This is a genomic window from Blastomonas sp., assembly GCF_046294995.1.
Classification (GTDB): Bacteria; Pseudomonadota; Alphaproteobacteria; order Sphingomonadales; family Sphingomonadaceae; genus Blastomonas.
Genome location: NZ_JBKBOG010000005.1, coordinates 57672 through 112591, shown reverse-complemented (window position 1 = coordinate 112591; position 54920 = coordinate 57672). Strand labels below are relative to the sequence as shown.

The window sequence follows — 54920 nt, the reverse complement described above, 5'->3', positions numbered from 1 at the left end:
GTCCGCACCCTGATCGCCCGATGCCGGCGCCAGCCAGCGCCAGCCCAGCGCCGCCAGTCGCGGATCGGGCGAAGCGCCCTCGACCGGATCGGGCGACCAGTGGACCGACAGAGCCTCTTCGCGCGCGATGCCGATCTTGCGGCGCAGGCGATAGAGCGTCAGCCTTTTGGCGAGGTCGCCCGCCGCATCGGCTGCGCAATCGATCAGGACATCCGCGTCGTCGTCCCACAGCAGGAAGTCGAACAATGTCTTGCCCTGCGCGCTCAGCAACGCGCCATATTGCGGAGCGCCGGGCAGCACCAGGCGCATGTCCTGCGTCACCAGCCCCTGCAGAAAGCTGCGCACATCTTCTGCGGGGTCGAGGGGGGATAGGCGGATGAGCGCGCGGTGCGTCAATGTGCTATGGCTGGACATAGACGACTACATGCGTATCAACCGCAACTAATCAAGCGGAGACGGACATGACAGGCAGCTTCGACCTTATCATCAAGAACGGCACCGTATATCTGCCTGGAGGACCGGTCGCTGCCGATATCGGCGTGATCGATGGCAAGATCGCCGCGATCGGTGCGTTTGCCGCCGATGCCGGCCAGGTGATCGACTGCACCGGGCTGCATGTGCTGCCGGGCGTAATCGACAGCCAGGTCCATTTCCGCGAACCGGGGCTCGAGCACAAGGAAGACCTCGAATCGGGCAGCCGTGCCGCCGTCCTGGGCGGGGTGACCGCGGTGTTCGAGATGCCCAACACCAAGCCCAACACCGATACCGCAGAGCGGGTCGCCGACAAGCTGGCGCGTGCGCATCACCGGATGTGGTGCGACCATGCGTTCTATGTCGGCGCGACCTGCGCCAACGCGCCCGAACTCGCCGAGCTCGAGCGCATTCCCGGCACCGCAGGCGTCAAGATCTTCATGGGGGCATCGACCGGCGACCTGCTGGTGGCCGATGATAATGCGCTCGCCCGCGTGCTCGCCAGCGGCAAGCGCCGCGTCGCGATCCACGCCGAGGACGAGTTCCGGATGAACGAGCGCGCCGACCTGCGCGTCACCGGCGATCCTTCGTCGCACCCTGTGTGGCGCGATGACGAAAGCGCGATGCTCGCGACGCGGCGCATCTTGAAGCTGGCACGCGAAGCTAGGCGCCGCATCCACATCCTGCACATCACGACGCCGGCCGAGCTTGAACTGATCGCGCAGCACAAGGACATCGCGACCTGTGAGGTCACGCCGCAGCACCTGACGCTGGCAGGCGAAGAGGCGTATCCCAGGCTGGGCACCTATGCGCAGATGAACCCGCCGATCCGCAGCGGCGCGCACCGCGATGGCCTCTGGCGCTGGCTGGCGCAGGGCGTGCCCGATGTCATCGGCTCCGACCACGCGCCGCACACCATCGAGGAAAAGTCGAAGACCTATCCCGACAGCCCCAGCGGCATGCCCGGGGTGCAGACTTTGCTGCCGTTGCTGCTCGACCACATGCACCACGGGCGGCTGTCGATGCAGCGGTTGATCGATCTGACCTCGGCGGGCGCGCAGCGCATCTTCGGGCTGGTCGGCAAGGGCCGGATCGCGGCGGGCTATGACGCCGATTTCACCATCGTCGACCTCAAGAAAAAGTGGACGGTGACGCAGGACTGGCTCGAATCGCGCTGCGGCTGGAGCCCGTTCAGCGGGATGGAGCTGACCGGCAAGCCGATCGGCACGATCATCCGAGGTCACCGGGTGATGTGGGAGGACACGCTGGTCGGCAGCGCGGTCGGCGAGCCGGTGCGCTTCGAGGCGACCGAGTTCTGACCTAACTTTTCGTCATTCCCGCGCACGCGGGAATCCCGCTTTTGCGGCGGCGTAGCGGAAGAAGCGGGACCCCCGCGTTCGCGGGGGTGACGATGATTGGGGCAGAGGGTTTTTCGTCCTCTGCCAACCCGGCGGCCATTACTCCACCCCGGTGCTCAGCCCCAGCTCGGGAATCCCCACCGATCGCCGACCGCCGAAATCGGCGCGCACCACGATCACGCCCTGCTTTTCCATGTAATCGATCAGCCGCTTGATCCGCCCCGGGGAGCTGGTGCCATACGCCCGGCCCAGCGCCGCGTCGTCGGGGCAGGGCTGCCCCTCCATCGCCGCGCGCGCGATCAATAGAAACGGCGCATACATGTCCTGCGGCAACCGCGCGGCGGCATCGATCGCGGGTGCCCAGGCGGGGTCGGCAGGATCGAACACCCCGCCGCGCGCCAGCGCCAGCCGCTGGCGAAAGCCTTCCAGATCGAGCGGCGCGCGCACCAGCCGCTGCATCCGGCAGCGCACCGAGAAATCCTGATACAGCAGCGCATCGGGCTGGGTGGAGGCGCTGGCTTCGGCGAGCATGTCGCGCAGCACCGCCACGATCACCGTCTCGGCATCGATCGCGTCGGCGGCATCCTCGGCCTCCTGGCGCGCGGCAAAGATCGCAGGCTGCGCAGCCATCGGTGCAGGCTCGATCGAGCTGATCAGTTCGTCCGCCGCGATCGGAACCGGGCGCATGGGCGGGGGCGGCGGCATGGCGTTGCCGTCATCGGCAAACAGCCGGTCGCGAAGATCTTCGGCTCCCGCCTCGGGCATCGGCAGCAGCGTATGGGTGCCCATGCGGGTCGCGGTCTGGGTCGCACCGATGCGGATCGCGACCGGGCGGCGCGAGATCGCCGGGCCCAGCCCCAGGAAGCAGCCGCGCGCCAGATCGCGGATACGCTCGGCCTGGCGGCGTTCCATCCCCAGCAGATCGGCGGCGCGCGCCATGTCGATGTCGAGAAAGGTCCGCCCCATCAGGAAGTTGCTGGCCTCCGCCGCGACGTTCTTGGCGAGCTTGGCCAGGCGCTGGGTCGCGATCGCGCCGGCAAGGCCGCGCTTGCGGCCGCGGCACATCAGGTTGGTCATCGCGCTGAGGCTGGCGCGGCGCACCGGGTCGGGCACGTCGCCGGCGACCGAAGGCGCGAACATCTGCGCCTCGTCGACCACCACCAGCGCCGGATACCAGTGCTCGCGCGGCGCATCGAACATCGCATTGAGGAATGCCGCCGCACAGGTCATCTGGGCTTCGAGTTCGAGCTGTTCGAGGTTGAGGATCACCGAGGCGCGGTGTTCGCGGATGCGCGCGCCGATGCGGGCGATCTCGCGCTCGTTATAGTCGCCAGCATCGATGACGATGTGCGAATAGGCATCGGCCAGGGTGACGAAATCGCCCTCGGGATCGATGATCACCTGCTGGACGAGACCTGCGCTCTCTTCGAGCAGCCTGCGCAGCAGATGCGACTTGCCCGACCCGGAATTGCCCTGGACCAGCAGCCGCGTCGCCAGCAGCTCTTCCATGTCGATGCAGACAGGCTGCCCTGTCTCATCCCGGCCAATGTCGATCGATGCGCCCACGGCTCAAGGCCCTATCGCCATGGCGGGGCAGTTGCAACCGCACCGGCAAGGCGGCTGGGGATAGCCGCATCGCATCGGCCATAAACGACAAAACCCCGCCGGTGAGGGCGGGGTTTTGCGTGAAACACGCGTGAACCGGCTGATTAGCCGTTCAGCTTGTCCTTCACCGCCTTTGCGGGGGTGAAGCCGAGCTTCTTGGATGCCTTGATGGTGATGGTCGCGCCGGTACCGGGGTTGCGGCCTTCGCGCTCCGGGGTCGACTTTACCTTGAACTTGCCAAAGCCGTTGATCGAGACTTCTTCGTCGGCAGCAGCCGCGTCGGCGATCGCGGCGAACACGCCATCAACCAGCTTGCGCGCATCGGCCTTGGTGAGGTTGTGGTCGGCGGCAATTTTCTCAGCAAGTTCAGCATTGTTCATCGGTGTAGTCCTTCTCGATTGGGATTCGGTTGCGGGTGTTTAGCGGCAGATTTCCCGCTCGTCACGGGGATTGCGCTGCATTGCTGCAAAAATGACAGAGATTGATCGGAAATGAGACCGAATGGCGACAGTGACCCCGTCAATGGCTTCGCGGACGTTCAACGGGGGATGGGATAGGGACGTCCAGGGATGGCGTTGAACTGGCGTCCGCCATTGGCCTCTGCGGTGTCGGGCGCTGCGAAAACCGGTGCGCCGCCGTCGATGCCGGGTTCGACAGGCCCGGGCGCGATCGGCCCGGAATCGAGAGGCGAGGTCTCGATCATCGGTGCGCCGAAGTCCACATCACCCGATTCTTCGGGAAACATCATCGCCGGGCGGGGCGCGGTGACGACCGGCGCGGCCACCACAGGCGGAGCCACGACCGGCGCGGTGGCAGCAGGCTCGGCTTTCGGCGCGACCGACGAGGCAAAAATGGCCGCGGCCAGCATGATCCCGCCCGATCCCAGCATGACCTCTTTCAGCATAAACCTGCCTGAACCCCCGGACCAGATTGTAAAACGGACCGCTCAATAGCACTGCCCGGTTAACAGTCCGTAGCGACTGGCGGGCGCAGACGAAAATGCCGCCGATGGCAGGGCCACCGGCGGCATGTCTTTCCTCCCCAGGAAAGCTCGGGCCCGGGCAAGGTCGGGCAAATGGGGCGGGTACGTCATGGACGATCACCTTACCCGCCCTGGAAGGGCGGGGCAGGCGGGTCATGGTAAGGGAGGGTGGCGGGATTGCCCGCTCACCCCCATCCTCTCCTGCTGTCGGTTCGGCCATCGCGTAGCTTGAGCCACTGCCTAGCGGCGGCGCGATCTGCGGGCATCACAAATTGACAGAAAAAGCGCGAAAGTGACGACCATTTCGCGCAGATGACTTGTCATCCTGTCACGAATATTACACGCTGCGGCATGGTCGAGTCCTCTCTGCATGCAGGCCCTGCGCTGCGCCGCCTTCGTCGCAACGCGGGGCTCACCCAGGCCGCGATGGCCGAGCGGCTGGATATTTCGCCCAGCTATCTCAATCTGCTCGAACGCAATTTGCGCCCGGTCAGCGCGCGGCTGATGCTGGCACTGGCCGAGCGGTTCGATGTCGATCCGCGCGATCTGACCGGTGATGAGCCTGGCGGTGGCCTGGGGCCGATGCGGCGGCGGCTTGCCGACCCCGCATTTGCCGACCTGGCGATTGAGCCGGGCGAGATCGAGGACTGGCTGGTCTCTTCCCCGGGCACCGCCGCAGCGTTCGCACGGCTGTTCGACCGGGTGCAGGGCATTGGGGGCGCAGGAACCGTGGCGGGCGCGGTCGATGATCCGGTGGCCAGGGTGCGCAGCGAGATCGAACGCTGGCGCAACCATTTTGCCGATCTGGACCACGCCGCCGAAGAGCTTGCCGATGCGCTGCGGCTGCAAAGCGGCGATCTGTATTCGGCGATTGCCGAGCGGCTGCGCACCAAGCACCAGCTCGCGATCCGCATCCTGCCCGAAAACGTGATGCCCGGCCGTCTGCGGCGGCTGGACCTGCACGCCCGCCAGCTGCAATTGTCGGAAATTCTCGACATGGCCTCGCGCACCTTCCAGGCGGCGTATCTGCTCGGCCAGCTCGAGCATCGCGCCGATGTCAACGCGCTGGTCGCAGGCGCGCAGTTCGGCGATCGCACCGCCGAGCGACTGTATCAGCGGCATATCTTCAGCTATTTCGCCGCCGCGCTGATGATGCCTTATGGCCGGTTTCTGCGCGCGTGCGAGCAATCGGGCTATGACATGCTGCTGCTCCAGCGGCGCTTCGGCGCGGGGTTCGAGCATGTCGCGCACCGGCTGACCACGCTGCAGCGCGTCGGCCAGCGTGGCCTCGGTTTCTTCATGGTGCGGATCGACCGGGCGGGGCAGGTGTCCAAGCGCTTTGGCGGGGCCAATCGCGCGCCGCTTGCCGATACCGAGGTTACCTGCCCGCTGTGGCATCTGCACCAGGCGTTTTCGCGACCCAGCCAGGTGCAGGTGCAACTGGTCGAGCTGGAAGATGGCAGCCGCTGGTTCACTCTGGCGCGCAGCGTGCAGGCGGCGGGCTATGGCGCAGGCGGCACCACCGCGCAGTTCGCCATCGGTCTTGGCGTATCGGTCGATCAGGCCGCCACGCTCAGCTATGCCCGCGGCATGGACCTGAGCGCTGCGGGAGCGACCCGCATCGGCCCGGGCTGCGCGATGTGCAAGCGCGCCGATTGCCCGCAACGCTCCAAGCCGCCCATCGGCATCCGGCTGAAATTCGACGATCGCGAACGCGGCATCACCCCGTTCGATTTCGTCACCGACTGATTCCTGCGACGGTATCAAGCGGAACCGGCGAACATCCGGCACGTATGCGGTCCACACACTTGTTGTTTGGGGATAAAATCATGACACCTACCGACCATACCGAAACCGTCGTCACCGAACAGCCAGCCGCGCAGGCGCCGGCCCAGACCCACACCACCGTCATCGAGCGTCGCTCGGGCGGCGGATCGGGAATGATGATGGCAATCGTGCTGCTGGTGCTGGTGGTCGGCGGGTTCTTCGCATGGCAGTTCATGCAGCAGGGCGAAGTGCGGACCAATGCGGTTGCAGGCGCCGCCAATCAGGTTGGCGAAGCAGCGCAGCAGGTCGGCGATGCCGCACAGGACGCCGCGCAGAAAATCGGCGAATAAAGCCGAAGTACCGCGTTTCACTGCAGGAAATTCTACCGGCCCCTTGTATCGCAAGGGGCCGGATTTGCGTCGGAAGGCGTAAAGTCTTTTGACACTTTGGCCTAAACTGTGGTGTCGAGGCCGGGCTGCGGCTGTAAAATTAACCGACACTTCACGACTGTCCGGTTATAGCGGCGGCCATGTTCAGGCTGTTCAAACATTACGTGCCGCATGCGGTGCTGCTGCTGGGGTTTTTCGACCTCGCATTGCTGGGGCTCGCGGCCGAACTGGGCTGGGTGTGGCGCGCGCACGAGATCGGCATGGAGATCGAGCCGCTGATGCAGCGGCCGATGCCGATTGTCACCTTTGCGCTGCTGGTCAATCTGGCGATGATCGCGGTCGGCGTCTATGGCCCCGATGCGCTGCAATCGTTGCGATTTGCCGCCGCGCGGCTGCTGGTCGCGATCTCGCTGGGCGTGATCTTCCTTTCGGTGACCTATTTCATCCTGCCGGGCACCACGCTGTGGCGATCGAACAGCCTCTACGCGATGGGCCTGTCCATCGTGTTCCTGATCGGCATCCGCATCCTGCTGAGCGGATTGCTGGGTACCACGGCGTTCAAACGCCGGCTGATGGTGCTGGGCGCCGGCAAACGGGCGCAACGGGTGCAGGTGCTTGCCGACCGGCCCGATGCAGGGTTCGTGCTGGTCGGGTTCGTCGCGATGAACGATGGCGCGCTGGTCGTCGAAGAGGCGATCAACCGCGATGCGATCAAGAATCTCGCCAAGCATGTCGAGAACCTCAACGTCACCGAGGTCGTTCTGGCGCTCGAGGAACGGCGCAACGCACTGCCGGTCAACGACCTGCTCAGGATCAAGACCACCGGCGTGCACGTCAACGATCTGTCGACCTTTCTCGAGCGCGAAACGGGCCGGGTCGATCTCGATACGGTCAACCCCAGCTGGCTGATCTTTTCGGACGGGTTTTCAGCCGGCCGCCGGATTTCGAGCATCGCCAAGCGATTGTTCGATCTCGTCGTCAGCTCGATCCTGCTGGCGCTCACCGCGCCGATCATTCTGCTCTTTGCCTTGCTGGTGAAGCTCGACAGCAAGGGGCCGGCCTTCTTCAAGCAGGAGCGCGTGGGCCTGTATGGCCAGCCGTTCGAGATCATCAAGCTGCGCTCGATGCGGATCGATGCCGAGGTCGATGGCGCGCAATGGGCGCAGAAGAACGACCCGCGCGTCACGCGGCTGGGCCGGTTCATCCGCAAGGTGCGGATCGACGAACTGCCGCAGGCGTGGAGCGTGCTCAAGGGCGACATGAGCTTCGTCGGTCCTCGCCCCGAGCGTCCCGAATTCGTCGCCAGCCTGGAAACCCAGATGCGCTATTACAACGAGCGGCACATGGTGAAGCCCGGCATCACCGGCTGGGCCCAGATCAATTATCCCTATGGCGCATCGGTCGAGGATTCGCGGCACAAGCTCGAATACGACCTGTATTACGCCAAGAACTACACGCCGTTTCTGGACCTGCTGATCATCCTGCAGACGTTGCGGGTGGTGCTGTGGCCGGACGGCGCGCGTTGACCCGATGGCTAACTGGCAGGACATAAGCCTCTGGAGCCATTGCGGCGCAGCGGCGCTGACCATGCTGGTTGCCGTATGGCTGGTACGGCGCTGGGCTGGCCTGCGCGATGCCCGCCCTTCGCTGGGCGATGCGGCCTTGCTGCTGGCCTTGCTTGCCACCAGCCTGTGGGCCTTTGCCGCCGCTACCCTGGGCGGCACGCATGCGATCACCGGGCTTGGCGAAACGATGCGCAACCTCGCGTGGCTTGCCTTTCTGTTCCAGATGGTCCGCTCCGCCCGCGCCCAGCCGCCCACGGTGACCGCTGTCTATATGGTGCTGGTGATGGTGCTCGTCGCGCAGCCGCTGGTCGATGTGTGGATGGCAGACGGTTACACCACGCCGCGCCTGGCCGAGCTGGGCTCCACCGTCACGATGCTGCTGCGGATGATCTTCGTCATCGGCGCGCTGGTTCTGGCCAACAATCTTTATTCCGTTGCCGATGCCGAAACCCGCACCAGCCTCCGCCTGCCGCTGACCGCGCTGGCGGCGATGTGGCTGTACGATCTCAACCTTTACACCGTGGGCTATCTGGCCCGTGCGCTGCCAGCCGATCTGGTGGCGCTGCGCGGCGTGATGATGATCCTGGCGGTGCCGTTCTTCGCGCTTGCGGCCAACCGTCCGGGCGGGTGGAAGCTGACCTTGTCGCGCAAGGTCGCCTACCGCTCGCTCTCGCTGTTCGCGATCCTGGGCTATCTGGTCACGATGATCGTGGTTGCGCAGATGTTGCGCGCGATGGGCAGCACCGTGGCATCGGGCGCGCAGGTGCTGCTGGTGCTCGGCATGTCGCTGGCCGCTTTGATCCTGCTGCCGTCCGATCGGTTCCGCGCCTGGTTCAAGGTCAAGGCGACCAAGCACTTCTTCCAGCACCGCTATGATTACCGCGCCGAATGGATCCGCTTTACCGAGACGATCGGGAGGCCGGGGGATGGCACCGCGCCGTTTCACGAACGCGTGATCAAGGCCGCAGCCGACATCAGCGACAGCCCTGCAGGTCTGTTGCTCGCGCCGAGCGATGGCGGGCGTATGCAACTGCAGGCACGGTTCAACTGGCCGACCGCAGACGTTCCCGCGCAGGCCTGTACGCCCGGCACGATCGGTTATTTCCAAGCGAGCGCGCGCATCGTCGAGCTCGACGCGCTGCGATCGGGCAAGGACACGCTTACCGACCGGCGCGCCATTCCCGATTGGGTGCTGGCCGAGAGCAACGCCTGGGCAATCGTTCCGTTGGTGCATTTCGACCGGCTCGCCGGGCTCGTCGTGCTGTCGCGCCCGCTGATCGAGCGGCGGCTTGATTGGGAGGATCTCGATCTGCTGCGGCTCGTCGGGCGCCAGTTGGCGAGCTATCTTGCCGAAGCCCGCAGCCAGGAAGCGCTGCGCGAGGCAGACCAGTTCGACGAGTTCAATCGCCGCATGGCGTTCGTGATGCACGACATCAAGAACCTGGTCAGCCAGCTCAGCCTGGTCGCGCGCAATGCCGAACGCCACGCCGACAACCCCGAGTTCCGTGCCGACATGATCGTGACGCTGCAGAATTCGGTCGGCAAGATGAACACACTGATCCGGCGGTTGACCGGCTATGCCCGATCGACCGGCGATGGCGTGCGCGCGATCGATGCCAACCGCATCGTGCGCGCCGTGATCGCGGACAAGGCGCAGAGCCATCCGGTGATCGCAAGCAGCGCGCCGCGCATGTCATTGATGGCCGATCCGGCGCAGCTCGAGCAGGTGCTGTGTCACCTGATCCAGAACGCGATCGATGCCAGCGGGCCGGACAGCCCGGTATATGTCAGCCTGTCGCGCGACGGGCTGAGCGGGGTCATCGAGATCGTCGACCATGGTGTTGGCATGTCCGCCGAATTCGTCCGTGCCAAGTTGTTCAAGCCGTTCATGTCGAGCAAGGCCGATGGCTTTGGTATCGGCGCATACGAGGCCCGGCTGCTGGTGGAAGCCATGCGGGGCCGGATCGAGGTTGAAAGCCGCGAAGGCGAGGGCAGCCGCTTTGCGGTCTATCTGCCGCTCGCCACCCGGATCGAAAATGACGAGGCCGGGCCGGAAGGTCTGCGCCTTGCTGCAGAGGTACAATGACAATGAACGATCTGACCCCGAACGCCGGCATGACCGGCAACAAGGGCCAGCCCAAGCTGCCGCGGCTGTTGATCGTCGAGGACGATGCCGGGCTCCAGCGCCAGCTCAAATGGGCGTTCGACGATTTCGAGGTGCTGTGTGCCAGCGACCGCGCGAGCGCGATCGACCTGCTGCGTTATGAAGAACCCGATGTCGTCACGCTCGATCTTGGCCTGCCGCCCGATCCCGATGGCGTCAGCGAGGGCTTTGCAACGCTTGCGGAAATCCTGCGATTGAAACCCGATACCAAGGTGATCATCGCATCGGGACATGGCGAACGGCAGAGCGCGCGCGATGCGATCGCGCAGGGTGCGTATGACTTCTACCCCAAGCCGGTGGAGATCGAGGATCTGGCGCTGATCGTCCGCCGCGCGCTCAACGTCCAGCAGATCGAACGCGAAAATGCGCGGCTCAATCTCAAGTCGGGCGACGATCACACCGTGCTGGGCGGGATGATCACCGCCGATGCGCAGATGGTGAAGGCCGCGCGCACGATCGAGCGGGTCGCCAACACCAACGTCTCGGTGATGCTGCTGGGCGCGAGCGGCACCGGCAAGGAGCTGTTCGCGCGCGGTCTGCACGAGAAGAGCAACCGCCGGAACCATGCTTTCGTCGCGATCAACTGTGCCGCTATCCCTGAAAACCTGCTCGAATCCGAGCTGTTCGGGCACGAGAAGGGCGCGTTTACTGGCGCGATCAAGACGACGATCGGCAAGATCGAGCAGGCCGAGGGCGGCACCTTGTTCCTTGACGAGGTCGGCGACATTCCGCTGCCGCTGCAGGTCAAGCTGCTGCGTTTCCTGCAGGAACGCGTGATCGAACGGGTCGGCGGGCGCAATGCGATTGCGGTCGATACCCGCGTGGTGTGCGCGACGCACCAGAATCTGGAAAAGATGATCGCCGAGGAGCGCTTTCGCGAAGACCTTTTCTACCGGCTGGCCGAGATCGTCGTCACCATTCCCTCGCTCGCCGAGCGCCCCGGCGATGCCGGGCTGCTCGCCAAGCACTTTCTGGGCAAATTCGCCGCCGAGATGAACCCTGCGGTCAAGGGCTTTGCCCCCGATGCGCTCAAGATGCTCGACGCCTGGCACTGGCCGGGCAATGTGCGCGAGCTTGAAAACCGGGTGAAGCGCGCGGTGATCATGGCCGAGGGCAGGCTGGTGCGCGCAGAGGATCTCGACCTCGAGCGCGCCGAGCCCGAGACGGCGGAGTTTCTCAATCTCAAGGCGGTGCGCGAACTCGCCGACCGCAAGGCGATCCGCCACGCATTGGCGCGAACCGAGGGCAACATCTCGGGCGCGGCCAAGCTGCTCGGCATCAGCCGGCCGACCTTGTACGATCTGCTCAGGCAGTATGACATCCAGAGCTGACTTTCGGCGCGGGTTCGCCCTTCGCCTGGTGCTGGCGATTGTCGCCTGCGCGTTGGTGCTGGGCGGGCCTGTCATGCCATTGCTGGCCGAAGACCTGGGCGCCGCGCGTCAGGCGATGGCACGCGCCGAAGAATATCGCGCGCGCGGCGATGCCCGCGCCGCGCGGATCGAACTGATGAACGCCATCAAGGCCGCGCCGCGCCTGCCTGCCGCCCGCATCGCGCAGGCGCGGGTGTTCCTGGCATTGTTCGATGCCACGGGGGCAGAGGCCGAACTGACCCGCGCGCTGGAACTGGGCGCAGACCGGACGGTGGTGCGCGCCGCGATGGCCGAGGCGCTGCTGCTGCAGGGCAAGGCCGATGCCGCACTCACCTGGCTGGGCGAGGGGCAAGTCCCCGCGAGCGATGCAGGCTATGCCGCGCGCACCTTGGGACGCGCGCATCTGGCGCTGGGCAACATGGATGCCGCGCGCGCCGGGTTCGACCGCGCACTGCGTTTCGCGCCCGATGACAGCCTGTTGTGGACCGACATCGCGCGTTTCCGCATTGCCTCGGGCGATCAGGCGGGCGGGGTCGATGCCGCCGATCATGCGGTCAAACTCGACGCCGGCAACGTCCGCGCGCTGCAGCTTCGCGGCGAGCTGGTGCGCAGCCAATATGGCCTTGCGGCATCGCTGCCGTGGTTCGAGCGTGCGCTTGCCATCGATCCCAACGATGTCAGCGTGCTCGGCGAATATGCAGCCACGCTGGGCGACATGGGCCGGATGCGCGACATGCTCGCCGCTGCGCGCCAGATCGTGGCGCTGCAGCCAGACAATCCGCGCGGGTATTTTCTCCAGGCGGTGCTGGCGGCCCGTGCGGGCAAGTACAGCCTGGCGCGCAATCTGATCCAAAAGGCCGGTGGTGCGCTCGATCGCGTGCCTGCGGTGATGCAGGTCGAAGGCGTGGTCGAATTCCAGCTGGGCAATTATCGGCAGGCGATCGACCGGTTCGAAAAGCTCGCCGATGCGCAGCCGCACAACCGCCGCGCATCGGAACTGCTGGCGCGCGCGCTCTATGCCGAAGGCGAGCACGAGACGCTGCTCGCGCGTTTCCGACCGGTCGCCGATCAGGGCGGCACCAGCGCCTATCTGCTGACTTTGGTCGCGCGCTCGCTCGAAGCGATCGGCGAGGGCGCGCAGGCGATAGACTATCTCGCGCGGGCCGCCGAGCCGGACACCGCGCCGATGGTCCGGCTGACGCAAGCCGATGAACCCTGGATGCTCGCCGAAGCCGCCCGCGCCGCGCCGCGCGATGCGCGCGCGGTGATCCCCTATGTCCGGATGCTGGTGGCGAACGGCGATTTTGCCCAGGCCACCCAGTTCGCCGAACCTTTGGCCGCAACCAATCCCGGCGTGCCCGATGCGCAGATGCTGCTCGGCGATGTCCGCTTTGCCGCAGGCGATGCCGCAGGCGCGCTGCCTTTGTATCGCCGCGCCGCCGAGATCCGGCTCTCCGAGCCCGTCGTTCGCCGTCTTTCGCTCGCCTTGCGCGAAACCGGCAACGCCGATGAGGCGGACGCGCTGCTGGTGCGGTTCGTCGGCTATAGCCCTGCCAACACCGGCGGCCTCAGGCTGCTCGCCAACGCCTATATCGATCGCGGCAACTGGTCGGGGGCGATTCTGACGTTGAGCGCGCTCCACGCCAGGCTGGGCAACAACCAGCCGCTGCTGCTTGCCGATCTTGCGTTCGCCCGGCTGCGCTTTGGCGATGCGGCAGCCGCAGCGCACGATGCGCGGCTGGCCTATCACGTCCAGCCCGCCAACACGCTCGCCACGCATATGCGCGGGCTCACGCTGACAGCAGAAGGCAGCCGCGCAATGGTTGCGGTGGAGATGCTGGAGAAAGCGCAGGCCAAAGACCCGCGCAATCCGTGGCTGCGCTATCACCTTGCGCAGGCCTATGCCGAGGCAGGCAAGACCGCGCAGGCGGTGCGCGCGCTCAAGGCATCCCTGGCGCTGGGCGCCTTTCCCGAAAGCGCAGAGGCCGCAGCGTTGCTGCGCGCGCTCCAGAACAGCTGACGGCTGCCAATTATTTTGCCTGACCGGCTGCCGATTTGGGCTAAGGGAGGGGCATGACCGAAACGCAAAATCCCCTGTCCGATACGCGCGGCCTGCCGCGCTTTGCCGAAATCACCCCCGACCAGATCGCACCCGCGCTTGATGCAGCACTCGCCCGGCATGCCGAAGTGGTCGAAACGCTGACGACAACGCGCCCGGCAAGCTTTGCCGAGGCATGGCTGCCGTTCGAGCGTGCCGATGCCGATCTGAGCGCGATCTGGGCCGCGGTCTCGCACCTGCACGCGGTCGCCGATACGCCCGAGCTGCGCGCCGCCTATCAGGAGGGCGAGCAAAGGCTGGTGACCAACGGGATCAAGGTCGCACAGAACCGCGACCTGTTCGAGGTGTTCACCGCGCTGTCGCAGACCGCCGAATTCGCCGCGCTGCCGCAGGCTGACCGGGTTGCAGTCGAGCACGCGCTGCGCGATTTCAGGCTGTCGGGTGTCGCGCTCGAGGCCGAGGCACGGCAGCGGTTCGAGGATATCTCGGTCGAATTGTCGTCGCTTTCCAACGCGTTCGGCAGCGCGGTGCTCGATGCCACCGATGCCTGGGGCGAGCTGATCACCGACGAGGAGGACCTTGCGGGCGTCTCGGACACCGACAAGGCGATGTTCGCTGCGGCTGCTGCAGCCAGGGGCGAAACCGGCTGGCGGGTGACGCTGCAGATGCCATCCGTCAACGCGATCCTGACCTTCGCCGAAAACCGCGAGCTGCGCGCCCGCGTCTATCGCGCCTTTGGCACCCGTGCCTCCGACCAGGGGCCCAATGCGGGCGAGTTCGACAATTCCAAGCGGATCGCGCGCATTCTCGAGCTCAGGCGCGAGGCGGCCAGCCTGCTCGGCTTTGCCGATCCGGTCGATTGGTCGCTGGCCACCAAGATGGCATCGGATGGCGGCGCGGTGCTGACGTTCCTGCGCGATCTGGCGGGCCGCGCCCGCCCGGCAGCACAGCGCGACCTCGATGAACTGCGCGCCTTTGCCGCCGAGAAGCTGGGCATCGCCGATCTCCAGCCCTGGGATGTCGGCTTTGCCTCGAACCGCTTGCGCCAGTCAGTGTATGCTGTCGATGAGGCCGAGGTGCGCGCCTATTTCCCGGTCGAGAGGGTGATGGCCGGCTGGCAGGACCTGCTCGCCAAGCTGTTCGGCATCCGTCTGGTCGAGCGCGCCGACGTCTCGCTCTATCACCCGGACGCGCGGTTCTTCGATGTGATCGACGAGGCTGGCAGCGTTGTCGCAGGGCTGTACCTCGATCTGTTCGCCCGGCCCGGCAAGCGCGGCGGCGCGTGGATGGGCGAGGCGCGGCCCCGGCGCAACGACGGCGATCTCAGCCAGGTTCCGGTCGCCTATATGGTGTGCAACTTCTCGCCCGCGAGCGCCAGCAGCCCGTCGCTGCTCAGCCATAACGACGTCGGCACGCTGCTCCACGAGACCGGACACTGCCTGCACCTGCTGCTCACCCAGGTCGACCGGCCCAGCATCGCCGGCGTCAGCGGGTTCGAATGGGATGCGGTCGAGCTTCCCAGCCAGCTGATGGAAGATTTCGCCTGGGACCGCAGCGTGCTGACCGCGATGTCGGGTCACCACCGCACCGGCGAGGCGTTGCCCGGTGACCTGTTCGAGCGGCTGGTCAAGGCGCGGCACTTCCAGGCTGGACTGTTCCTAATCCGCCAGATCGAGTTCGCCTTGTTCGACATGCTGCTGCATCTGGGTACTATGGGCAGCGACCCGGTCGAGGTCATCGAGGCGGTGCGCGACGAGGTGTCGGTGATGCGCCCGCCCGAATGGCACCGTTTTCCGCACGCGTTCAGCCACATCTTCGCGGGCGGCTATGCGGCGGGCTATTACAGCTATCTGTGGGCCGAGCTGCTCGCCGCTGACGGCTTCATGGCATTTGCCGAGGCAGGCCTGCTTGATCGTGCCACGGGTGATCGCTTCCGCGCCGAGGTGCTCGCGCGCGGCGCGACACGGCCTGCGGCGGAGAGCTTCCGCGCGTTTCGCGGGCGTGATCCCGATCCGCAGGCGATGCTGATCCGCCACGGGCTTCAGGACGCGACTGCGTGAGCGATCTGTGCCCGCGCGGCTGGCTCGATGAAGCGGTACGGCGGATCGAGGCGGACTATAACCGCTCCGCCGACACCCACCTGATCCGGCTCGACCTGCCGCGCTATCCCGGCATCACGCTGTACTTGAAGGATGAAAGTTCGCACCCCACCGGCAGCCTCAAGCACCGGCTGGCGCGCTCGCTTTTCCTCTACGCACTGTGCAACGAATGGATCGGCCCCGACAGCTGCGTGATCGAGGCGTCGTCGGGCTCGACCGCAGTCAGCGAAGCGTATTTCGCGCGGATGCTCGGCTTGCGCTTTATCGCGGTGGTGCCTGCGACCACCGCCGCGCCCAAGCTCGATGCGATCCGCTTCCAGGGCGGCGAGATCCACATGGTCGATGACCCGCGCAGCGTCTACGATGTCGCACACCGGTTGGCCGCAGAAACCGGCGGGCATTATCTCGACCAGTTCACCTACGCCGAGCGCGCGACCGACTGGCGCGGCAACAACAACATCGCCGAGAGCATCTTTGCGCAGATGATGCAGGAGGAGCATAGCGTTCCCGAATGGATCGTCTGCGGCGCGGGCACCGGCGGCACATCGGCGACGATCGGCCGCTATCTGCGCTACCAGCGTTATGCCACGCGGCTGTGCGTCGCGGACCCTGAGCACTCGGTGTTCCACCGCCACTTCCACGACCGCTCGGCGAGTGTGCTGCCCGAAGGCTGCGCCAGCAGGATCGAGGGCATCGGTCGCCCGCGGGTAGAGCCGAGTTTCATTCCCGGGGTGATCGACCGGATGATCGCGGTGGAGGACGCCGCCAGCATCGGCGCGATGCGCGCGCTCTCCGACCGGCTCGGACGCCGCGTCGGCGGATCGACCGGGACCAATCTGGTCGCGTGCGCAACGCTGATCGAGGAGATGGCGGCGGCGGGCGAGACCGGCAGCATCGTCACCTTGCTCTGCGATGGCGGCGAGCGTTATGGCTGCACTTATTACGACGATGCCTGGCTATCGGGCTGTGGTATCGATTGGCAATCGTCGGCGGAGCGGATCGCCGGGTTGCTCGGGCGCAACGACAAGGGAATTTTGTGATGATGATCGCGGTTCTGGCTGCCATATCGGCGGCACTGGCAGTGGCGGCGGGCGCGTTCGGCGCGCATGCGGCGGCGGGCGAGCAGCAGGCCGAATGGCTGCGCACCGGCGGCATGTATCAACTGGTGCACGCGGTCGCGGCGCTGGCGATCATGGGCGTGGCGCGCGGCCCTGCGCTGACCTTGCTCGCGGGTTCGGCGATCTTTGCGGTGACGCTGTATGCCATGGCGCTGGGTGCGCCGCGCTGGCTGGGCGCGGTCACCCCGATCGGCGGCACATTGCTGATCGTGGGCTGGCTGTGGGCCGCGTGGATCTACGCCAAGGGATAACCCGAACCCGCGTCACCCAGAGCCTCAGCAGGCCGGGCCAGTGGGATGCAGGCGATCGGCTTTGCCGCGCGGATGGATTGCGCCGCGATACCCGTCGAACTGCGCCGCGATCACCCGCGCGTAAGGCTCCGATCCTTGGGCGAGCACCAGCATATCGTCCTCCCAGAAAAGGAGCCCGCGCTGCTCGAATTCGCTCAGCGCAGCGCGGGCAGTAGGGAGGAACTGTTCCGGCAGGGCCACCTTGCCCTGGCACAGAATGGCGTTGATGATGTTCGCCCGCAGGGTGTCGTCGGCATCTGGAGCGACGCCGCGCGTCGCGGCCAGCAGGCCGGTGCTGACCATGTTGCGATAGGGGCCTGCATTCTTCTCGTTCTGGACGATCAGGCCGGGCAGGATGCTGATCGCGCTGGCGCCGAAGCCGAGCAGCGACGTCGCGCCATCATGGGTAAAGCCCTGGAAGTTGCGGTTGACCCGGCCTTCGCGGGCCGCAGCGGCGAGCGGATCGCCAGGCAGCGCAAAATGGTCGAAGCCGATCGGAACATAGCCCGCCGCGGTCAGCTTCTGATAGCCGAAGGCCGCCTGCGCAAACCGCTCGCGGTCATCGGGCAGGTCGCTTGCGTCGATCCTTTTCTGCCGGGGAATCATGTCGGGCAGATGGGCATAGCCGAACAACGCGATGCGGCTGGGGGCAAGACGGATGGTCTGGTCGAGCGTCGCATCGAGATCGTCGAGATGCTGGCCGGGCAGTCCGTACATCAGATCGAAATTGATCGCATCAATGCCGCGCATCCGCAGACCCGTCACTGCCTGCTCGATATCTTCAAGCGGCTGGACGCGGCCGATCGCGGCCTGGATATGCGGGGCAAAGGTCTGCACCCCCATACTCACCCGGCTGACCTGCGACGAGGCGAGCACCCGCGCCCATTCAAGCGTGAAATTGCGTGGATCGACTTCGATCGAAATCTCCGGCTCGATGCAGTCGAACACGGTCATGATACGATCAAGCAGGCGAACGAATTCGACCGGCGCGATGGCGTTGGGGCTGCCCCCGCCAAAGGCGATATGCCGCACCCGCCCACGCCCACCCAGCCGCTTCGCCACCATCGCGATCTCGGCGCGCAGGGCGGTGAGATAGTCGGTCAGCCGGTGCTTGCGATTGGCCGCGCCGGTGTTGCAACCGCAATACCAGCAGATCTGATCGCAATAGGGAATATGGACATACAGCGACAGCGGCGTTGCGCACTCCATCGCGTCCAGCGCCCGCCCGTAATGCTCCGCACCCACCCCCTCGACGAAATCCGCCGCCGTAGGATAGCTGGTGTAGCGCGGCACGGGTTTGCCGAGCAGATCGGGGTGATAGGTCCACATGCGGATGTTCTATGCCGCGCGCCAGAACCGGTCTTTGACACGGGTCAATGTTTGGCATGGCGGGCTGTTTTGCTGCCTGCTGCCGCGGCCAGTCGTTCGCCCGGATGCGGACCGCGAAACGTCGCAACTCTCCGCGTCAGCACAATCCTCCTAACCTTGGTTAGTTTTGCAGGCTTGGCAGGAACCGGGCTTGTGCGCCTCCGTAGACCCATCGCTGCGCTTCGTTTGCGTCAGCATGGAGAACACACGATGTCTGCACCCGAAAATCTCACCGATCTTTATACCGGCGAACTGCAGGACCTGTGGTCCGCCAACGACCAGATGGCCAAGGCCGTCAAGAAGATGACCCCGAAGGTCAGCGATTCCAAGCTCAAAGATATGCTCGCCAAATCGCAGGAGGGCATCGCCGCGCACACCCAGATCCTCAAGGACCTGCTCGAAGCATCGGGCGAGAAGGTGAAGAAGGAACATTGCAAGGGCATGGAAGGGCTTGTCGCCGAAGCGATAAAGCACACCACCGAGGAAGCACCCGAAAAGGGTCCGGTGCTCGACGCAGTGGTGATCGCGCAGTTCCAGCGGATGAGCCATTACGGCATCGCCGGTTTCGGCACCGCAGCCGCGTTTGCCGAAGCGCTGGGCGAGAAGAAGGCCGTCACTGCACTCAACAAGGCGACCAAGGAAATCTATGGCAGCGACGAGTACATGACCAAGCTCGCCGAAACGAGCATCAATGTCGACGCCAAGGAAGAGTGATCTTCTGAGGCGTGGCCGGCTCGGGGGTGTCGCCGGTTCGGGCGGCACCCCCGCGTTGGGAGCGCGGCGTGCGGGCCCGGTATCGGGGGCTGATGGGGATGACCTGCAATGAGCACCAACGATCGCACCGGACTCGCCGAAGATCGCACCGACCTTGCAGAAGACAGGACGGTGCTGGCGCATGAAAGAAGCTTTGCCGGCTGGTTGCGGACCGGGATGGCGGCGGTCGGGATCGCATTGGGGTTCAATGCCCTGTTCCGGGAAATGGAGCCTGCCTGGGCCCCCAAATTGATCGCGACGGTTTTTCTGACGATCGCCATCGGCATATTCATCTCGGCCGAACGCCGGGCCTGCCGCATCATCACGCGGCTGGACGTGCACAAGGTGTCTTCCGTTGCGCCGATCCGGATTCGCGTGATGTCGTGGTCTCTGGCCGCCGCGACGATTGCGCTGATCGTGGCGATCTGGGCGCTTCCCAGCACAGGAACTCGATGATTTTTCAATAGTCTAGACGGAACGCCTGGGTCTGCGCCTCGTACGTTGGCTGTCAGGACGGGAAACCAGGAGAGAACAATGCATAACGATTTTGTATCCGCCATTTTCGACGATCACAGCCAGGCAGAACGGGCGGTGTCGCAACTGCGCTCTGCGGGCGTCAACGACAGCGCCATCTCGGTGATCGCGCGGCACGAGGGCAGCAACACCGTGACCGATGGCGCAGGCGCAGAACAGACCACCGATATTGTCGGCAAGGCAGCCCTGGGCGCAGGCGCCGGTGCGCTGCTGGGCATCGCAGCGCTGGCCATTCCGGGTGTCGGTCCATTCATCGCGGCCGGTGCAATCGCTGAAGCGGCAGTCGGCGGCGCTGCGATCACGGGCACTGCGGTCGGTGCTGCAGCGGGCGGCATCGTCGGCCTGCTCACCAACCATGGCGTCGACAAGGACGACGCGACGCATTACGAAGATCGGCTCAATCAGGGCGGTATCTTCGTTTCGGTCGATGCCGCATCGGCAGGTCTGTCGACCGATCAGGTCCGCGACGTATTGTTCGGCGCGGGCGGATACAACCCCGCGCGCTCGCGCAGCGGCACGCTTGCCTGACAAGCGCCGCGCATAAACGGCAATTCGGCGGGCTGGTTGCGCGATGCGCGGCCAGCCCGCTGTCCTTTCACCGATCAGCGCGCCGGGTTTGGCCGCTTTGCCATGCCCTTGTCGCGTCGCTCGCTCATACCGTGGCACGCCTTGGCGCAGTCGCCGCCGCCCGGTTTTTTCGGTGCGCTGTCATCGCCGGGGATCACCAGCAGGCTCATGCTGCCGTTGCAGTTGCTCACCGCGATCATTTGCGCATCAGCCTTGGCGAGCGGCGCGTGGACCAGGGCGGTGGCGATCAGCAGCGCACAGATCGCGCGCAGGTTGCCTGTGGGCGCGGTCATGGCTGGGCCGCCTTTTCCTCTTCATCTTCGACGAAGATGCGCAGCGCCGCGCCATCCATATCGTCGTACTGGCCGCGCTTGAGCGACCAGAAGAACGCGGCGAGACCCAGCAGCCCGAGCGACAGTGCGATGGGGATGAGCAGCAGCAGACCGTTCATTTCAAAGTCCTTTTCAGGCGCAGCGCATTGCTGACCACGATCAGCGACGAGCCCGACATCGCCAGCGCGGCGACCAGCGGCGTCACCAGCCCGGCAAAGGCCAGCGGAACCGCGATGACGTTGTAGCCAATCGCGAGCATGAAGTTCTGGCGGACGATGTCTTGCGTCCGCCGCGCCATGCGGATGGTGTCCACCACGGGCATCAGCCTGTCGCCCATGAAGATGCAGTCCGACGCGTTCTTGCCGACATCGCTCGCGCTGCCGGGCGCCATCGAGGCGTGGCCGGCGGCGAGCGCGGGGCCATCGTTGAGCCCGTCGCCGATCATCAGCACCTTGTGCCCCGCGCTGGTGTGGCGGGCGATGGCCGCCAGCTTGTCCTGCGGGCTCATTCCCGTGATCGCGGTCAAGCCCAGGGTGCGCGCGACGGGCGCCACCGCAGCGGCGCGGTCGCCCGAAAGGATCATCGCGTCGATGCCCTGCGAGCGCAGCGCGGCGACGGCCTCGACCGCATCGGGGCGCAGCGCATCGGCAAAGCGCACGGTGGCGACAGGGTGCAGGTCGATGGACAGCTCGGTGGCAAGCTCGGTGCTGCTATCGCCCGCCTGCGGACGACCCAGGGTGACGATCTTGCCCTGCCACATGGCTTCGATGCCAAAGCCCGGGGTTTCGCGGATCTCGCTGATCTCCGCCGCTGCGACGCCTTGCGCACCAAGATCGCGGGTCAGCGCGGCGCTCAAGGGGTGGCGGCTGATCTGGGCGAGCGCGAGCAACAGCGCATGGTGCTCGGGCGCGATTTCGTGAAGGTTGCTCGCCACCGGGCGACCCAAAGTCAGCGTTCCGGTCTTGTCGATCAGCGCGCGGTCGACCTCGGCCAGCCGCTCGAGCGCCGAGCCGTCCTTGATCAGCACGCCAACCTTCATCAGCGCGCCGGCCGCGACGATCTGCGCGGCGGGTACGGCAAGGCCCAGCGCGCAGGGGCAGGTGATGATCAGCACCGCGACAGCGATCAGTAGGCTCTGGTGCACGCCTGCACCTGCAAGCATCCAGCCGACGAACGCGAGCAGCGCCAGTGCATGGACCGCAGGGGCATAGAGCTTGGCGGCGCGATCGGCGATGCGGACATAGCGCGACTTGCCCTGCGACGCCTCGCCCATCAGCCGCGCGATATCGGCGATCGCGGTGTCGGTGCCCGCGGCGGTCACCCGCACGCGGACGGGGTTTTCCAGGTTCAGCGTCCCGGCATGAACGACATCGTCGAGCGCGGCCTCTTGCGGTGCGCTCTCGCCGGTGAGCAACGACAGGTCGATGCGGCTTGCACCTGCCACGATCACGCCGTCTGCCGCCAGCCGTTCGCCCGCCGCCACCAGCATCACCATTCCCGGGTGCAGCTCGGTCGCATCGACCCAGCGGGTGGCGCCGTCATTGTCGATCACCATCGCGCCGGTGCCCATATTGCGCAGCAGCGCGGTGACGCCGCCGCGTGCGCGGTCGCGCATCACGCTGTCGAGCCAGCGGCCGCAAAGGAGGAAGAACAGCAGCATCACCGCGCTGTCGAAATAGGCGTGCGGGCCGTGCGTCGCGGTCTCGTAGAGGCTGAGCGCGGTGGCGAGCGTGACGCCGATGCTGATCGGCACATCCATGTTGGTGGTGCCATGGCGCAGCGCGCGCCAGGCCGAGCGGAAGAACGGACGCCCGGCGTAAGCAATCGTCGGCAGCGCGATCATCGCCGAGAGCCAGTGGAACAGGTCGCGGGTCACGCCCGCCGCACCCGACCAGACCGAGACCGACAGCAGCATGATGTTCATCATCGCAAAGCCCGAGACCGCGACCGCGCGCAGCAGCTCGCGGCTGCCCGCAGCATCGGCATCGATATCGCCTGGACCCTCGCCGATCGGGTGCGCCTCGAACCCCAATGAGGTGAACGCGCCCAGCAGATCGGGCATTTGCGCATCGGCGGCGCACGACAGGTGCACGCGCTTTTCGGTGAAGTTGACGCGCGCGCTGTGGATCTGCGCATCGCGCACCAGGCCCTGCTCGAGCTTGGAGATGCACCCTGCGCAGCGGATATCGGGCACGGCGAAGTCGCGCTCGATCAGCGCTGGCGGAGTTGCCGGCCCTGCAGCGGGGCGGGGGGCGGGACGGGGGGCGAGACGGGCAAGCGCGTTCATCGCACGTCGCTCCGATAGCGGGCTTCCTGCGCATCGTGGCGGACGACCAGGTCCACCCGCCAGCGGCCCTGTTCCAGCGGTACGGTGGAGATCATTCCGCCCTTGCCATCGCGCACCATTGTCAGCGCGCGCGAAGGCACGGTGCCCAGCGGATGGCTGACGGTCGCGATAGCGCTCGAAATCGCGAGCGGCTGGCCGTTCTGGCGAAGCGTGATGCGCATATGCCGGGTGCGATCGAGCGAGACCGACTGGGTCCAGCCCATCGCGTCCTGCGCCTCGGCGCGGGCCAGCAGTTCGTTATAATGCTGGCTGGCGACATAGCTGTTTTCCACCACCTTGCCGCCGAAGGTCGAGAAAGCGAGCCGCGCCATGGTGAAGTTGACCGCCATGATGATCGCGAAGAACCCGACCAGGATCGCTGTCATGTGCCAGCCGGTGAACGGCTTTTTCACGGGGTGCGTGCTCATCTTGGTGCCTCCGGGCGGTCGAACTGGATGGTGTCGCTGTCGCCGCGCGGATCGCCGTCGCGGCCGATCGTGGCGATGGTGAAGTCCTGCCGCGTCGGGCCCAAAGCGGGCGCTGCGACGAACAGCCGGACACGGGTGACGCTGTCGGGCGAGATCGTCATCTCGACCCGCTGGCTGGAGCGGTCTCGCGACCCATTCTCGGTCCACAATTGCGCCCCGGGCAGGCCGCTGACCGTGATCGCCACCTTGCGCGGACGCGCTTCCATATTGCGCAGATTGAGCGTGTAGTTGTTGCGGATCATCCCATCGGACAGCTGGACATAAAGCGGGCTGCGCTCGTGCTGGACGGACAGATCGAGGCGGGTGCGCTCGCCGAGCGAGAACAGCATCGCCGCACCGATCGCGCACCAGATGGCGAGGTAGATCATCAGTCGCGGGCGCATCAATGTCTTGAGCACCGGCGGAGCAATGCCACCGGCCTTTTCCACCGCGACGTCATCGAGCGCGCAATAGTCGATCAGCCCGCGCGGGCGGCCGACCTGCGCCATCACGGTGTCGCACGCATCGATGCACAAGGCGCAGGTGATGCAGCCGATTTGCGGCCCCTCGCGGATGTCGATCCCGGTCGGGCAGACCGCGACGCACTGGTTGCAATCGACGCAATCGCCGAGCGATCCGGGGTGCGCCAGTGCCTTCTTGAGGCTACCGCGGGGTTCGCCGCGCCAGTCCTTGTAGGTCACCAGCAGCGATTTTTCGTCCATCATCGCGGTCTGGATGCGCGGCCAGGGGCACATGTAGATGCACACCTGCTCGCGCATGAACCCGCCGAGCACGAAGGTCGTCGCGGTCAGCGCAGCGACGGTGCCATAAGCGATGAACGCAGCCTCGCCGGTCCAGAAATCGCGGGTCAGCGTTGGTGCATCGGCGAAATACATGATCCACGCGCCGCCGGTCCAGAAGGCGATGGCGAGGTAGATCGCGTATTTGGCCGCGCGCTTGGCGATCTTTTCAGGCGTCCATGGGCCGTTGGCGAGGCGCACTTGCGCGTTGCGGTCTCCGTCGATCAGCCGATCGACATGCTGGAACAGATCGGTCCATACCGTCTGCGGGCAGGCATAGCCGCACCAGGCGCGGCCGACCGCGCTGGTGACCAGGAAAAGTCCGATGCCCGCCATGATCAGCAGGCCGGCGACATAATAGAACTCATGCGGCCAGATTTCGATCTGGAACATGTAGAAGCGCCGGTTGGCAAGATCGATCAACACCGCCTGATCGGGGGCATAGGGGCCGCGATCCCAGCGGATCCACGGCGTTCCGTAATAGATCGCGAGCGCAACGCCCATGATCAGCCATTTCAGGCGGCGGAAGGTGCCATCCACCTTCTTGGGGTAGACACCCTTGCGCGCGGCGTAGAGCGGGCCTTCGCTGCCCGCAAGAGTGTCTGGATTAGCCATTGGCCGGGGCCTTGTCGGGGACGGCAGCTGCTTCTGCAGCAGCAGGAACGAGCGGTGCGGGAGCATTCTCGCCGCCGCCCAGCGAATGGACATACGCCGCGAGCATCCGGATCGTCACCGTGTCCAGCTTGTCGTTCCAGCGCGGCATCACGCCGTTGCGCGGATTGTGGATGGTCTTGGCGATCGCATCGCGGCTGCCGCCATAGAGCCAAACGGCATCGGTCAGCCTGGGCGCGCCAAGCTCCCGGTTGCCTTCGCCGCTGGTACCGTGACAGGCGACGCAGTTGGCCTCGAACAGGACCGCACCACGCGCGGACGCGGCGCTGGGCTTTTCCTGGCGGCTGATCACGCGGACATGGCTGACCAGATCGTTGATCGCGGCGGTATCCAATATCCCGTCGCGGCCGAACGCGGGCATCGCGCTGAGGCGTGTCTCGTTGTGATCGGGGTTGCGGATGCCGTGGATCAACGTGGTTTCGATGGTGGCAAGATCGCCGCCCCACAGCCAATCGTCATCGGTCAGGCTGGGATAGAGCCCGACGACGCCAGCGCCGCCTGCGCCATGACACTGCACGCAATGCACTTTGAACGCAGCGCTGCCGCCCTGGATCGCCGCTTCGTGCAGCTCGGGCTTTGAGGGCAAAGCGGCGATCGGCATGGCGGCGATGGCGTTGACGATCGGCGCGCGCTTGGCGGTGTGGCCAGCCATTTCCTTCTCGAGGTCGCCGCGGCTGCTCCAGCCGAGCACGCCCTGCGTCGCGCTGTTGACCATCGGCCATGCCGGGTAGAGCACGACATAGACCGCAGCCCAGGCGATGCAGGCATAGAACGACCACAACCACCAGCGCGGCAGCGGCGTGTTCAGTTCCTCGATCCCGTCCCATTCATGGCCGACGGTGTGGGTGCCGGTGGGTTCGTCGAAGCGCGGTTTGTCAGACATTGTCGTCTTCCCTGAAGATCATGTTGGCAGCGTCGTGGTTGTGCTGGCGCGCGCCCTTGCGAAAGGGCCAGGCGACCAGGCCGAGGAACAGGATGGTCATGGCCAGCAGGCCCCAGCTGTCGGCGAAGTGGCGCAGTTCGTCATAGCTCATGGCCGTGCCCCCCGGTTAGTGGCAGAGGTGGCCGCAGCAGCGACCGGTGCCGGGGCAGATCCCTGATCCTGCGGCGCCGCCTTCTCGACATCGACCAACGTGCCCAGCATCTGCAGATACGCGATCAGCGCATCCATCTCGGTGACGCGTGTGGGATCGCCGTCAAAATCACGCACCTGTGCCTTTGGATACCGTGCTTGCAGATCGGCAGCGCCATCCGCGTTCGGATCGGCCTGCGCCTTGATGTCCTTATTGGCAGCGGCGATGTCGGCCTTGGTGTACGGCACCCCGACGCGCGACAGTGCGGTCAGATCATTGGACATGTCGCCGGTGACCAGGTCCTTTTCGGCCAGGAACGCGTAAGGCGGCATGATCGATTCGCCGACGACGCTGCGCGGATCGGTCAGATGCGCGCGGTGCCATTCGTCCGAATAGCGCCCGCCGACGCGTGCCAGATCGGGTCCGGTGCGCTTCGATCCCCATTGGAACGGGTGGTCGTACATGCTTTCGGCTGCCAGGCTGTAATGGCCATAGCGTTCCACCTCGTCGCGGAACGGACGGATCATCTGGCTGTGGCAGGTGTAGCAGCCTTCGCGCATGTAGATGTTGCGGCCCGACAGTTCGAGCGGGGTGTAGGGGCGCATGCCGTCCACCTTCTCGATGGTGTTGTCGATCCAGAACAGGGGCGCGATCTCGACGATGCCGCCGATGGCGACAGCAACCAGAGCGCCCAGGCTGAGCAGGGTGACGTTGCGTTCGAGCTTCTTGTGGCTGAAGCGCGGTTCGGCGTTGGTATCGGCCATGTGTCGGCTCCTTATTCGGCTGGCACGGCGGTGCCGCCCAGCGGACGGTCAGCAGCGGGGTTGTACGGCGTCTCGGTCATCGGCTTTTCCTCGCGGATTTTGCCTGCGATCGTCGCCCACACGTTGACGATCATCACGATGAACCCGGCGAGGTAGAGCAGGCCGCCCGTGGCGCGGATCAGGTACATCGGGTGCATCGCCGCGACGCTTTCGACGAAGCTGTAGACGAGGTAGCCGTCGCTGCCGTATTCGCGCCACATCAGGCCCTGCATGATGCCGGCAACCCACATCGACGCGGCGTAGAAAACGATGCCGATCGTTGCCAACCAGAAGTGCCAGTTGACCATGCGCAGGCTGTAGAGGCGCGGACGGCTCCACAGGCGCGGCACCAGATAATAGACGCAGGCGAAGGTGATCATGCCGTTCCAGCCAAGCGCGCCGGAGTGGACGTGGCCGATGGTCCAGTCGGTGTAATGCGACATCGAGTTGACCCACTTGATCGACATCATCGGGCCTTCGAAGGTGCTCATGCCGTAGAAGGCGAGCGCCATCACCATCATGCGGATGATCGGATCGGTGCGGATCTTGTCCCAGGCGCCGTTGAGCGTCATCAGGCCGTTGATCATACCGCCCCAGCTGGGCATCCACAGCATGATCGAGAACACCATGCCCAGCGTCTGCGCCCAGTCGGGCAGCGCGGTGTAGTGGAGGTGGTGGGGCCCGGCCCAGATATACAGGAAGATCAGCGACCAGAAGTGTATGATCGAGAGGCGATAGCTGTAGACCGGACGTTCGGCCTGCTTGGGGACGAAGTAGTACATCATCGCCAGGAAGCCTGCGGTCAGGAAGAAGCCGACCGCGTTATGGCCGTACCACCACTGGGTCAGCGCATCCTGCACACCTGCGAACGCCGAGTAGCTCTTCGATCCGAAGATGCTGGCGGGCATCGACAGGTTGTTGACCACGTGCAGCATGGCAACGGTGATGATGAAGGCGAGATAGAACCAGTTGGCGACATAGATATGCGGTTCCTTGCGGCGAACGATCGTGCCCATGAACACCGCGAGGTAGCAAAGCCAGACGACCGTCAGCCACAGATCGACATACCATTCGGGCTCGGCATATTCCTTGGCTTCGGTGACCCCCATCAGATAGCCGGTAGCGGCCAGCACGATGAACAGCTGATAGCCCCAGAACACGAAGCGGGCCATTTTGGGGAAGGCCAGGCGCGCGCGGCAGGTGCGCTGGACGACATAGAAGCTGGTCGCGATCAGCGCGTTGCCGCCAAAGGCAAAGATCACCGCGCTGGTATGCAGCGGGCGCAACCGGCCGAATGTGGTGTATTCGAAATTGAGGTTGAGCACCGGGAAGGCGAGCTGCAACGCAATGTAGAGCCCTGCGGCCATGCCGGCAGCGCCCCAGAACAGGGTGGCGATGACGCCCCAGCGGACCGGATCGTCATCATAGGCGCCCATGTCGGCGGGCACCTTGAGGATGCCCCGTGCGATCGCGCCATAATCTGCGCGGCTCATGGTGAACCACAAGGCGGCAAGGCACGCGATCATCACGATCGTCATGTGCACCGCAAACGGCCAATCGACCGCAAACACCGCCATCGCCATCGCCAGCATCGCCAGCCCCAGCCAGCCGCCGGACTTCAGAACCAAACCATCCATATGCCCATTCCCTGTACGCGATAGGCCACCGGCCCGCGCTTCTACTGGGGTGCTGATGCGCCTGACCCGGCGACAATACATTGATCCCGATCAACGAATTTTTTGCGCCCGATCAATGCGCTGGCTGGGCCCAGGCGCCAGGGATGCGCTCACTCAAGGAGGAGTGATTGACATGAAGACCAAGATTATCCCGCTGGCGGCAATGGCCGTTGCGCTTGCCTTTCCTGGCCAGGCCATGGCGCAGGCGGGCGAGGTGCATTTCAAGGTGCTCGGCACGCTGGTGGCACCCGATGGCAAGATCAAGGACGTGAAGCTGGACCGCATTGGATTGCCTGCCGGGACGCAGACAAAAGCCAATGACAATTTTATCCCCACGGTCGCGATCGAGTATTTCTTCGCCGATTCGATCTCGGTCGAGACGATCGCCGGGGTGACCCAGCATGACGTCGACGGACGCGGCGCGCTGGCAGGTGCAGGGCTGGTATCGAACGCCAAGATCGTGCCCGCAACGCTCACGCTGAAATACCATTTCGGCAAGGCTGGCGGCATTCGCCCCTATATCGGCGCTGGCCCCAGCTATTTCATCTTCATCAACGAAAAGCCCGGCGACACGGCGCGGGCGCTGGGGGCGACGTCACAGAAGATCAACGATACCTTGGGTGCCGCGCTGCAGGCCGGGGTCGATATTCCGATCAACGACAAGGGCATGTTCGTCTCGGTCGATGCCAAGCGCTATTTCATGCGCCCGCTCGCCAGTTGGCGCGCCAACGGTGTCGAGGTGCTGCGCACACGGCACGAGCTTGACCCCTGGGTGATCAGCGCAGGGCTGGGCTTCCGCTTCTAAGCGGACCGAAGGCTTTCAGCCTGCCATTGCTTCCATCGCCGCGCGGTCGTGAATCACGATCTCGCGGCGAGACGGCAGGCCCAGAACGCCCGCGCCGCGCAGTTGGGTGAGCTGACGGCTGGTCGTCTCGATGGTCAGGCCCAGAATGTCGGCAATCTGCTGGCGGCCGAAGGGCAGCTCGAAAACCTTTTGCGCATTGGCGGTGTCGCATCCCTGTCCGGTGATCCGTTCGGACATTTCGAGCAGGAACGAGGCGACCTTTTCGGTAGCCGACTTGCGCCCGAGCAACATCATCCAGTGCCGCGCGCGGTCAAGCTCGTCGAGCGTCCGGCGCAGCAGCTTCTGCTGAAGGTCGGGGTGCTGGTTGGCGAATTCGTCGAAACTGTTGCGGTTGAAGATGCACACTTCGGCATCGGTCATCGCGGTTACCGTATAGGGGCTTTCCTTGCCGAACGGTCGGCCGATGAAATCGGACGCGAAAACGACCCCGACAATCTGCTCGCGCCCCTCGGATGCCGCGACCACCAGCTTGAGCACGCCTTCGAGCACATTGGCGACCACCGGGGCATCATCGCCCTCCCACAACAAAGTATGGCCCGCCTTGACCCGCTGCCGCCGCCCCATCTTGCCGAGCACGGCAAGCTCTTCGACAGTCAGGCTGGCGCAGATCGCGCGGTTGCGCACAATGCAGGAGGAACAATCGTTCATAGACTCTTCCTACAACGTCCGCAGCTCCATGAACAGTCCGCTGCGCCAGTACGAAATCATCGCGGTGGCAGGCCCGCAAAGGTGATCGCGCTTTCCGCGCCGTTTTCCGAGATCGCGGCTACCCCGGCGAAGTGATCGTCGACGATCACCCCCGGCAAGGTCAGCTTGGTATCGGTGGTTTCAGCCGACTGCTCCCAGTCGTGCGCGTCGGCCCGGCGCCAATAGACCTTGTAGCGCGCAGCGCCCGGGACATCGGCCCAGCTGACCTGGGTGTCCGATGTCAGCGCCCCGCCCAGCATCGCGCTGGCAGGCGCTGCAGGCGCGCTCGCCAGCTCGCGGATCAGCGCGATATTGAGTGCGGTGACCTTCGCCAGATACGGAAAGTCCATCTCGTCGATGGTGTCGCCGAACTTGCGGTCGCCTTCGACCCGGATATCCTGGTGCTGGTGGTCGTAATTCTCGACGCCGACGGTGAAGCGGATTGCGGGATAGCCCAATTCGAGCGCGGGCAGATGGTCGCCGCCGCGGGCAAAGCGGTCGGGCCTGCGCACGCCGAACACCTCGAGGCCGATATCGCTGCGCGCCTTGCCGACGCGCTGGGCCGCCCGCATCAGCGCGCGCGACGGGCCGTCATCCTCGCCGCCGCTGCCGCGCCGCGCCATCGTCTCGACGGTGGATTCGGAAGCGCGGATGCCTTCGGAGAACACCCGCACCCGGTCGGCAACCGTGCGGCCATCCTGGCCCTGGGTGTTGCCGACGATGTCGTTGTTGAGCAGCGCGCGCACCTGCCAGCCACGCGCCCGCGCGGTCTCGGCGATCAACCGCCCTCCCCACAGGCCCTGCTCCTCGCCCGAGAGCGCGGCATAGATGATCGTCGGCGCGAACGTCTCCTTGCTGAGGATACGGGCTGCCTCGAGCACCAGCGCCACGCCCGATGCGTCGTCGTTGGCGCCCGGCGCATCGCTGGTGAAATCGGCGACGTCGGAGACGCGGCTGTCGATGTGCGCCGAAATGATGATGATGTCGTCGGGATTGCCCGTGCCCTTCTGCACGCCCAGCACGTTGACGACGTTCACGCCATTGGGTGCGCGCGGGCCGGTGAAGCGCCTGTCGATCTGCTCGACGGTGATGCAGCCTCTACACGCCTTGCCGATGCGGGCGAATTCGGCTGCTGCCCACCGCCTGGCCGCGCCGATGCCGCGGGTCGGGTGGTCGGGCGAAGACAGCGTGTGCCGGGTGCCGAAGCTGACCAGCTTCTCGACATCGGCGCGCAGCCGTGCAGGGTCGGATTCGACCTGAGCCTGGGCGGAGGCGGGAAGAAGAGCGAAGGCTGCGACCAGCGTTGCGATTTTGTGCATGGGTGCCAAGCTGGCGCAACTTGCGCGGCAGCGCAAGCGGGATCGATGATCCTATTGCCCGGTCTTGATGTACCAGCGCTCGCCGCCCTCGAGCGCCAGCGCGGTGAGCATCCCGCTCATATACGCGCCGGTATCGATGCCGATGCGGTTGGAACATTCCTCGACGTCATCGGTGATGGTGTGGCCATGGACGATCAGCTTGTCGTGCGGGGCTTCGTCCATGATGAAATCCTCGCGGATCCAGCGCAGGTCGGAGGGGCGCTGCTGGTCGATCGGCACGCCGGGACGGACGCCGGCATGGACGAACGCATAATCGCCCATCACGATACGGTCCTTGAAGCTGGAGACGAATTCGACATGTTCGCGCGGCAGCAGCGTCGGCATCCGCGCGGCCAGCTCTTCCATGCTCAGTTCATTGTATTCCTGCGGTCCTATATCATAGCTGAGGATCGTCTCGCGCCCGCCGATCTTGCAGAAGAAGCGGACAAGCTTCTCGTCGCCGCTGGCGGCACCCAGATACACTTCCTCGTGATTGCCCATCAGAAAATGCGCGTTTTCGCCCAGCCTGCGCGAAACCTCGATCGCCTTGTCGATCACCCCGGCGCTGTCGGGCCCGCGGTCCATCAGATCGCCCAGAAAGACGATGTGCGTGTCTGCGGCACCGCGGGTGCGATCGTCCTCTTCGATCCGGTCGAGCAGCAGGTCGAGCAGATCGCGGCGACCGTGGATATCGCCTATCGCGTAAACGCGGCGGCCGTCGGGGATCGTTGCGGTGTCGATCGGGGCAGCAGGTTTGGGCTTCCTGCGCAGCAAGGCCTTCAGCATGTCGCGTTCGTTTCTTCGGTTACCGTGTAAGTCCATTGCCCCAAGGCGCTGCTATATGCGCCAATTGACGAAAAGTTCAACCATCTGTTGTTCGCAGCTGCAGCAATGCGATCAAAGCCGCCCCGATAAGGGGAGGGGCGATACAGCGGTGGAGAGGTGTCTGCCACTGGCGAACGTGTAACACCCCTCCGTCAGTCGCGGCTGTCTGCCACCTCCCCATGCAGGGGAGGACCGTCGCTATTCCGCAGCGAAGCTGAGCCCAGCCTTGGCGACCAGCCGCTTGACGAGATGCTCGCCCAGTACCGCGCCAGGGGTGGTGATGCCGCCATCGCTTGCGGGCACATCTTGGACGAGGCACAGCGCGCTTTCGGCGATCATCTTGGACGTCGAGCCATAGCCAGGGTCCTTGTCGCCCTTGACGCCGTATCTCTGGGTTTCGCCGTCGGGCATTTCGGCGATGAACAGCACGTCGTAAAAGCCGTTCTCGCGCTCTTCCTTGCTGGGCCCTTCGCCGGGCTTGGGGCCGCCTTCGCCGCCCATCATGTCGGTGGTGGCAAGATGCTTGGCGATCGCCTCGCCCTTTTCGCCGGGGCCGGTCAGCATCATCTCGTCATAGACAAAGTCCTGACCATAGGCATGGCCGAGCAAAGCGTTGGTGCGGTGGACGTTCTTGGTGTTGATCGGCGCCATGATGAACGGCGCGGCCCAGCTGCCCAGCGCATCGTCGTGCACAGGCTTGTTGCCCTTGGGCTGTGCGGGCCCCTCGAAGCCGTTCGCCAGGCTGAACGGGTTGACCAGATAGCCCAGCACCGCCGGGTCCTTGGCTGCGGCGGCCATCGTCGCCTTGAGCGAGGCAGCTGTGCCGCCCGAAAACGTGCCCTGCATCGCGCGCACCCGGCCCTTGACCCGCGGCGCGGGCTTGCCGAACTTGGCGACGCACTCCTTCTGCAACATCAGCACGCCCAGATCGAAGGGAATCGAATCGAAGCCGGTCGAGAACACGATCCGCGCACCGCTGGCCTTGGCGGCGGCGTCGTACTTGTCGATCATCTGCCGCATCCAGGCAGGCTCGCCGCACAGGTCGACATAATCGGTGCCGTGTTCGGCGCAGGCGGCGACCAGCGGCTCGCCATAGAGCTGATAGGGGCCGACGGTGGTCAGCACGACCTTGGTGCGCTTGGCCATCGCTTGAATCGTCTCGGGCGCGTCGGCATCGGCGACCACCACCGGCGTATCGGCGGGCAGGCCCATTTCGGCAAGAACGGCGGTCATCTTGTCGGCCGATCGTGCGGCCACCGCCCATTTGGGTGCATCGCCGCCCCGGCCATAGGTGTTGTGCAGATATTCGGCGACCAACCGCCCGGTAAAGCCGCTCGCCCCATAGACGATGACATCGAATTCACGGTTCTCTCTGGGCGACATCGGCTCTCTCCTGTGTTTTGTGGTTGGCGTGTTGGTTGGGGTCAGAGTTTGGGCAAGGTCACCCCCCGCTGGCCCATATATTTGCCCGCGCGGTCGGCATAGCTGGTCTCGCACGGTTCGTTGCCCTGGAGGAACAGGAACTGGCACGCGCCCTCGTTGGCGTAGATCTTGGCGGGCAATGGCGTGGTGTTGCTGAATTCCAGCGTCACATGCCCCTCCCAGCCGGGCTCGAGCGGGGTGACGTTGACGATGATGCCGCAGCGCGCATAGGTCGATTTGCCAAGGCAAATGACCAGCACATCGCGCGGCACGCGGAAATATTCGACCGTACGCGCCAGCGCGAAGCTGTTGGGCGGGATGATGCAGACATCGGTCTTGCGGTCGACAAAGCTGTTGGGATCGAACTGCTTGGGGTCGACCACCGAGGAATTGACGTTTGTGAATATCTTGAACTCGTCCGCGACCCGCGCGTCATAGCCGTAGGATGACAGGCCATAGGAGATGCAGCCATCGCGCCGCTGCGCTTCGACGAACGGCTCGATCATGGCGTGTTCCTGCGCCTGGGCACGGATCCATTTGTCGGAAAGGATGGACACTTTGCGATCTCTCCTTTTCGTCATTCCCGCGAAAGCGGGAATCCCGCTGGCTGGTGCAAAGCGGGACCCCCGCGTTCGCGGGGGTGACGGGGTTGGTGTTACGACTTCAGATTGGCCGGACCGAAAGCGGCTGGCAAGAGCACCGAAAGCCGGTGCTCGATCCACCCGGTGGCATGGCCCGAATAGACGACAGGGTCGGTTCCGCCCAGCTGCGCCAGTTCGTTCATCACCTGGCGGCAGCGGCCGCAGGGGGTGACCGGGGCAGCCGTTGGCGCCAGCGTGCCATCCTCGCCCAGCGGCCCGCCCATGATCGCGACCTCGACCAGGCCGGTGCGGCGGCCCTGCAGGTTGGCGGCGATCGCAGCGCTGGTTTCCGCGCAGATCGCCAGGCCGTAGCTGGCATTCTCGAAATTGCTGCCGGTGACGACGGTGCCATCGTCGAAGCGGAAGGCCGCGCCGACATGGAAGCCCGAATAGGGCGCATAGGCAGTCAACGCCGCCGTGCGCGCCGCCTGCAGAAGGTCACGGGTCTGTTCGTCGTTCATGGTCGCACCACATTCCAGCGCACGCCCGCAGGCGCGCCGTTGATCCGGTAAAAACTGCTCGATTGCCACATCACCCAGCGCTTGGCGGCATAATCGGGGGGAACGAAATCGCCGATCAGCCAGACGGTACGGGCGAGGCCGTCGCTGACCTCATAGGCGCTTTCGAACGCCGGAGTAATCCTCAGCAGGGCGGGCTTTCCGGCGTGATTCTCGATCTGGTTGATGAAGGTGTTGAGCTCGCCGAGCAGCATCGCACGGTCGGGGCGGGTCTTGCAGCCCTCGTCCAGATCGAGGCTGACCACGGGCGGCAGCATCGCGGGATTGCGCGGCACGGTGGTGATGAACAGCTCCGCCTGCTGCGCTTCGCCCGCGCACAGGCTGAATTCATGCACCGCGCCGACCCGCATGCCGCTGGCAAGTGCGCCCTTGAGATTGGCGGCAAAGCGCGGATCGCGCAGGCGTCCCCCGGCGCTGGCGCGCAGATAGGCGAAGTCCGCCCCCATGGCCGCAAGCGTTGGCCACGCCAGATCGCCATCTGTGGCGCTGACATACAGCCCCTGCACCGGATAATCCTTTCGTGAGGGAGCCCAGCCGGTGATCCCGCCCCAGATCAGACCGCCGAGCACCGCGATCAGCAGCGCCAGCAGCCCAAGGCCTATCGTCCAGCGTTTCAGGGTGGATGTTCGCATGGCTGGTTGTTCAGCCCTTGATGTGCAGCACGCAGATCAGCGTGAACAGCCGCCGTGCGGTGGGGAAGTCGATCTCGATCTTGTCTTGCAGCCGTTCTACCAGAAGCTCGGCGGCCTCGTTGTGGACGCCGCGCCGGGCCATGTCGATCGTCTCGATCTCCTGCGCGGTCGCCTTGCGGATCGCCTGGTAATAGCTGTCGCAGATCGCGAAATATTCGCGGATTGGGCGGCGAAACCGGCCGAGGCCGAGCACCAGCGTTTCCAGATGGGTCTGGTCCTCGCGTGCAATGGTGATCGCCAGCCGGCCTTCGTAAACCGCAAGGCTCAGCCGGAAGGGGCCGGCATAGCCATCGGGATAGGCTTTCAATGGCTTGAAGAAATTGTCCTCGATCAGGTCGAAGATCGCGATCCGGCGTTCCTGCTCGATATCCGCATTGCGCCACAGAATCGTCTGCTCGTCGAGCTCGACATGGATGATGCGCGGGTTGGACATGATGCGCCCCAGTCTTTCACGTATGATAAGCCAAGGGGCAAGCGGAAAAACCCGTGGCTCTCGCTGTCCCCGGCCTTGTCCACACGATTATTGGCGCCAGTGCCTTGCGCGCCACAGCGCCAGCGGCGAATATGGCCGGATGGCCCAAGATACGCTTCTCCAGTCCGCTCCCCCGCCCGCCCTGCCGCCGCAGATCGCCGCGCCAGGCGCGCGCGACCTTTCCGATGCCAAGCTGCCGCGCAATATCGAGGCGGAGGCGGCGTTCCTGGGCGCGCTGCTGATCGACAACCGCATCGCCGAAGAGGTCAGCTCGCGGTTGAAGGCAGAGCATTTCTTCGAAAGCGTCCACCAGCGGCTCTATGCCCAGATCATGCGGCTGATCGACAAGAACGTGACCGTGACCCCGGTGACATTGAAGCCGTTCTTCGAAAACGACGCCGGCCTCTCCGAGCTGGGCGGGATGCGCTATCTGGCGCGGCTGACGGGTGATGCCGGCGGGCTGATCGGCGCACGCGACTTTGCCGAGCAGATCTACAACCTCGCGCTGCTGCGCGAGCTGATCCAGGTCGGCCGGACCCTGGTCGACAAGGCGATGGACACCAGCGAAACGGTGGATCCGCTGGGCCAGATCGAGCTTGCCGAAGCGGCGCTGTACAACGTCGCACAGGGCGAGGGCGAGAGCGGCGGTGCAGTGCATTTCAACGTCGCCGTCGGCGCCGCGCTGGGCATGGTCGAAAAGGCATTGAACAGCGGCGGCCATGTCTCGGGCGTCACCACCGGGCTCACCGACCTCAACGCCAAGATCGGTGGTCTCCACCCGTCCGATCTGCTGATCCTCGCAGCGCGCCCCGGCATGGGCAAGACCTCGCTTGCCACCAACATCGCGTTCAATGCCGCGTCGCGCTGGCGGCTGGACAAGGCGGCAGGCATTGAGGATTCGAAGAACGTGGGCGCCAAGACCGCGTTCTTCAGCCTCGAAATGTCGTCCGACCAGCTCGCCACGCGTATCCTGGCCGAGCAGTCGCGGATCAGTTCGGAAAAGCTGCGCATGGGGCAGATCGCGCGCAACGAGTTCCAGCGGCTGGTCACCGCCTCGCAGGAGCTCGAAGACCTGCCTTTGTTCATCGACGATACGCCGGGCCTGACGATCGCCGCGCTGCGCGCCCGCGCGCGCCGGCTCAAGCGCAAGCACGACATCGGCTTCATCGTGGTCGATTATCTCCAGCTGCTGCAGGGCACCGGCCGCAACGAGGGCCGCGTCAACGAAATTTCCGAGATCAGCCGTGGATTGAAGACGCTGGCCAAGGAACTGCAGGTTCCGGTGATGGCACTGTCGCAGCTCAGCCGCGCGGTGGAAAGTCGCGAGGACAAGCGCCCGCAGCTGTCTGACTTGCGCGAATCCGGGTCGATCGAGCAGGACGCCGATATCGTGCTGTTCATCTATCGTGAGGAATATTACCGGCTGATGGTCAAGCCCGACGGCCCGATCATGGACCCCAAGACCGCAGCGGACGAAGAGATCAACCAGAAATACCGCGAATGGGAAGACAAGTTCAGCCCCACCGCCAACAAGGCGACCGTGATCGTCGCCAAGCAGCGCCACGGTTCCACCGGCAACGTCCAGCTGCGCTTCGAAAGCGAGATCACCAAGTTCAGCGACCTGGCGCGCGAAGACTATATGGCTGGCGGCTACGACGAATAAGGCAATTCGCACGCGACCGGCTAATGTGCTATGCCGCAACGACAGTATGACGATGTTTCTGCGTAGGGCAGCATATGGCAACAGTCCGTAAAACGATAACCCTGACCACCCAGCAAGACGACTGGCTCGCCGAGCAGGTCGCCGCAGGCAGCTACACCAACGACAGCGAAGCTATTCGGGACCTCATTCGACAAGCGCAGACGCGTGATCTCGAAATTGAAAGCGTCCGGGCAGCGCTGGTCGAAGGGGAGCAAAGCGGCGAACCCGAACCATTTGATTTTACAGAATTCAAGCAGCGCAAACTGAAGCAGCATGGCTGAATATCGGCTGAGCCCAGCGGCCCAGCGCGATCTCGACAGCATCTTCGATTATACGGTGGCCGAGTGGGGCTTGGCGCAGGCGACTGGCTACACTGATCTGATCGAGCAGGCTTGCAATGAACTTGCCCAGGCGCCACTCCGAGCACCAGCTTGTGACGCGATCCGGGAAGGTTATAGGCGTCGGAGCGTGGGGCGGCACATCGTGTATTTCCGTGTGACAAAAACCGGCATTTCGGTTGTGCGCATTCTGCACCAGCGGATGAATGCAGTCGATCAGCTATAGTGTTTGCCGCGCCCTAGCCCCGCACCACCGTCATCAGATAGTTCAGCGCCAGATTGTCGCTGAGGTGCAGGCCCTTCAGTGGATCCCAGGCGATGCCGCGGGTGTCGAGCACCGTCAGGCCAGCGGCGTTGAGCAATCCGGTCAGTTCCTCGGGGGTCAGGAACTTGTCCCAGTCGTGGGTGCCGCGCGGCACTTGGCCCAGTCGCTCGGCCGCCTCGACCAGCATGATTCGCGACATCGTGGTGCGGTTGGGGGTGGAAAGCAGCATCAGCCCGCCGGGCGCCAGCACGCGGGCCAGAGCGGCGATGAACGTGGCCGGGTCGGTGACATGCTCGATGACCTCCATCGAGGTGACAAGGTCGAAGGTTTCGCCCGCAAGCGTTTCGATATCGGCATGGCGGTAATCGACATACAGCCCGACTGCAGCGACATGCGCGCTGGCCGCAGCGATGTTCTCTGCTGCGGCATCCAGCCCGGTGACCTGGGCGCCCAGCCGTGCCAGTGGCTCGGTCAGCAGTCCGGCGCCGCAGCCGACATCGATCGCGGTTTTGCCCGCCAGCGGCTTGCGTGCGGTGCCAGCCTCGGCCCAGTGATGGTCGATGGCGTTGCGGATATAGGCCAGCCGCACCGGGTTCAGCCGGTGCAGCATCGCCGACTCGCCCCTGGGGTCCCACCATTCCGCCGCCAGCCGGCCGAAGTGCGCGGCCTCTTTGGGGTCGATCGTTCCGTTACGGGCTTCGTCGTTGCCGCTGCGCGGTGCGATGGTTCCGGTGCTTGCGTTCATCATGGGGCCTCTCTATGCAGCGCCCGGTTATAGGGGCGAACTTCGCATAAGGGAAAGTACGAACGGCCAATGGCACGGATCGTCATGAAATTCGGCGGCACATCGATGGCCGGCACCGAGCGCATCCGCCGGGTGGCGCGGATCGTCAAGCGTCAGCAGGACGCCGGACACGAGGTCGCGGTGGTCGTTTCGGCCATGGCGGGCGAGACCGACCGGCTGGTCAATTTCTGCCGCGAGGCCAACCCATTGTATGACCCGGCGGAGTACGACGTCGTCGTCGCGAGCGGCGAGCAGGTCACCAGCGGGCTGCTGGCTATCGCGCTGCAGGCGCTGGGCGCGCAGGCGCGCAGCTGGCTGGGCTGGCAGCTGCCAATCCGCACGGTCGAGGCGCACGCCAAGGCGCGGGTCGAGACGATCGATGCCGACGCGCTGATCGCGGAGATGCAAAAGGGCGTGATTGCGGTCATCCCCGGCTTCCAGGGCGTCAGCGAAGATGGCCGGATCACCACTTTGGGCCGCGGCGGATCGGACACATCGGCGGTCGCGGTGGCAGCTGCGGTCAAGGCCGATCGCTGCGATATCTATACCGATGTCGACGGGGTCTACACCACCGACCCGCGCATCGTCGCCAAGGCGCGCAAATTGCGCCACGTGACCTATGAAGAAATGCTCGAGCTCGCGAGCGTCGGCGCCAAGGTGCTGCAGACCCGCTCGGTCGGCCTCGCGATGAAGGAAGGCGTGCGCGTTCAGGTGCTCTCCTCGTTCATCGACGACGATGCACCTGCAGCCGATACGATCCCCGGCACGATGATCGTCAGCGACGAAGAACTGGAAGGAATGGACATGGAACGCCAGCTGATCACCGGCATTGCGCACGACAAGAACGAAGCCAAGATCACGCTGACCCGCGTGCCCGACAAGCCCGGCGCGGTGGCCAACATATTCGGCCCGCTCGCGGAAGCTGCGATCAACGTCGACATGATCATCCAGAACGTCGGCCGCGACAAGGGCGAGACCGACGTGACCTTCACCGTGCCCGCCGCCGATCTGGCGCGGTCGATGGACCTGCTCGAAGGCGCGAAGGAATCGATCGGTTTCAACCGCATCATCCCCGATACCAATGTCGCCAAGATCTCGGTCGTCGGCGTCGGCATGAAGAGCCATGCGGGCGTCGCCTCGACGATGTTCAAGGCGCTGGCCGATCGCGGGGTCAACATCGTTGCGATCTCGACCAGCGAGATCAAGGTCAGCGTGCTGATCGAAGAGGATTACACCGAACTGGCGGTGCGCGTGCTGCACACGGCCTATGGGCTGGATGCGGTCGAGGCGTGATTTATCGGTCTCCTGCGAAGGCAGGAGCCCATCTCCTGCGTTTGCCTCGTATCGATAGCTTTGGAGATGGACCCCTGCCTTCGCAGGGGAGCCGGAACAGGACAGATTTATGACCAACCACCCTCTCACCGACACCGCGATGGCGCGGGGCACCGCGTTTCTCGGAAGCGAAACCGCGATCATGTGCGGCGCGATGAGCTGGGTGTCGGAGCGCAACCTCGTTTCCGCCATTTCCAATGCAGGCGGCTTCGGCGTGATTGCCTGCGGGGCGATGACGCCTGCGCTGCTCGATGCCGAGATTGCCGCGACCAAAAGGCTCGCGACCAAGCCGTTCGGGGTCAACCTGATCACCATGCACCCGCAGCTGATGGAGCTGATCGCGGTGTGCGCCGCGCATCAGGTCACCCACATCGTGCTGGCAGGCGGCCTGCCGCCCAGAGGCAGCATCGAGGCGATCAAGGATGCACGTGCCAAGGTGGTGTGCTTTGCCCCGGCATTGGCGCTGGCCAGGAAGTTCATCAAGTCGGGCGTCGATGCGCTCGTCATCGAAGGCATGGAAGCAGGCGGACATATCGGCCCGGTCTCGACCAGCGTGCTGGCGCAGGAAATCCTGCCCGAGGTCGCTGGCGACATCCCGGTGTTCGTCGCTGGCGGCATCGGCCGCGGCAGCGCGATCGCAGGCTATCTCGAGATGGGCGCTGCCGGCGTCCAGCTGGGCACGCGCTTTGTCTGCGCGCACGAATCGATCGCGCATCCGGCGTTCAAGAAGGCCTTCCTGCGCGGCAATGCACGCGATGCGATCGCATCCGTCCAGGTCGATCCGCGCCTGCCGGTGATCCCGGTGCGCGCGCTCAAGAACAAGGGCACCGAAGAGTTCACCGCCAAGCAGCGCGAAGTGGCAGCGCTGCTCGATGCAGGCGGCATCGACATGGCCGAGGCGCAGTTGCAGATCGAGCATTACTGGGCAGGCGCACTGCGCCGTGCGGTGATCGACGGCGATGTCGAAAACGGCTCGGTGATGGCCGGCCAGTCAGTGGGTATGGTCACGCGCGAGGAAAGTGTCGCCGAGATCATTGCCACCTTGATGCAGGAAACAGAAACGGCGCTTGCCCGCTGAGGGGTCAAGCGCCGTACGATGCCATCTGCGCCCGGAGGCGCGGCTGACGTCAGTTTCCTTCGGGTGGGACCGTCGGCTCTGAAAGCGATTCTTCGGGATTGGGCGTGGGGTTTTCCGGCGCCGTCGCGGCACCGGTCATCCAGATGATGCTGAGCGCGATGATCGCAAGCGCGGTCGAAATCACCAGCACATAACGGACGATGCCGCGCTTTTGGCCAGCGCTGGCCTCTTCGGTGTTCATTTCGACTTCTTCGCCATGTTTGATCATCGCCAACTCCCTCTTGATTGCAGACCATAGCTACGGAATCGGACGCGAAAGGTTCCGTTCGTCGCTAAACCTGCGGGCTCGTGGTGGTGAGCAGAAACCAGATCGCGATGGCGCCAAGGCCGATCGCCAGACCCTGCCGGGTACGCTCCATCCGGCCCGGCTGGCTGAGCAGGGGATGCATCCGTGCTGCCAGCAGCACGATGGCAAGGTGGACCGTGGTGGCGACAGCCACGCTGATCGCGGTCAACCCCAGGCCATGGCCAAGTGTCGGCCCGCTCTCGGGCAGGAAGCGCGGAACGATCGCGACATAGAACAACGCCGCCTTTGGGTTGAGGATGTTGGTGATCACCCCGCGGCTGAAATAACGCGCGTTCGTGCGGATGAGCGAACCGGTACCCGCAGGCGAGGTTTCCTTGTCGCCGCGCCAGGTCTCCCAAGCCAGATACAGCAGATACAGTCCGCCCGCCCAGCGCAGCGCGGCCCAGATCGCCGGGCTGGCTGCAACCAAAGCGGCGAGGCCCACCGCCGCCGCGACCCCGATCAACGTCAGCCCCAGCGCCACCCCCGCCACGGCCGCGAGCCCGGCCCGGCGCCCTGCGCCCAGCGTCAATGCCGCCAGATAGGCCATGTTCGCCCCTGGGGTCAGTTCGATGACGAGAACGGTCATGACATAGCTTGCCAACATCGCCGCATAGCCTAGGCTGCTGGCAGCAGGGCGCAATGCGCTGGATCAACGGAATGGGTGGCGGCAATGTTGAAGCGACAGGAAGAGCATGCGTTTGCCAAGCCGGTGGCGCTCGTCGTCGCGTGCTGGACCGATGAGGCTTTTCTGACCGGCATGATGCAGGCACAGGGTTCACGCGATGTCAGTGTGGCCGTCGAGCGCCCCGAGCCTGGGCAGATTCATGTCGCGATCACCCGGCAGGTGCCGGTCAAGGCGCCCGCTTTGATCCGGTCGGTGATCGGATCTTGGCTCGATCTGACCCAGCACGACATCTGGCAGCAGCACGCCGATGGCAGCTGGACCGCCGTCCGCAATGCCAAGCCCAAGGGGCTAGCCGCCGAGGGCGGGGCGAACATCACGCTGACCCCGCTATCGGACGATGCCACGCAATGCGCGGCGCAAATCAGCGTCTCCAGCCGCGCGCCGATGGTGGCCGATATGGTCGAGAAGCTTATGCTCGAGGACAGCACCAAGCTGTTGATCGAGGAGTTTGCCTGGATCGATACGCACGGATGACCGAGAGTCCAGATTGGAGCGGAATCGGCTCTTTCCTGTAGCCAACGCAGTAGCGCTTCCAAAGCCCTCCCCCTCGATGGGGGAGGGTTGGGTGGGGGTGATCTCTCCGGATTGTATGAAGGTTGGGACGTTGCGATGTTGCGTCCAGCCGCACCATCACCCTCACCGCTGCGACTAGGTGGCAAAGCCACCAAGTCTCGCTGCCTCTCCCATCAAGGGAGAGGCCAATAGGGCTGCCTCTCCGATGGTTGTTCTGATTACCCCGGCTCCCAGCCTGGCTCGGCCATGACAAAGCCGCTGAACTCGAACCCCGGCGAGACCATGCAACTGACCAGCGCCCAACCATTGCTTGCGCGCGCGGCCTGCCAGTGGTGCGGGGGGATGACCAGTTGCGGGGAGTGTCCGGCGGCGAAATCGGTGCCTAGCGTGTGCCAGGTCACCGGACCGGCATCCCCCGGAGCGGTCCCTACCTCGAGCGCGGAGCCTGCATGCCAGCACCAGATTTCGGTCGCATCGACGGTGTGCCAGTGCGATTGCTGGCCGGCTTCGAGCAGAAAGAAAATCAGCGTCTCGCTTGCCCGGCCGTTGGCGCCTGGGGCTCCGCGCCAGGTTTCGCGGTACCAGCCGCCCTCGGGGTGAGGGCTGAGCCCCAACCGGTCGATCAGCGCTGCGGGAGTCTCGCTCATCCGGCCAGCTCAGTATCGCGCTGCGCTGCCAGCTGGCCGCCCATTGCAGCCAGAGTATCGAACAGCTTTTGCGGATCGCTGAACCGCAGCCTGGCGAGCATTTCCTCCATCCCCTCAGCCACCAGAATTTCGCGCTCGCCCGCTGCCACTCCAGCGAGGATGCGGGCAGCACAGTCTTGCGGGTCCATGCCGTTGGCGATGGCGCTGTCGGTCTTGCCGTGCGCGCTGCCATCGGCGGCCAGGGCATTGGCGGAGACCTGGGTGCGGATAGAGCCGGGCAGGACGGTGTGCACTTTCAGCCCGTAATGCGCTTCGGTCTCGGCGCGCAGTGCATCGAGATAGCCGATCAGGCCGTGCTTGGCGGCGCAATAGGCAGTGCGCAGCGGCACGCCCGCGCGGCCGGCGACCGACGAGATGCCGACGATCAGCCCTGTCTTGCGCCCGGCCATGTGCGGCAGCAGCAGTTGCGTCAGCCAGATCGGCGCGAGCAGATCGACCGCGATGACCCTGTCATAGACCTCGAGCGCGCTGTCGATGGCGAGCGCGCGCTGGCTGATCCCGGCGTTGTTGACGAGGCCGTCGACATGGCCCTGCCAGGCGATGGCCTGATCGACGATTTGCGGCAGCGCGTCCTTGTCGGTGGTCTCGAACGGCAGGACCATGCTGGGCGTCGGCAATCGGTCGGCAACCGCCTGTAACGCATCGGTGCGGCGACCCGAAAGGATCAGCGACGCGCCCTGCGCGGCCAACGCCTCGGCCAGCGCCTCGCCGATGCCCGATGATGCCCCGGTGATCCAGATGACCTTGCCTGCGTATTCCATATGTTTGCCTCTCCCGTTATGGTTGGTGGCCATCAAAGGCGGCGATGTGCCGCAGCGCAACTGGAAAATCCTCTCGTGTAAGGGCAAAGCGGGAATGTGGCACGCTGCAAGTCCTCCCCTGCAAGGGGAGGGGGACCACGCAGTGGTGGAGGGGTGTCACGCTCTCGCCGATGTGGACACCCCTCCGTCATGGCTGCGCCATGCCACCTCCCCTTACAGGGGAGGATTTTTGGAGCCGCAGATCATTCGGTGCTCGCGACGGGAGGCTCGATGCACGCCCCTTGCCATCAGCGTATTGCGGCAGTAAGACGCCCACCCGCTCCAGCTATAGTGCAGGACCCTACGGTTTCATGACTTCCGCCTATAAAACTGCCCGCCCGGTGATCTCCTCGACCGGACTTTTCACCCCCGCCGACAGCATCAGCAACGACGAGCTGGTCGAGAGCTTCAACGCTTATGTTGCGCAGCATAACGCGCAGCATGCTGCGGCGATCGCGGCGGGCGAGATGGCAGCATTGCAGCCTTCGTCGGTCGAATTCATCGAAAAGGCGAGCGGGATCAAGGCGCGCAAGGTGCTGTCCAAGGCATCGATCCTCGATACCGACGTGATGTGCCCGCGCTTCGACGAGCGACCCGACGAACAGATTTCTGTGCTGGCCGAAATCGGCGTGGCCGCCGCGCGCGACGCACTGGCCCGCGCCGGGCGGGACGCAAAGGACGTCGATGCGGTGCTGGTCGCCTGCTCGAACCTGCAGCGAGCCTATCCCGCGATCGCGATCGAGGTGCAGGAAGCGCTCGGCATCGAGGGTTTCGGCTTCGACATGAATGTCGCGTGCTCGTCGGCGACCTTCGGCATCCAGACCGCTGCAGACTTCATCCGCGCAGGCAACGCCCGCTCGGTGCTGGTGGTCAGCCCCGAGATCTGTTCGGGCCATCTCAACTGGCGTGATCGTGATAGCCATTTCATCTTCGGCGATGTCGCCACCGCAGTGCTGGTGGAGGCTGCCGAGGTCGCTCCGGCGGAGCACTGGGATATCCTCGGCACCCAGCTCAAGACGCGGTTTTCGAACAACATCCGCAACAATTTCGGGTTCCTCAACCGCACCGCGCCCGAGAGCCGCGACGATGCCGACAAGTTGTTCGTCCAGGAAGGTCGCAAGGTGTTCAAGGAGGTCGTGCCGATGGTCGGTGAACTGATCACCGATCACGTCGCGCGGCTGGGGCTGGCGCCTGCAGACCTGCGCCGCCTGTGGCTGCATCAGGCCAATGCGGGGATGAACCGGCTGATCGCCCAGCGGGTGCTCGGCCACGAGGCGAGCGAGGACGAAAGCCCGACCGTGCTCGATACCTACGCCAACACATCGTCGGCCGGATCGATCATCGCGTTTCATTTGCACAATGAGGACCTGAAGCCTGGCGACACCGGGCTGATCTGTTCGTTCGGCGCGGGCTATTCGGCAGGATCGGTGGTGGTGCGCAAGGTGGGGTGATCCCCTTTCGCAGGCGAACGACCTTCTACGCAATATCGATCATTTCCCCGTCACCCCCGCGCACGCGGGGGTGACGCTTGTGTGCTGATGTCTCGCCAAAGTGGGATTCCCGCGTTCGCGGGAATGACGGGTAAAGTGTCTCAACCTTCCTTAGGCAGCTTCACCTTGGGCTTGGTTGCGAACGGCTTGATGCCGAATTCGGGATAGACCTCGCTGGGGTAATAGAACACGCCGTCCTTGGCGACCATGCGGATCGCCTTGATGGCTTTCAGGTCCCTGGTCGGGTCACCCTGGATCAGGAAAAAGTCGGCGTACTTGCCCTTGGCGATGCTGCCCAACGATTGCTCCTGGTTCAGATACTCGGCCATGTCGTAGGTCGCGCGGCGCAGGATTTGCGCAGGCGTCATCCCCGCCTTCTGGTAAAGTTCCAGCTCGCGGTGATAGGCGAAGCTGCCGCCCATATCGGTACCGGGGATCAGGAAGATGCCGGCATCGTGCATCTTCTTGATGGTAGCCGCCACCTTGTCGAACGCACCGCGATACGCCTTGTCGTCGGCAGGGTTCTCGATGTTCGACCACGCCTGCTTGGCACTGCGCTGCACGCCGATCGGCATGTTGGCGACATAATCGACCATGCCCGGATTGATCGTGCCGTTGCGCGCGAGCAGCAGCGATTCGTGGATCGCGAAGGTCGGGTCGATCGTCACCTTCTTTTCGACCATCGCGTTGATCGTGCGATTGACCTTCTCGCTTTCCAGATCGAGCGTCGGCAGGCGCTTGAGCGCGGTCAGGCGCAGCAGTGTGCGGGTGTCCTCGCCGGGTTCGAGCACCCAGCCCAGCATCACCTGGTTGATGTGGGTCATCTCGTCATAGCCTGCCGCGATCATCGCATCGGCGTTGGTGAAGGCGGGGACATGGCCCATCACGTGCAGCCCCAGCGCCTTGGCTTCCTTGACCAAAGCCGGAATCCACTCGGGGTTCATGCTGTTGTAGATCTTGATCGCCTGGAAATCGCGCGCGGCATAGAAGCGCGCCGCGTCGATCGCCTCGCGTTCGCTGGTGACCAGCCTGCCGTTGTTCGAGCTGAACGGGCTCTTGCCCTCGATGAAGCCCGACTTGGTGATCCGCGGTCCTGCCAGCACGCCGGTGTCGATCCGCTCGATCAATCCGTCGAGCACGTCGATCTCGTTGCCCATGTCGCGCACCGAGGTGATCCCGGCGAGGATGTTGAGCATCGCGTCTTCCTGGCCGATATGCCCGTGCATCTCGTAAAGCCCGGGGACCAGGGTGCCGCCGTTGCCGTCGATGGTGACCTCGCCCTCGCTCGCGGGGCTGTTCACTGGCAGCACGGCAGAAATGTGCCGTCCGTTGACGACGACGCTTTTGGGCTCGGTCAGCTTCATGGTGACCGGGTCGAACAGGCGGACGTTGGTGATCCGTACCGGCGCCTTGTAGCTGTTGGCCGCCTTGGCCTGCATCTTGACGAAGCGCTCGGTCGAATATTTCACCGCCAGATCGCGCAAGCGCAGGTCTTCGCCCTCGAAGCCCTTGCGCACGAACACGGCGCGTGGGCTGATGGCCGCGAACAGCGCGCCGGTGTCGTCGAGCAGGAAATAGCCCGGGTCGAGATCGTTGCCCGAGAGCGCGTAGGCTGTGACGGTCATGGCGCCACCGGTGCCCGAGACCTGCACCTTTTCGAGCTCGGCGAGCGTGAGCGCGCCGCCGGGCAGCGCGGGGATCGAGCGGTCGTCATCGGCGAGCAGGGCGCGCGCATACAGGCCAGCGGCCCAGGGGCTGCCTTCCTGCGCGACATAGATTGCAGGGCCCTTGGGCTTGGCGGTGCCGCTGCCGGTCGAATCGGTCCAGCGCGCGGTGCCGCGCTGCATCGTGAAGCTCTCGTTGATGGCGTTGCCGAAGGTCGAGTTGCCGGTGATCTTCCAGGCGACGGGCATGCCCTTGGCGTCGAGCTTGAGCTCTTCCTTCATCGTCGGGCCGCGGCCGTTGTTCTTGTAGTCGTAGTCGATCTTCACCGTGTCGCCGCTGCGCACGACATCAAGATGGCCCACATTGGTGCCTCCAATGATGACGGTGAAATTTTCCGTGTTGTCAGTGCCTTGCGCGTGCGCGCCGAAAAGCGGCGCGATGGCGAGCGCCAGCGCGATGGAACCGAATTTGAACTTGCTGGATTTGAATGTGCGAGCCGACATAGGCCTGTCCTTCCCCGTTTTATTTGGGAAGACAGTGGGCTAGGCGGGAGACGTTGGCAAGCGGGCCAAACCTAAAATCCTCCCCCAGCTTGCTGGGGGAGGGGGACCGTTCGCGAAGCGAATGGTGGAGGGTGGTTACGCCGCGATTGCGCGTTTGCCCCTCCGTCAGCCCTTGCGGGCTGCCACCTCCCCCAGACAAGCTGGGGGAGGATTTATCTTCAGTGGCTTCAACCCGCCGGGTTGCCTGCCGCCACGCTCAGCTCGGCCATCAGCGCGTTGCGATCTTCCGCAGCCACCGCAAGCACGTGTTCGCGCACTTCGTCAGCACGGCGGGCGATGGCGCTGTTCACCTGCTCGTTGCCCTGGGCGCAACGGCCCTTGGTAGATCCTTCGATCAGCTTGGTGGGCACCAACGTGCGCACGATATGGCTGCCTTGCCCGGCAGGTGCCTGCAGGTGCCGCTCGACCGCGATTTCGGCCTGCCACAGGCAGCGCGCGGTGCTCGGACGGTTGGGGGTCATGTTGCCCACCTGCCGATAGCTGACCTGGGTCTTGGGCTGGTAGACTGCGGTAACCTGGCGCTCGCCATGGGGAACCTCGACCTGATGGCGGAAGTCCTGGTCGGTGTTGGCGAGTGCAGGTGCTGCGAGGCTTGCGACTGACAGTGCCGCAACGATTGCGGTCATTTTGGTTTTCATTATTGGTCCTTTCCAATGGATGTGCATCGGTCGGGATACGCGGTATTCAAAGAATTCGAATGGTACCGGGCCGTAAGCCCGGGATGATTGCGCACCCCGTAGCGTCCGACATCACGCAGCTGCAAACGCAGCGATGCGCCAGAGGGGCCCGGTCCGCTCCCTAAGACATGGTGAGGCGCACCGGAGTTTCAACAGCAAAATTGGTAAGTGCAACATATTGCGCAGCATTTTTTTGCTGCTGATACGCGACGGAGGCCAAGATCAGCCGGTAAGGCGTTGTGCGAAGGCAAGAAGTTCCGCGCGCAGGCTGGGATTGGCGTTGGCCACCTTGGCCGAAATCGCCTGATAGGCCTCGGCCCCATCCGAAGCATGCGGATCGCGATAGCCCATCGACCATTCGCCGAACTCGCGCGCGGCGATCTGCTTGCGCGCGAGCAGCACCGGAGCCCGGTGCCTGCCGTCTGCGGCAATCCGTTGGTAGGTGGTGCTGACTGCGTCGGGCGGCCCTTCGAGCACTTGCAGGAAGCGCTTGCCGTTGAACAAGAGCAATCCGGTGATCTGGGCATTGCGGTTGTTGCGCCGTGACAGGTCGAGGATCTCGGCAAGGTTGACCTGCCAGGCGGGGGAGACGGTGCTGATATACAGCAACTGGTCGAAGTGCGGGGAGCAAGACATGCGCCCACCCTCGGTGATTCGGGTTAACTCACTGTAAACCCTGCGATGAACCGATCAGAACACGCCGATCAAAACACGCCGGTCAGAACACCGGGTCGTTGGCACCGTTTCCATCGTCGCTTCCCGGCAGCGGGGTAACGTCGCTGTGGATACCGCATTCGGTCTTGTCCCAGCCCTTCCAGCGGCCCGAGCGCGGGTCCTCGCCGGGCGCGACCCTGCTGGTGCACGGCGCGCAGCCGATCGAGGGATAGCCTTGCGCTTCGAGCGGATGGCGCGGCAGGTCGTGCTCGGCGAAATACGCGTCGAGCATCGGCTTGGTCCAGCTTGCCAGCGGGTTGATCTTGAACCGGCCCTGTGCATCCGAGGTGTCGATCTCGAAGCGCGGCAGACCCTGGCGGGTGGCCGACTGGAAGCCCTTGCGCCCGGTGATCGAGCCATCATAGCCGAGCAGTGCCTTGGCCAGCGGCCGCACCTTGCGAATTTCGCAGCAGCCATCGGGGTCGTACGACCAGCGCAGCCCGTTGGCGTCCTGCGCGGCGAGTTCGCCCGCATCGGGCGACAGCATGACCAGGTTGGTCAGCCCCAGCCGCGCGACCAGCGTATCGCGATACGCGACGGTCTCGGGGAAGTGCTTTTGCGTATCCAGAAACAGCACCGGCAGCGTCGGATCGATGCTGGCGATCATGTGCAACAGCACCGCGCTCTCCGCACCGAACGACGAGACGATGGCAAGATCGCCGACCAGGCCGTCCTTGATCACGGCGCGCATCATGTCGGCGGTGTCGGTGCCGCGGAACATGTTGTTGAGCCGGATCGCATCGCTCTCGGTAAAGCGCGGCTTCAGATCGATCTGGTCGCGCACGCGCTGACCTGTCGATGCCTGGATGTTGCTCTGCTTCATGATGTCACCTGATGGCGCTGGGCCCAGATCGCCGCGACGCCGTCGCTGGTCTTCTGGTAGAATTCGGGAAAGAAGCCCATCGCAGCCTTCACATCGTCTTCGTTGAGCGGCGTGTTGGGCGCAAAGCTGTCGAACCCGCAGCGGCGCAGGAAGACGAACTGGTCGACCAGGACGTCGCCGGTCGCGCGCAGTTCGCCCGTATAGCCCGCCTCGCGCAGGATCTGCGCCGACGAAAAGCCACGGCCATCGCCGAACGCCGGGAAGGCGATCTCGACGAGCTTGATCTGGCCCAGATGCGGCAACAGCGCGCGCGCATCCTCGCCAGGCTCGATCCGCGCGGCGGCGGCGTTCGATCCGGCGGTGAACTCGCTCAAGGCGACGGGGGTGTCGGTGACGGCGGGTTCGTCGCGATAGATGATCTGCGGCGCGGTCATGTTACGATCTCCTGATGCGGCCAACCATTCCGTCTGTCCCGAGCGTGTCGAGGGACGTATGCGCCAACGGTATCATCACGTCCCTCGACTTCGCTCGGGACAGGCGGAGGGGAGGAAGGCTCAGCCATAAAGCGCTTCCTTGAACGGTTCCATGCCGATGCGGCGATAGGTATCGACGAAACGCTCGCCATTTTGGCGGGCATTGAGATACACATTGGTCACGGTCTCGACCGCGTTGACCACGCCGTCCTCGTCAAAGCCGGGGCCGACGATCTTGGCGATCGAGACGTCTTCGGCCGCCGATCCGCCGAGCAGCAGCTGGAAGTTCTCCACGCCCTTCTTGTCGACACCCAGAATGCCGATGTGCCCGGCATGGTGGTGGCCGCAGGCGTTGATGCAGCCCGAGATCTTGAGCTTGAGTTCGCCCAGATCGCGCTGGCGTCCGGTATCGGCAAAGCGCTGCGAGATCTTTTGCGCCACCGGGATCGAGCGGGCATTGGCCAGGCTGCAATAATCGAGGCCCGGGCAGGCGATCATGTCGCTGATCAGGTCGAGATTGGCGGTGGCCAACCCCGCGGCATCGAGCTGCTGCCAGATGGCGTAGAGGTCAGCCTTGCGGACATGCGCCAGCACGATGTTCTGCGTGTGGGTGACGCGCAATTCGTCGAAAGCATAGCGTTCGGCGAGGTCGGCCATCAGATCGATCTGCTCGGCGGTGGCATCGCCGGGGATGCCGCCTGCGGGCTTGAGGCTGATGGTGACCGAGGCATAGCCCGGCACCTTGTGCGGGTGCGTGTTCTGGTCGATCCAGACCGCGAAGTCGGGATCGGAGCGGTCGATCTCGTCGCTCAGCCCCTGCTCGAACGCGGGGTCGGTAAAGAACGCACTGATCCGCTCGAGCTCGGCCACCGGGGGGTTGAGGCCCAGCGTCTTCATGTGCGCGAACTCTTCCTCGACCTGGCGGCGGTATTCGTCCGCACCGATCTCGTGAACGAGGATCTTGATCCGCGCCTTGTACTTGTTGTCGCGGCGGCCATAGCGGTTGTAGACGCGCAGGCAGGCTTCGGCATAGCTGATCAGCTCTTCGGCGGGGACGAACTCGCGGATGCACGGCGCAATCATCGGAGTGCGGCCCATGCCGCCGCCGACGAAAAACTTGGCACCCAGCACGCCTTCGGAATTCTTGACCAGCTCGATGCCGATATCGTGCAGCCGCATCGCGGCGCGATCGGTGGCAGAGGCGATCACCGCGATCTTGAACTTGCGCGGCAGCAGCTGGAATTCGGGATGGAAGGTCGACCACTGGCGCAGCAGCTCGGCCCAGGGGCGCGGATCGGCGATCTCGTCGGCGGCGGCACCGGCGAAATGGTCAGAGCTGATGTTGCGGATGCAGTTGCCGCTGGTCTGGATGGCGTGCATTTCCACGGTCGCCAAATCGGCGAGGATGTCGGGGGTCTGGTCCAGCTTGATCCAGTTGTACTGGATGTTCTGCCGGGTGGTGAAATGGCCATAGCCCTTGTCATAGGTGCGCGCGATATGCGCAAGCATATGCATCTGCTTGCTCGACAAGGTGCCATAAGGGATCGCGACGCGCAGCATGTATGCGTGCAGCTGCAGATACAGGCCGTTCTTCAGCCGCAGATGTTTGAACTGGTCCTCCGAAAGACTGCCATCGAGACGGCGACGCACCTGATCGCGGAACTCCGCGACGCGGGCATCGACCATCGCCTGATCGTATTTGTCGTACTGGTACATAAGCTCAGGCCTTCAGGATCGGGATAGTGGTGTTGATGGCGAGATCGGGGCGCACGGTGGGGCCGAACGCGCGGACGCGCTCCTTGATGTGCAGCGGCATCGGACCCTGATCGGTCTGCCTGCCATCGACGATATAGGGCACGTTGACCCGCAGCGCGGCTTCCTCGCGCGCCAGGATCGCATCGGCGTCGGCGCCGGCATCCTTGGCATCGGCGAGGTGGCGCGACCATTGCGTCTCGCCCGCCCACCAGATGACGTCTCCGGTCTTCAGATCGTTGCCGGTGAGGATTTTCATGTAATCGGCTCCAGAGCGTGCGCGAAGAGGGTGGGCAGGCAATCGGTGGCGCGGGCGCGGGTGACGACATCGCCGATCACGATCAGCGCCGGAGACACCACGGCTTCGCGGGCGATCATCGGGCCCAGGTCGGTGAGCAATGTGCGCAGCGTGCGCATGTCTTCGCGCGTGCCCTTTTCGAGCACCGCGACCGGGGTGTCGGGCGACAACCCGTCGGCAATCAGCTTCTCGGCGATCGCATCGCCGGTGGCGACGCCCATATAGATGACGAGCGTGCGGCCCTTGCCGGCGAGGCCTGACCAGTCCTGCTCGGTCAGGCCCTTGCACTGGCCCGCAACGAATGTGACCGCGCTCGACAGATCGCGGTGGGTGAGGGGAAGTTGCGCGGCGGCAGCGCTGCCGTTGGCGGCGCTGATGCCGGGGACGACCTCGACGGCGACGCCAGCGGCGCGGCAATCATCGACCTCTTCGCCGCCACGCCCGAAGATGAACGGATCGCCGCCCTTGAGCCGGACGACATCGTGTCCGGCGCGGGCTTCGGCGATCAGCAATGCGTTGATATCGTCCTGCGGCAGCGTGTGGCGCGCGCGCTTCTTGGCGACGCTGATCAGCCGTGCATCAGGGCGGGCGAGCGCGAGAATGGCATCATCGACCAGCCCGTCATGCACGATCAGCGCGGCGCGCGAGATGATCCGCGCGGCCTTCACGGTCAGCAGGTCGGGGTCGCCGGGACCGGCGCCGACCAGCCAGACTGTACCGGGCTTTGAATGTGCTGGCAGATGCGTCATGTCGGTTGGTCCTTTCCGACGCTGCATCTGGTCGCTGCGCCCCCGACATGCAAAGCAGAACCTTTTGGGAGTGGCTAAGTTTTGCTTGGGGGCAAGGCTGCGTAACGTCCCTCGACTTCGCTCGGGACAGGCGGAGGGGGGAAATATGTCATTCCCAAGGACTGCCCTCCCGTGTTCCCGAGCGAAGTCGAGGGACGCACGCGCACCCGCCAAAGTCTCAATTCAGTCCTGCTTCAGCCCGATGCCGATGGTCGCGCGGGGCTGTTCCATCTCGTTGGAGACCACCGGATAGGCGCAATAGTCCGCCGCATAATACGCACTCGCCCGGTGGTTGCCCGACAGGCCGACGCCGCCGAACGGGGCCTTGGACGAAGCGCCGTTGGTCGGCCGGTTCCAGTTGACGATGCCCGCCTTGATGTTGGCCCAGAACTGCTTGTAATGCTGCGGACTGCCGCCGACCAGGGCTGCGGACAGCCCGAAGCGGGTGTTGTTCGCCTCGTTGATCGCCTCTTCGAACGTGCTGACTTTCACGACCTGCAGCAGCGGGCCGAACAGTTCGATATCGGGGCGGTCCTTGATGTTGGTCACATCGATGATCGCGGGCGAGAGCAAGGGCACCTTGTCGTCGAGCCGCACCAGATGCTTGATCACGCGGCCGCCATTGCTGAGGAAATAGAGGAAGCTTTCGGTCAGGCCATCTGCGGCCTGGTTGTCGATCACCGGACCCATGAACGGCTGGGGGTCGTCGAACGGCCTGCCGACGATGACCCGGTCGGCGAGCTTCTTGGTTTCGGCGATCACCGCATCGTAGATCGTGTCGCGGACGATCAGGCGGCTGGCGGCCGAGCAGCGCTGGCCTGCAGACGTAAAGGCCGATTGGATGATCAGCGTCGCGGCATCGGCGATGCACGGGGTATCCCAGATCACCATCGGATTGTTGCCGCCCATTTCCAGCGCGACGATCTTGTTCGGCTGGTTGGCGAGACTGCGGTTGATCCCGATCCCGGTGGTGGCAGAGCCGGTGAACAGCACGCCATCGACATTCTCGTGTGCGACCAGCGCCTTGCCTTCGTCC

57 protein-coding genes (2 of these 57 cut by a window edge) are annotated in these 54920 nt (G+C 64.8%); 21 read left to right on the top strand and 36 right to left on the bottom strand.

The window, feature by feature from the left end; genetic code table 11:
• A protein-coding gene (locus ACK4R0_RS08530) for a YgfZ/GcvT domain-containing protein (RefSeq protein ID WP_409673096.1) crosses the window boundary here: on the bottom strand, positions 1 to 414 show its 5' portion. 324 nt of this gene lie to the left of the window's left edge; 414 of the gene's 738 nt are visible here — the first part of the coding sequence; the start codon lies at positions 412 to 414; the stop codon falls past the left edge of the window.
• Between the two features lie 47 nt (positions 415 to 461).
• Here ACK4R0_RS08530 and ACK4R0_RS08525 point away from each other — a divergent pair, with 47 nt between their 5' ends.
• Positions 462 to 1790 (top strand): dihydroorotase, encoded by a 1329-nt coding sequence (locus tag ACK4R0_RS08525; RefSeq protein WP_409673094.1) that lies wholly within the window; start codon positions 462 to 464, stop codon positions 1788 to 1790.
• Between the two features lie 138 nt (positions 1791 to 1928).
• Here the strand turns inward: ACK4R0_RS08525 and ACK4R0_RS08520 are convergent, their stop codons facing one another.
• The 3 genes from ACK4R0_RS08520 to ACK4R0_RS08510 all read right to left on the bottom strand — a co-directional run bounded on the left by ACK4R0_RS08520 (position 1929) and on the right by ACK4R0_RS08510 (position 4338).
• Positions 1929 to 3395, bottom strand: coding sequence for a helicase HerA domain-containing protein (locus ACK4R0_RS08520; RefSeq protein WP_409673091.1), 1467 nt, complete (start codon positions 3393 to 3395; stop codon positions 1929 to 1931).
• Between the two features lie 143 nt (positions 3396 to 3538).
• Entirely contained in the window at positions 3539 to 3814 is a 276-nt protein-coding gene (locus ACK4R0_RS08515; protein WP_409673089.1) for an HU family DNA-binding protein, read from the bottom strand.
• A 158-nt stretch (positions 3815 to 3972) separates the two neighbouring features.
• Positions 3973 to 4338, bottom strand: coding sequence for a hypothetical protein (locus ACK4R0_RS08510; RefSeq protein WP_409673086.1), 366 nt, complete (start codon positions 4336 to 4338; stop codon positions 3973 to 3975).
• 429 nt (positions 4339 to 4767) lie between these two features.
• On the opposite strand from ACK4R0_RS08510, the gene ACK4R0_RS08505 reads away from it, so the two are divergent.
• From ACK4R0_RS08505 to ACK4R0_RS08465, 9 genes are all read left to right on the top strand, one after another.
• Positions 4768 to 6165, top strand: coding sequence for a short-chain fatty acyl-CoA regulator family protein (locus ACK4R0_RS08505; RefSeq protein WP_409673083.1), 1398 nt, complete (start codon positions 4768 to 4770; stop codon positions 6163 to 6165).
• A gap of 80 nt (positions 6166 to 6245) precedes the next feature.
• Positions 6246 to 6533, top strand: a complete 288-nt coding sequence (locus ACK4R0_RS08500) for a hypothetical protein (RefSeq protein WP_409673080.1) — start codon at positions 6246 to 6248, stop codon at positions 6531 to 6533.
• A gap of 179 nt (positions 6534 to 6712) precedes the next feature.
• Complete coding sequence (locus ACK4R0_RS08495) at positions 6713 to 8098, top strand: TIGR03013 family XrtA/PEP-CTERM system glycosyltransferase (RefSeq protein ID WP_409673077.1); 1386 nt, start codon at positions 6713 to 6715, stop codon at positions 8096 to 8098.
• A gap of 4 nt (positions 8099 to 8102) precedes the next feature.
• Positions 8103 to 10223 carry an XrtA/PEP-CTERM system histidine kinase PrsK gene (gene prsK / locus ACK4R0_RS08490; protein WP_409673074.1) on the top strand — a complete coding sequence of 707 codons (2121 nt, stop codon included), beginning with the start codon at positions 8103 to 8105 and terminating at the stop codon, positions 10221 to 10223.
• A gap of 2 nt (positions 10224 to 10225) precedes the next feature.
• Entirely contained in the window at positions 10226 to 11632 is a 1407-nt protein-coding gene (gene prsR, locus ACK4R0_RS08485) for a PEP-CTERM-box response regulator transcription factor (RefSeq protein WP_409673071.1), read from the top strand.
• Positions 11616 to 13691, top strand: a complete 2076-nt coding sequence (locus ACK4R0_RS08480; RefSeq protein WP_409673068.1) for a tetratricopeptide repeat protein — start codon at positions 11616 to 11618, stop codon at positions 13689 to 13691. The genes prsR and ACK4R0_RS08480 overlap by 17 nt, the downstream gene beginning before the upstream one ends.
• Positions 13692 to 13744: 53 nt before the next feature.
• A complete protein-coding gene (locus tag ACK4R0_RS08475; RefSeq protein WP_409673065.1) occupies positions 13745 to 15790 on the top strand; it encodes a M3 family metallopeptidase in 2046 nt (681 codons plus the stop codon).
• Positions 15787 to 16869: a PLP-dependent cysteine synthase family protein gene (locus tag ACK4R0_RS08470; protein ID WP_409673062.1), complete on the top strand. Its 1083-nt coding sequence runs from the start codon at positions 15787 to 15789 to the stop codon at positions 16867 to 16869. The genes ACK4R0_RS08475 and ACK4R0_RS08470 overlap by 4 nt, the downstream gene beginning before the upstream one ends.
• A gap of 2 nt (positions 16870 to 16871) precedes the next feature.
• Positions 16872 to 17198: a DUF423 domain-containing protein gene (locus tag ACK4R0_RS08465; RefSeq protein ID WP_409673286.1), complete on the top strand. Its 327-nt coding sequence runs from the start codon at positions 16872 to 16874 to the stop codon at positions 17196 to 17198.
• Between the two features lie 24 nt (positions 17199 to 17222).
• Here the strand turns inward: ACK4R0_RS08465 and hemN are convergent, their stop codons facing one another.
• The gene (hemN, locus tag ACK4R0_RS08460; protein ID WP_409673059.1) at positions 17223 to 18566 is read right to left on the bottom strand and encodes an oxygen-independent coproporphyrinogen III oxidase; all 1344 of its coding nucleotides are present in this window, start codon (positions 18564 to 18566) and stop codon (positions 17223 to 17225) included.
• A 249-nt stretch (positions 18567 to 18815) separates the two neighbouring features.
• Between hemN and ACK4R0_RS08455 the strand changes: the two genes are divergently transcribed.
• The 3 genes from ACK4R0_RS08455 to ACK4R0_RS08445 all read left to right on the top strand — a co-directional run bounded on the left by ACK4R0_RS08455 (position 18816) and on the right by ACK4R0_RS08445 (position 20420).
• Positions 18816 to 19319 carry a ferritin-like domain-containing protein gene (locus ACK4R0_RS08455; RefSeq protein WP_409673057.1) on the top strand — a complete coding sequence of 168 codons (504 nt, stop codon included), beginning with the start codon at positions 18816 to 18818 and terminating at the stop codon, positions 19317 to 19319.
• Between the two features lie 108 nt (positions 19320 to 19427).
• Positions 19428 to 19814: a DUF202 domain-containing protein gene (locus ACK4R0_RS08450; RefSeq protein ID WP_409673054.1), complete on the top strand. Its 387-nt coding sequence runs from the start codon at positions 19428 to 19430 to the stop codon at positions 19812 to 19814.
• A 78-nt stretch (positions 19815 to 19892) separates the two neighbouring features.
• Entirely contained in the window at positions 19893 to 20420 is a 528-nt protein-coding gene (locus ACK4R0_RS08445) for a hypothetical protein (protein ID WP_409673051.1), read from the top strand.
• Between the two features lie 74 nt (positions 20421 to 20494).
• On the opposite strand, the gene ACK4R0_RS08440 is transcribed toward ACK4R0_RS08445, so the two are convergent.
• Genes ACK4R0_RS08440 through ccoN form a run of 9 tightly spaced genes read right to left on the bottom strand, consistent with a single transcriptional unit; the run spans position 20495 to position 28569 of the window.
• On the bottom strand, positions 20495 to 20752 hold the full coding sequence (locus tag ACK4R0_RS08440; protein ID WP_409673048.1) for a hypothetical protein: 258 nt from the start codon (positions 20750 to 20752) through the stop codon (positions 20495 to 20497).
• Positions 20749 to 20910 carry a cbb3-type cytochrome oxidase assembly protein CcoS gene (gene ccoS / locus ACK4R0_RS08435; protein ID WP_409673045.1) on the bottom strand — a complete coding sequence of 54 codons (162 nt, stop codon included), beginning with the start codon at positions 20908 to 20910 and terminating at the stop codon, positions 20749 to 20751. The genes ACK4R0_RS08440 and ccoS overlap by 4 nt, the downstream gene beginning before the upstream one ends.
• Positions 20907 to 23078 carry a heavy metal translocating P-type ATPase gene (locus ACK4R0_RS08430; RefSeq protein ID WP_409673042.1) on the bottom strand — a complete coding sequence of 724 codons (2172 nt, stop codon included), beginning with the start codon at positions 23076 to 23078 and terminating at the stop codon, positions 20907 to 20909. The genes ccoS and ACK4R0_RS08430 overlap by 4 nt, the downstream gene beginning before the upstream one ends.
• On the bottom strand, positions 23075 to 23545 hold the full coding sequence (locus ACK4R0_RS08425; RefSeq protein WP_409673039.1) for a FixH family protein: 471 nt from the start codon (positions 23543 to 23545) through the stop codon (positions 23075 to 23077). The genes ACK4R0_RS08430 and ACK4R0_RS08425 overlap by 4 nt, the downstream gene beginning before the upstream one ends.
• The gene (gene ccoG / locus ACK4R0_RS08420; RefSeq protein ID WP_409673036.1) at positions 23542 to 24999 is read right to left on the bottom strand and encodes a cytochrome c oxidase accessory protein CcoG; all 1458 of its coding nucleotides are present in this window, start codon (positions 24997 to 24999) and stop codon (positions 23542 to 23544) included. The genes ACK4R0_RS08425 and ccoG overlap by 4 nt, the downstream gene beginning before the upstream one ends.
• On the bottom strand, positions 24992 to 25939 hold the full coding sequence (gene ccoP / locus ACK4R0_RS08415) for a cytochrome-c oxidase, cbb3-type subunit III (RefSeq protein WP_409673033.1): 948 nt from the start codon (positions 25937 to 25939) through the stop codon (positions 24992 to 24994). Before ccoP ends, ccoG begins: the two co-directional genes overlap by 8 nt.
• On the bottom strand, positions 25932 to 26090 hold the full coding sequence (locus tag ACK4R0_RS08410) for a cbb3-type cytochrome c oxidase subunit 3 (protein ID WP_409673030.1): 159 nt from the start codon (positions 26088 to 26090) through the stop codon (positions 25932 to 25934). Before ACK4R0_RS08410 ends, ccoP begins: the two co-directional genes overlap by 8 nt.
• Complete coding sequence (ccoO, locus tag ACK4R0_RS08405; RefSeq protein WP_409673027.1) at positions 26087 to 26893, bottom strand: cytochrome-c oxidase, cbb3-type subunit II; 807 nt, start codon at positions 26891 to 26893, stop codon at positions 26087 to 26089. Before ccoO ends, ACK4R0_RS08410 begins: the two co-directional genes overlap by 4 nt.
• 11 nt (positions 26894 to 26904) lie before the next feature.
• Positions 26905 to 28569 (bottom strand): cytochrome-c oxidase, cbb3-type subunit I, encoded by a 1665-nt coding sequence (gene ccoN, locus ACK4R0_RS08400; protein WP_409673024.1) that lies wholly within the window; start codon positions 28567 to 28569, stop codon positions 26905 to 26907.
• A gap of 172 nt (positions 28570 to 28741) precedes the next feature.
• Here ccoN and ACK4R0_RS08395 point away from each other — a divergent pair, with 172 nt between their 5' ends.
• Positions 28742 to 29413 carry an OmpW/AlkL family protein gene (locus ACK4R0_RS08395; RefSeq protein WP_409673021.1) on the top strand — a complete coding sequence of 224 codons (672 nt, stop codon included), beginning with the start codon at positions 28742 to 28744 and terminating at the stop codon, positions 29411 to 29413.
• 15 nt (positions 29414 to 29428) lie between these two features.
• Here the strand turns inward: ACK4R0_RS08395 and ACK4R0_RS08390 are convergent, their stop codons facing one another.
• The 8 genes from ACK4R0_RS08390 to ACK4R0_RS08355 all read right to left on the bottom strand — a co-directional run bounded on the left by ACK4R0_RS08390 (position 29429) and on the right by ACK4R0_RS08355 (position 36049).
• Positions 29429 to 30121 carry a Crp/Fnr family transcriptional regulator gene (locus ACK4R0_RS08390; RefSeq protein WP_409673018.1) on the bottom strand — a complete coding sequence of 231 codons (693 nt, stop codon included), beginning with the start codon at positions 30119 to 30121 and terminating at the stop codon, positions 29429 to 29431.
• Positions 30122 to 30177: 56 nt separating this feature from the next.
• Positions 30178 to 31479, bottom strand: a complete 1302-nt coding sequence (locus ACK4R0_RS08385; RefSeq protein ID WP_409673016.1) for a M20/M25/M40 family metallo-hydrolase — start codon at positions 31477 to 31479, stop codon at positions 30178 to 30180.
• Between the two features lie 51 nt (positions 31480 to 31530).
• On the bottom strand, positions 31531 to 32304 hold the full coding sequence (locus ACK4R0_RS08380; protein ID WP_409673013.1) for a metallophosphoesterase family protein: 774 nt from the start codon (positions 32302 to 32304) through the stop codon (positions 31531 to 31533).
• 237 nt (positions 32305 to 32541) lie between these two features.
• Complete coding sequence (locus tag ACK4R0_RS08375; protein WP_409673010.1) at positions 32542 to 33726, bottom strand: saccharopine dehydrogenase family protein; 1185 nt, start codon at positions 33724 to 33726, stop codon at positions 32542 to 32544.
• A 41-nt stretch (positions 33727 to 33767) separates the two neighbouring features.
• Positions 33768 to 34322: a dCTP deaminase gene (dcd, locus tag ACK4R0_RS08370; RefSeq protein WP_409673007.1), complete on the bottom strand. Its 555-nt coding sequence runs from the start codon at positions 34320 to 34322 to the stop codon at positions 33768 to 33770.
• A gap of 98 nt (positions 34323 to 34420) precedes the next feature.
• Positions 34421 to 34885, bottom strand: a complete 465-nt coding sequence (locus tag ACK4R0_RS08365) for a cytidine deaminase (protein ID WP_409673284.1) — start codon at positions 34883 to 34885, stop codon at positions 34421 to 34423.
• Positions 34864 to 35556 (bottom strand): glycoside hydrolase family 25 protein, encoded by a 693-nt coding sequence (locus ACK4R0_RS08360; RefSeq protein ID WP_409673004.1) that lies wholly within the window; start codon positions 35554 to 35556, stop codon positions 34864 to 34866. Before ACK4R0_RS08360 ends, ACK4R0_RS08365 begins: the two co-directional genes overlap by 22 nt.
• Before the next feature lie 10 nt (positions 35557 to 35566).
• Positions 35567 to 36049, bottom strand: coding sequence for a UPF0262 family protein (locus tag ACK4R0_RS08355; protein ID WP_409673002.1), 483 nt, complete (start codon positions 36047 to 36049; stop codon positions 35567 to 35569).
• 139 nt (positions 36050 to 36188) lie between these two features.
• On the opposite strand from ACK4R0_RS08355, the gene ACK4R0_RS08350 reads away from it, so the two are divergent.
• The 3 genes from ACK4R0_RS08350 (at position 36189) to ACK4R0_RS08340 (ending at position 38354) form a co-directional block, all read left to right on the top strand.
• Positions 36189 to 37751, top strand: coding sequence for a replicative DNA helicase (locus ACK4R0_RS08350; RefSeq protein WP_409672999.1), 1563 nt, complete (start codon positions 36189 to 36191; stop codon positions 37749 to 37751).
• A 74-nt stretch (positions 37752 to 37825) separates the two neighbouring features.
• On the top strand, positions 37826 to 38071 hold the full coding sequence (locus ACK4R0_RS08345; RefSeq protein WP_409672997.1) for a type II toxin-antitoxin system ParD family antitoxin: 246 nt from the start codon (positions 37826 to 37828) through the stop codon (positions 38069 to 38071).
• On the top strand, positions 38064 to 38354 hold the full coding sequence (locus tag ACK4R0_RS08340) for a type II toxin-antitoxin system RelE/ParE family toxin (protein ID WP_409672994.1): 291 nt from the start codon (positions 38064 to 38066) through the stop codon (positions 38352 to 38354). The genes ACK4R0_RS08345 and ACK4R0_RS08340 overlap by 8 nt, the downstream gene beginning before the upstream one ends.
• A 13-nt stretch (positions 38355 to 38367) precedes the next feature.
• On the opposite strand, the gene ubiG is transcribed toward ACK4R0_RS08340, so the two are convergent.
• Positions 38368 to 39138 (bottom strand): bifunctional 2-polyprenyl-6-hydroxyphenol methylase/3-demethylubiquinol 3-O-methyltransferase UbiG, encoded by a 771-nt coding sequence (gene ubiG, locus ACK4R0_RS08335; RefSeq protein ID WP_409673281.1) that lies wholly within the window; start codon positions 39136 to 39138, stop codon positions 38368 to 38370.
• A gap of 69 nt (positions 39139 to 39207) precedes the next feature.
• Here ubiG and ACK4R0_RS08330 point away from each other — a divergent pair, with 69 nt between their 5' ends.
• Both ACK4R0_RS08330 and ACK4R0_RS08325 read left to right on the top strand, forming a co-directional pair.
• On the top strand, positions 39208 to 40470 hold the full coding sequence (locus tag ACK4R0_RS08330; RefSeq protein WP_409672991.1) for an aspartate kinase: 1263 nt from the start codon (positions 39208 to 39210) through the stop codon (positions 40468 to 40470).
• Positions 40471 to 40579: 109 nt separating this feature from the next.
• The gene (locus ACK4R0_RS08325) at positions 40580 to 41587 is read left to right on the top strand and encodes an NAD(P)H-dependent flavin oxidoreductase (RefSeq protein ID WP_409672989.1); all 1008 of its coding nucleotides are present in this window, start codon (positions 40580 to 40582) and stop codon (positions 41585 to 41587) included.
• A gap of 49 nt (positions 41588 to 41636) precedes the next feature.
• Here ACK4R0_RS08325 and ACK4R0_RS08320 read toward each other — a convergent pair whose 3' ends face one another.
• Together ACK4R0_RS08320 and ACK4R0_RS08315 are read right to left on the bottom strand one after the other, a co-directional pair.
• A complete protein-coding gene (locus ACK4R0_RS08320; RefSeq protein ID WP_409672986.1) occupies positions 41637 to 41855 on the bottom strand; it encodes a hypothetical protein in 219 nt (72 codons plus the stop codon).
• 64 nt (positions 41856 to 41919) lie between these two features.
• Positions 41920 to 42522 (bottom strand): LysE family translocator, encoded by a 603-nt coding sequence (locus ACK4R0_RS08315; RefSeq protein ID WP_409672983.1) that lies wholly within the window; start codon positions 42520 to 42522, stop codon positions 41920 to 41922.
• 84 nt (positions 42523 to 42606) lie between these two features.
• On the opposite strand from ACK4R0_RS08315, the gene ACK4R0_RS08310 reads away from it, so the two are divergent.
• Positions 42607 to 43095 (top strand): DUF2505 domain-containing protein, encoded by a 489-nt coding sequence (locus ACK4R0_RS08310; RefSeq protein ID WP_409672980.1) that lies wholly within the window; start codon positions 42607 to 42609, stop codon positions 43093 to 43095.
• A 257-nt stretch (positions 43096 to 43352) separates the two neighbouring features.
• Here ACK4R0_RS08310 and ACK4R0_RS08305 read toward each other — a convergent pair whose 3' ends face one another.
• On the bottom strand, positions 43353 to 43781 hold the full coding sequence (locus tag ACK4R0_RS08305; RefSeq protein WP_409672977.1) for a cupin domain-containing protein: 429 nt from the start codon (positions 43779 to 43781) through the stop codon (positions 43353 to 43355).
• Entirely contained in the window at positions 43778 to 44602 is an 825-nt protein-coding gene (locus ACK4R0_RS08300) for an SDR family NAD(P)-dependent oxidoreductase (RefSeq protein WP_409672974.1), read from the bottom strand. The genes ACK4R0_RS08305 and ACK4R0_RS08300 overlap by 4 nt, the downstream gene beginning before the upstream one ends.
• A gap of 350 nt (positions 44603 to 44952) precedes the next feature.
• On the opposite strand from ACK4R0_RS08300, the gene ACK4R0_RS08295 reads away from it, so the two are divergent.
• Positions 44953 to 46092 (top strand): beta-ketoacyl-ACP synthase III, encoded by a 1140-nt coding sequence (locus ACK4R0_RS08295; RefSeq protein WP_409672971.1) that lies wholly within the window; start codon positions 44953 to 44955, stop codon positions 46090 to 46092.
• Between the two features lie 140 nt (positions 46093 to 46232).
• Here ACK4R0_RS08295 and ACK4R0_RS08290 read toward each other — a convergent pair whose 3' ends face one another.
• The 9 genes from ACK4R0_RS08290 to astD all read right to left on the bottom strand — a co-directional run.
• Complete coding sequence (locus ACK4R0_RS08290) at positions 46233 to 48299, bottom strand: amidohydrolase family protein (RefSeq protein ID WP_409672968.1); 2067 nt, start codon at positions 48297 to 48299, stop codon at positions 46233 to 46235.
• A 227-nt stretch (positions 48300 to 48526) separates the two neighbouring features.
• Positions 48527 to 48985 carry a hypothetical protein gene (locus ACK4R0_RS08285; RefSeq protein WP_409672965.1) on the bottom strand — a complete coding sequence of 153 codons (459 nt, stop codon included), beginning with the start codon at positions 48983 to 48985 and terminating at the stop codon, positions 48527 to 48529.
• 273 nt (positions 48986 to 49258) lie between these two features.
• Positions 49259 to 49672 (bottom strand): BLUF domain-containing protein, encoded by a 414-nt coding sequence (locus ACK4R0_RS08280; RefSeq protein ID WP_409672962.1) that lies wholly within the window; start codon positions 49670 to 49672, stop codon positions 49259 to 49261.
• An 82-nt stretch (positions 49673 to 49754) separates the two neighbouring features.
• A complete protein-coding gene (locus ACK4R0_RS08275) occupies positions 49755 to 50573 on the bottom strand; it encodes a phosphoadenylyl-sulfate reductase (RefSeq protein ID WP_409672959.1) in 819 nt (272 codons plus the stop codon).
• On the bottom strand, positions 50570 to 51007 hold the full coding sequence (locus ACK4R0_RS08270; protein ID WP_409672956.1) for a DUF934 domain-containing protein: 438 nt from the start codon (positions 51005 to 51007) through the stop codon (positions 50570 to 50572). The genes ACK4R0_RS08275 and ACK4R0_RS08270 overlap by 4 nt, the downstream gene beginning before the upstream one ends.
• 120 nt (positions 51008 to 51127) lie before the next feature.
• Complete coding sequence (locus ACK4R0_RS08265) at positions 51128 to 52762, bottom strand: nitrite/sulfite reductase (protein ID WP_409672953.1); 1635 nt, start codon at positions 52760 to 52762, stop codon at positions 51128 to 51130.
• A gap of 4 nt (positions 52763 to 52766) precedes the next feature.
• Positions 52767 to 53057: a DUF2849 domain-containing protein gene (locus ACK4R0_RS08260; protein ID WP_409672950.1), complete on the bottom strand. Its 291-nt coding sequence runs from the start codon at positions 53055 to 53057 to the stop codon at positions 52767 to 52769.
• Positions 53054 to 53845, bottom strand: a complete 792-nt coding sequence (gene cobA / locus ACK4R0_RS08255; protein ID WP_409672947.1) for a uroporphyrinogen-III C-methyltransferase — start codon at positions 53843 to 53845, stop codon at positions 53054 to 53056. The genes ACK4R0_RS08260 and cobA overlap by 4 nt, the downstream gene beginning before the upstream one ends.
• 222 nt (positions 53846 to 54067) lie before the next feature.
• Positions 54068 to 54920, bottom strand: the 3' portion of a protein-coding gene (gene astD, locus ACK4R0_RS08250) for a succinylglutamate-semialdehyde dehydrogenase (protein WP_409672945.1). The gene runs 599 nt beyond the window's last position; 853 of the gene's 1452 nt are visible here — the last part of the coding sequence; its start codon lies beyond the right edge, outside the window — the gene reads right to left on this strand; the stop codon is at positions 54068 to 54070.

Bases quoted from the DNA above. Each gene is read 5' to 3' on its own strand.
- ACK4R0_RS08525 (WP_409673094.1), top strand. From the start codon at position 462: ATGACAGGCAGCTTCGACCTTATCATCAAGAACGGCACCGTATATCTG.
- ACK4R0_RS08515 (WP_409673089.1), bottom strand. From the start codon at position 3,814: ATGAACAATGCTGAACTTGCTGAGAAAATTGCCGCCGACCACAACCTC.
- ACK4R0_RS08510 (WP_409673086.1), bottom strand. From the start codon at position 4,338: ATGCTGAAAGAGGTCATGCTGGGATCGGGCGGGATCATGCTGGCCGCG.
- ACK4R0_RS08505 (WP_409673083.1), top strand. From the start codon at position 4,768: ATGGTCGAGTCCTCTCTGCATGCAGGCCCTGCGCTGCGCCGCCTTCGT.
- ACK4R0_RS08500 (WP_409673080.1), top strand. From the start codon at position 6,246: ATGACACCTACCGACCATACCGAAACCGTCGTCACCGAACAGCCAGCC.
- ACK4R0_RS08495 (WP_409673077.1), top strand. From the start codon at position 6,713: ATGTTCAGGCTGTTCAAACATTACGTGCCGCATGCGGTGCTGCTGCTG.
- prsK (WP_409673074.1), top strand. From the start codon at position 8,103: ATGGCTAACTGGCAGGACATAAGCCTCTGGAGCCATTGCGGCGCAGCG.
- prsR (WP_409673071.1), top strand. From the start codon at position 10,226: ATGAACGATCTGACCCCGAACGCCGGCATGACCGGCAACAAGGGCCAG.
- ACK4R0_RS08480 (WP_409673068.1), top strand. From the start codon at position 11,616: ATGACATCCAGAGCTGACTTTCGGCGCGGGTTCGCCCTTCGCCTGGTG.
- ACK4R0_RS08475 (WP_409673065.1), top strand. From the start codon at position 13,745: ATGACCGAAACGCAAAATCCCCTGTCCGATACGCGCGGCCTGCCGCGC.
- ACK4R0_RS08465 (WP_409673286.1), top strand. From the start codon at position 16,872: ATGATCGCGGTTCTGGCTGCCATATCGGCGGCACTGGCAGTGGCGGCG.
- hemN (WP_409673059.1), bottom strand. From the start codon at position 18,566: ATGTGGACCTATCACCCCGATCTGCTCGGCAAACCCGTGCCGCGCTAC.
- ACK4R0_RS08455 (WP_409673057.1), top strand. From the start codon at position 18,816: ATGTCTGCACCCGAAAATCTCACCGATCTTTATACCGGCGAACTGCAG.
- ACK4R0_RS08450 (WP_409673054.1), top strand. From the start codon at position 19,428: ATGAGCACCAACGATCGCACCGGACTCGCCGAAGATCGCACCGACCTT.
- ACK4R0_RS08445 (WP_409673051.1), top strand. From the start codon at position 19,893: ATGCATAACGATTTTGTATCCGCCATTTTCGACGATCACAGCCAGGCA.
- ACK4R0_RS08440 (WP_409673048.1), bottom strand. From the start codon at position 20,752: ATGACCGCGCCCACAGGCAACCTGCGCGCGATCTGTGCGCTGCTGATC.
- ccoS (WP_409673045.1), bottom strand. From the start codon at position 20,910: ATGAACGGTCTGCTGCTGCTCATCCCCATCGCACTGTCGCTCGGGCTG.
- ACK4R0_RS08430 (WP_409673042.1), bottom strand. From the start codon at position 23,078: ATGAACGCGCTTGCCCGTCTCGCCCCCCGTCCCGCCCCCCGCCCCGCT.
- ACK4R0_RS08425 (WP_409673039.1), bottom strand. From the start codon at position 23,545: ATGAGCACGCACCCCGTGAAAAAGCCGTTCACCGGCTGGCACATGACA.
- ccoG (WP_409673036.1), bottom strand. From the start codon at position 24,999: ATGGCTAATCCAGACACTCTTGCGGGCAGCGAAGGCCCGCTCTACGCC.
- ccoP (WP_409673033.1), bottom strand. From the start codon at position 25,939: ATGTCTGACAAACCGCGCTTCGACGAACCCACCGGCACCCACACCGTC.
- ACK4R0_RS08410 (WP_409673030.1), bottom strand. From the start codon at position 26,090: ATGAGCTATGACGAACTGCGCCACTTCGCCGACAGCTGGGGCCTGCTG.
- ccoO (WP_409673027.1), bottom strand. From the start codon at position 26,893: ATGGCCGATACCAACGCCGAACCGCGCTTCAGCCACAAGAAGCTCGAA.
- ccoN (WP_409673024.1), bottom strand. From the start codon at position 28,569: ATGGATGGTTTGGTTCTGAAGTCCGGCGGCTGGCTGGGGCTGGCGATG.
- ACK4R0_RS08395 (WP_409673021.1), top strand. From the start codon at position 28,742: ATGAAGACCAAGATTATCCCGCTGGCGGCAATGGCCGTTGCGCTTGCC.
- ACK4R0_RS08390 (WP_409673018.1), bottom strand. From the start codon at position 30,121: ATGAACGATTGTTCCTCCTGCATTGTGCGCAACCGCGCGATCTGCGCC.
- ACK4R0_RS08385 (WP_409673016.1), bottom strand. From the start codon at position 31,479: ATGCACAAAATCGCAACGCTGGTCGCAGCCTTCGCTCTTCTTCCCGCC.
- ACK4R0_RS08380 (WP_409673013.1), bottom strand. From the start codon at position 32,304: ATGCTGAAGGCCTTGCTGCGCAGGAAGCCCAAACCTGCTGCCCCGATC.
- ACK4R0_RS08375 (WP_409673010.1), bottom strand. From the start codon at position 33,726: ATGTCGCCCAGAGAGAACCGTGAATTCGATGTCATCGTCTATGGGGCG.
- ACK4R0_RS08360 (WP_409673004.1), bottom strand. From the start codon at position 35,556: ATGCGAACATCCACCCTGAAACGCTGGACGATAGGCCTTGGGCTGCTG.
- ACK4R0_RS08355 (WP_409673002.1), bottom strand. From the start codon at position 36,049: ATGTCCAACCCGCGCATCATCCATGTCGAGCTCGACGAGCAGACGATT.
- ACK4R0_RS08350 (WP_409672999.1), top strand. From the start codon at position 36,189: ATGGCCCAAGATACGCTTCTCCAGTCCGCTCCCCCGCCCGCCCTGCCG.
- ACK4R0_RS08345 (WP_409672997.1), top strand. From the start codon at position 37,826: ATGGCAACAGTCCGTAAAACGATAACCCTGACCACCCAGCAAGACGAC.
- ACK4R0_RS08340 (WP_409672994.1), top strand. From the start codon at position 38,064: ATGGCTGAATATCGGCTGAGCCCAGCGGCCCAGCGCGATCTCGACAGC.
- ubiG (WP_409673281.1), bottom strand. From the start codon at position 39,138: ATGAACGCAAGCACCGGAACCATCGCACCGCGCAGCGGCAACGACGAA.
- ACK4R0_RS08330 (WP_409672991.1), top strand. From the start codon at position 39,208: ATGGCACGGATCGTCATGAAATTCGGCGGCACATCGATGGCCGGCACC.
- ACK4R0_RS08325 (WP_409672989.1), top strand. From the start codon at position 40,580: ATGACCAACCACCCTCTCACCGACACCGCGATGGCGCGGGGCACCGCG.
- ACK4R0_RS08320 (WP_409672986.1), bottom strand. From the start codon at position 41,855: ATGATCAAACATGGCGAAGAAGTCGAAATGAACACCGAAGAGGCCAGC.
- ACK4R0_RS08315 (WP_409672983.1), bottom strand. From the start codon at position 42,522: ATGACCGTTCTCGTCATCGAACTGACCCCAGGGGCGAACATGGCCTAT.
- ACK4R0_RS08310 (WP_409672980.1), top strand. From the start codon at position 42,607: ATGTTGAAGCGACAGGAAGAGCATGCGTTTGCCAAGCCGGTGGCGCTC.
- ACK4R0_RS08305 (WP_409672977.1), bottom strand. From the start codon at position 43,781: ATGAGCGAGACTCCCGCAGCGCTGATCGACCGGTTGGGGCTCAGCCCT.
- ACK4R0_RS08300 (WP_409672974.1), bottom strand. From the start codon at position 44,602: ATGGAATACGCAGGCAAGGTCATCTGGATCACCGGGGCATCATCGGGC.
- ACK4R0_RS08295 (WP_409672971.1), top strand. From the start codon at position 44,953: ATGACTTCCGCCTATAAAACTGCCCGCCCGGTGATCTCCTCGACCGGA.
- ACK4R0_RS08290 (WP_409672968.1), bottom strand. From the start codon at position 48,299: ATGTCGGCTCGCACATTCAAATCCAGCAAGTTCAAATTCGGTTCCATC.
- ACK4R0_RS08285 (WP_409672965.1), bottom strand. From the start codon at position 48,985: ATGACCGCAATCGTTGCGGCACTGTCAGTCGCAAGCCTCGCAGCACCT.
- ACK4R0_RS08280 (WP_409672962.1), bottom strand. From the start codon at position 49,672: ATGTCTTGCTCCCCGCACTTCGACCAGTTGCTGTATATCAGCACCGTC.
- ACK4R0_RS08275 (WP_409672959.1), bottom strand. From the start codon at position 50,573: ATGAAGCAGAGCAACATCCAGGCATCGACAGGTCAGCGCGTGCGCGAC.
- ACK4R0_RS08270 (WP_409672956.1), bottom strand. From the start codon at position 51,007: ATGACCGCGCCGCAGATCATCTATCGCGACGAACCCGCCGTCACCGAC.
- ACK4R0_RS08265 (WP_409672953.1), bottom strand. From the start codon at position 52,762: ATGTACCAGTACGACAAATACGATCAGGCGATGGTCGATGCCCGCGTC.
- ACK4R0_RS08260 (WP_409672950.1), bottom strand. From the start codon at position 53,057: ATGAAAATCCTCACCGGCAACGATCTGAAGACCGGAGACGTCATCTGG.
- cobA (WP_409672947.1), bottom strand. From the start codon at position 53,845: ATGACGCATCTGCCAGCACATTCAAAGCCCGGTACAGTCTGGCTGGTC.